This is a genomic window from Nocardioides sp. NPDC059952 (genome assembly GCF_042730435.1).
Taxonomy (GTDB): domain Bacteria; phylum Actinomycetota; class Actinomycetes; order Propionibacteriales; family Nocardioidaceae; genus Nocardioides.
The window spans coordinates 1-54,144 of record NZ_JBHWLY010000033.1; the positions used below are offsets into that span (position 1 = coordinate 1).

Here is a 54,144-nt window from a genome sequence, read left to right on the forward strand (position 1 = left end):
GGGCCGGTCGAGGCCGGGCCGGCGCGTCAGGGGAGCATTCACGCCTTACGACGCCCCAGCGCGAGGGCGGTCGTGCCCGCGATCAGGCCGAGAATGCCGGCGCCGGCACCGACAGCGCCCCACACGTTGCTGTCGCCGTCCTCGACCTCCGCGGCGGCCGGCTCGGCCTTCTCGGCCGACTCCTCGGCGCCATGGCCGTGACCGTCCTCGGCCTCAGCTGCGGTGACCTCGAAGGACGGAGCCGGGTTCTCCGGCTCCTCGGTGGCGCCCTCGGGGGCCTCCTCGACCCAGGCGGTCTCGCCCTTCACGCAGGTCTGGATGACCGGGAAGGCGAGCGTGCCCTCCTCCTCGGGCAGCTGCAGGGAGACCTCGAAGGCGTCACGCTGACCGTCGGGCAGCGGCGTCTTGGCGGTGTAGACGACCGAGGAGTCGCGCTCGGTGAGCTTGTTGCCGTGGGCGTCCTCGAGCGGCTCGGCGAGCTTCTCGGTGACGACCTTGACGTCGTAGAACGGCTGCCGCGTGGGCGTCACGTCGTTGATCCCCTCGGGGACCTGGATCGTGATCTGCTTGGTCGGCGAGCCTTCGCAGCCGTGGCCGTTGCTGAAGGTCAGGACCGTGTAGGCGCCGGCCGCGGTCTCGGTCGGGGTGACCGTGACGTGAGCGGAGGCCGGGGCGGCGACGAGGAAGGTGACGGCCGCGGCAGCGATGGCGGGCGCGCCGAGGCGCGCAAGGGTACGTCGAGACATGGTTGTTGCTTTCTGTGGAGTGTCTGCTGCTGGGCGATGCCCAGTTGTCGGGGTCGGGTCCTCAGGCGAGGACCGGCGGACCCCGGCCGGCAGCGACGTACGTCCACAGCCCGGCGCGCGGCACGACCGGCTGGGCCTGGACCGGCAGGCGGAACGGGATCGGGTTCCGGGGCGTGGCGGACGCCCGGGAGATGACCTGCCAGGCCCGGCGGTGCAGCATCCAGACGACCACGGTGAGCACCGCGGCCGCGGTGTGCGCGACCAGCATCGAGGTCTCGCCCGCACCGGCGTCGTGTGCGTGGGCGGCGGGCGCCGCGTACGCCTCGAAGGCCTCGTGCATCCCCAGCTGCGCCGCGCCGGCGAGCACCGCCCCCAGGACGATCCCGACTCGTCGTTGCAGCACGACGACCCCGGCGCCGAACGCGGCAAAACCGGTCGCCACCAGCCACAACGCGTCCGGCAGCTCCCCGCCGCCGGCCAGGTGCGCCAGGCTGGACCCGGTGGTGATCTCGACGGCCGCGAGCAGCGCGAGCCATACGCTCCCGCGCGTCGGCCGCACCACCCTCAAATCCACGCCGCACATTGTCGCAGACCTGCCGAGCCGTCGCCCACGTCGGCCGAGAAGTCACCCCCGTCGGCCGAGCCGTCACCCCGGTCGGTCGAGCCGTCACCCCGGTCGGCCGAGACGTCACTCCGTGACCTCTCGGCCGACGCGGCTGACGCTTCGGCCGACGCGGCTGACCTCTCGGCGATCAGCGGAGGATGCGGGGCTCCGTCTTCTCCTCGACCTCACCGAACGTGACGCCCGGAGCGAGCTCGACGAGGCGCAGGCCCTCGGGGGTGATGTCAAGGACGCACAGGTCGGTGATGATGCGCTGAACGACACCGAGGCCGGTGTAGGGGAGCGAGCACTCCTCGACGATCTTGTAGGAGCCGTCGCGGGCGACGTGCTCCATGAGCACGACGACCTTCTTGGCGCCGTGGACGAGGTCCATCGCGCCGCCCATGCCCTTGACCATCTTGCCGGGGATCATCCAGTTGGCGAGGTCGCCGCCGGCGGAGACCTGCATCGCCCCGAGGATCGCGGCGTCGATCTTGCCGGAGCGGATCATCCCGAAGCTGGTGGCGGAGTCGAAGAACGAGGCGCCCTTGCGTACGGTGACCGTCTCCTTGCCGGCGTTGATCAGGTCCGGGTCGACGGCGTCCTCGGTCGGGTAGGCGCCGGTGCCGAGGATGCCGTTCTCGCTCTGCAGCACCAGCTCGACGTCGTCGGGGACGTAGTTGGGCACCAGCGTCGGGAGCCCGATGCCGAGGTTGACGTAGTCGCCGTCGACCAGCTCCGCGGCGGCGCGGGCGGCCATCTCTTCACGTGTCCATGCCATGTCAGCGCACCGTCCTCTTCTCGATCCGCTTGTCGGCGGCCTGCTCCGGGGTCAACGGCACCACCCGGTGCACATAGACGCCCGGAAGGTGGATGTCGTTCGGCGCGAGCTCGCCGGGCTCGACGAGCTCCTCGACCTCGGCGATCGTGATCTGCCCGGCCATCGCGGCCAGCGGGTTGAAGTTGCGGGCGGAGTCTTTGAAGACGAGGTTGCCGTGGCGGTCGCCCTTCCAGGCGCGCACGATGCCGAAGTCGGCGACGATGGCCTCCTCGAGGACGAACTCCCGCTCGCCGTCGGGCGTCTCGAAGGTCATCACCGGCTTCTCGGGCGAGGTCTTGATGACGTTGCCCGCGTCGTCGTACTTCCACGGCAGCCCGCCCTGCGCCACCTGCGTACCGACGCCGGTGCGGGTGTAGAAGGCGGCGATGCCGGAGCCGCCGGCACGCATCCGCTCGGCCAGCGTGCCCTGCGGGGTCAGCTCGACCTCGAGGTCGCCGGAGAGGTACTGCCGCGCGAACTCCTTGTTCTCACCGACGTACGAGGCGACGACCCGGCGCAGGCGTCCGGCACCGAGCAGCAGGCCCAGGCCCCAGTCGTCGACACCGGCGTTGTTGGAGACCACCTCGAGGTCGGTCACGCCGGCCTCGAGCAGAGCATTGATGAGCACCGAGGGGATGCCGCACAACCCGAAGCCGCCGACCGTGAGGGTCGCTCCGTTCGGGATGTCCGCGACCGCCTCGGCGGCTGAGGAGATGACCTTGTCCATGATGATCAGTCAAGGATGGGCAGCGTGTTCGGTCAATAGGTGAGCGCGATTTCACGCTCGATCTCTCGGAGAACGACCCCGCTGCCGCAGATGCGTCCACTGAACGGACGTCGCCTATCGTACGTCCCATGGAACCCGGTCCCAGCGTCATCCGCCGCAGCGCAACCCTGCTGCGGCTGCTCGCTGCGCGCGAGCCCGAGGGCGCGACGACCACCCAGCTCGCGACGACCGCCGCCATCCCGCGCCCGACCGCCCACCGGCTGCTCAGCGCGCTGCAGGACGAGGGGCTGGTCGAGCGCGACAACGACACCGCCGCCTGGCACCTGGGCCCGGAGTGCTTCCTGCTCGGCGCCGCCGCGACCACCCGTCACGACATCACCCCGGCGGCCCGGGCGGCGGTCCTGCACATCGCCCGGGAGACGGGGGAGAGCGCCTTCTTCTCGATCCGGCGCGGCGAGGAGACGGTCTGCGTCCTGCGCGAGGACGGCAGCTTCCCGATCCGCTCGCACGTGCTCTACGAGGGCATCCGGTTCCCGCTCGGCGTGGCCTCGGCCGGCCTGGCGATCCTTGCCTTCATGCCGGAGTCGCGGCGGGAGGCCTACCTGGCCCGGACCGATCTGGTCGCGGCCTACGGCGAGCAGCACTCGGCGGCGGCCCTCCGCGAGCGTGTCGCCGCGACCCGTGAGCTCGGCTTCGCGGTCAATCCCGGCCTCATCGTGGTCGGCAGCTGGGGTCTGGGTGCTGCCGTCTTCGACGCCCACGGGCAGCCCTACGGAGCGCTCACCATCACCGGCATCGAGGCCCGCCTCGCCCCGCCCCGCCAGGCCGAGCTCGGCCGCCTCCTCCTGGAGGCTGCCCACAGCCTGACCACGAAGGCTAGGTCCGGACCTGAGTCAGGGCTTCCTGCATGAGGGCGAGTCGGTGCATCTGTCTCGCAATGGATCGCCCGAGTCGGCTCATCCTGACGAGATTCCTCGCCGAGTCGGCGCGTTAAGACGAGCCGACTCGGCGAGCTTCTCGGTCAGGACGGGCCGACTCGGCGAGCTTTTCCGTCAGGACGAGCCGACTCGGCTGGGAGTTCGGTCAGGATGAGCCGACTCGGCGGTGGGTGGACGCGGTCATGATCCCGGCGAGCTCGGCGTCGGAGGTGAGCTGGGCATCGCGGTCATAGGTCGAGGTGAAGGCGAGGAGCTCGTCGGCTCCGGTGGCCTCGGCCAGCTGGTCGAGCCGCCTTCGGACGGTCGCGGGAGAGCCCGCGGTCGTACGGGCGAGATGGGCCTCGACCCGCTCGCGGACCTGGTTCGACCAGGCCTGGTCGCGAATCGTCGAGACCGGCTCGAGCGGACCGAACTCGCCGGTCTGCCGCGACCTGGCCATAGCCCACGCCTCCGGCAGGGCGAGCTCGGCGGCCTCGGCGTCGGTGTCGGCGACCAAGACGTCGACCGAGACGGTCACCGAGGGCCCAGACGCTCGGGACGAGGGCCGGAAGTCCTTCCGGTACGCCCCCAGCAGCTCGTTCAGCCGCGGGCTGTCCAGCACCGGACCGCCCACGACGACCGGCAGCCCGAGGCGCGAGGCGAGCGCGACGCCCTTCCCGGTCGCGAGCACGAACATCGGGATCCGGTGCGCGGCGGCCGGCCGCGCGGTGACAGCGGCGGTGCGGTCGAGGTAGCCGCGGAGCTCCTCGATGTCCTCGGCGAACGTGTCCGGGTCGTCGAGATCCTGCCGCAGTGCGCGGCGTACGGGTGCGGTGAAGCCCAGGGTGCGTCCCAGACCGAGGTCGATCCGGTCGGGATAGAGGGCCTCGAGCATGAGGAACTGCTCGGCGACGACCAGCGGCTGGTGGTGCGGCAGCATCACCCCGCCCGACCCGAGCCGGATCGTGGACGTGTGCGCGCCGAGCGCACCGAGCAGCACCGGCGGCGACCCTGACGCGATCCCCGGGACCGCGTGGTGCTCGGCGACCCAGAACCGGTGGTAGCCGAGCCGCTCGGCAGCCACCGCCCGCTCGATCGTGTGGGTCAGCGCAGCGCCCTCGGCGTACCCCACCCGCGTGCGGGACCGGTCCAGCATGGAGAGCTTCACAACGGGTCAACCACGCCGGGTCGCCGAGCCTTCCCGCCGTGTCCGGTGTGGCGAAGAACGCACTCGACAGGGGTGCGATGCGGGCCACACAACCGATGTGGAGGGCCTGGATCTGGCTAGGCTGATGTCTTCGGTAAAGCAATGACAGGAGCGCCTGGGTAATGGATCAAGACGTGCTTCGGCACGCGCCGCTTTTCAGCGAGCTGGACGACGAGTCGATGACGGCGCTGCTCGCGACGATGGGTCAGGCACGCCTCAGGCGAGGCGAGGTGTTGTTCCACGAGGGCGACGCCGCCGACCGGCTCTACGCGGTCGTGGACGGCAAGGTGAAGCTGAGCCGTGCCGCGGCCAACGGGCAGGACAGCCTGCTGGCGATCCTGGGGCCGGGCCAGGTGTTCGGCGAGCTGTCGCTCTTCGACCCCGGTCGGCGCTCCTCCACGGTCACGGCCGTCACCGACCAGGTCGAGCTCGCCTCGCTGTCGCACGACGACCTGCTGGGCCTGCTCGACGGGCGCCCGAGCGTGACCCGTGGGCTGCTCGCCCTGCTGTCGGGCCGCCTGCGCCGGGCCAACGACGTGATCGGTGACCTGGTCTTCTCCGACGCGCCCCGCCGGGTGGCGAAGGCTCTGCTCGACCTCGCGGAGAGGTTCGGCGAACAGACCGACGAGGGCCTCCGCGTACGCCACGACCTGACCCAGGAGGAGCTCGCGCAGCTCGTGGGCGCGGCTCGGGAGACGGTCAACAAGGCGCTCGCCGACTTCGCGGCCAAGGGCTGGGTCAGGCTGGAGTCGCGCTCGGTGATCATCACCGACATGGAACGGATCGTGCGCCGCGCCGGCTGATCGCTGTCAGAGGCTGACGCGGACCAACTGGCGCAGCCTGTGGAGGCCCTCGGTGCTCGGCCGCTCGGCCGGGGCGAGGGCCGCCGTGAGCCGCTCGCGGACCGCGTCGGTCTCGAGATCCAGGCCGATGGCGACGAGCTCGCTCACCGGGTCGGCCGCACGCTTCGCTGCGGCGACATGGGCACTGCGTCCGACCAGGTTCACCTGGTAGCTGCGCGGTCCCTGGCCGGTCGCGACGGCGACGGTCCCCTTGACCCGGTACGCCGTCGCCGGCGGCTCCTCGAGCAGGTCGACCAGACGGGCCGGCTCGATGGTGCCCGGGGTCGTCACGGTGACCGCCCGGGCATGTTGATGGGTTTCGTGCGAAGCGGCCGCTTCGCGCAGCAGCGCGGCGATCGGCAGCTCGTCGGGCGGGTCCTCGGGCACCGCGGCGTCGTAGACGAGCCGCGGGTCGATGCGGCCGCCCACGGCGTACGCCACCTGGACCTCGGGGTTGTGCTCCCGCACCCGCGCCTCGATCCGGGCCAGGATCCGGTCCCGAGAGGCTGCCGGCACCAGGTCGGTCTTGTTGACCACCACCAGGGACGCGGCCGCGAACCGGACCGGAGCCTCACCTCGGCCGTCGTCGAGGGTGTCGAAGTAGGCCGATGCGTCGACGACCTCGATGAGCCCACCGCGGCGTACCCGCTCGACGCCGCTGAACCGGACCAGCTTGGCCAGCGTGCCGGGCTCGGCGATCCCGCTGGCCTCGACGATGACCACGTCGAGCGCGAGCCGCGGGTGGGTCAGCTTCTCCAGCGCGTCGTCGAGGCCGCCGGCGTCCGGCAGGCAGCACAGGCAGCCGCCGGCGATCGAGGCCGGCTCGTCGATCTGGCCGGTGACGAGTCCGGCATCGACGTTGATGTCGCCGAAGTCGTTGACGACCACGCCCACCCGGGCGCCGGGCTGGCGCAGCAGATGGTTGAGCAGGGTGGTCTTCCCGGACCCGAGGTGGCCGGTGAGGATGACCACGGGGACCCGGGTGCTGGCGTTGGTCGGTGGCACCGAGCCATCGTAGAGCGGGTGAGAACAGTTCCCGTTAGTGGGTGTCGGGTCGGCCGAGGCGCCCGGATCTTGACGGCCGAGGTAGCCAGACCTAGGTTTGCCGCACAACTTCACATCCGCCACTCGAACCGCAGCGGGAGAGTCCTTGCCCATCCCGGGTGAGGCGCCGAAGGAGCAAACCTCCCCAGAATCTCTCAGGCCCCCATGACCGCCGCGGTGAGGCGACCTCTGGAAAGTCAGGATCCGACGGATCCTGCACCCACGGTGCAAACCGCCCGATCGGGCGGTGAAGCTCTCAGGTAGCGATGACAGAGCGGGGAGGTCACCCGTCCACGGGTGCCGCTGGCGGCACCCATCAGCAGGGAGCCTCCCGCACATGACAGCACCTGTCCTTACCCCTCTGCATGCGATCCACCAGTCGCTCGGCGCCTCGTTCACCGACTTCGCCGGCTGGAGCATGCCGGTCCGCTACGGCTCGGAGACCGCCGAGCACAATGCTGTACGCACCACCGCGGGCCTCTTCGACCTGTCCCACATGGGCGAGATCGAGGTGACCGGGCCCGAGGCAGGACGCGCCCTCGACCACGCCCTGGTCGGCCGGCCCTCGGCGATCGGCCTCGGTCGCGCCCGCTACTCGATGATCTGCGCCGAGGACGGCGGCATCATCGACGACCTGGTCGTCTACCGGCTCGAGCAGGAGCGCTACCTGGTCGTTGCCAACGCGAGCAACGTCGGTGTGGTCGCTCCGGCGCTGGCCTCGCGGGCCGAGGGCTACGACGCCGTGGTCCGGGACGCCTCCGCGGAGTGGGCGCTGATCGCGGTCCAGGGTCCTGCCTCGGCCGCAATCGTCGCAGCCCTGACCGACCTGGATGTCCCCTCCCTGCGCTACTACGCCATCGATGCCGGCACGGTCGCCGGCGTCGACGTCCTGCTCGCGCGCACCGGCTACACCGGGGAGGACGGCTTCGAGATCTACTGCGCGCCCTCGTCGGCCGTCGCGGTCTGGGAGGCCATCACCGAGGCTGGTACGCCGCACGGGCTCCTGCCCGCCGGGCTCGCCTGCCGCGACACCCTCCGGCTCGAGGCCGGCATGCCGCTCTACGGCCACGAGCTGACCCGCGAGACGACGCCCTTCGAGGCCGGCCTCGGCCGGGTCGTCTCCTTCGACAAGCCCGACGGCTTCGTCGGCGACGCCGCCCTGGCCGTACGCCGCGACGAGGGCCCGCGCAGCGTGCTCATCGGCCTGATCGCCGCCGGGCGCCGGTCGCCGCGGGCCGGCTACACCATCGTGGACCCGGCCACAGGCGAGGAGGTCGGCACCGTCACCAGCGGCTCACCGTCACCGACTCTCGGACGTCCCATCGCGATGGCGTACGTCCGGCCCGACCTCGCCGCCGCCGGCACCAAGCTCCAGGTCGTCGTGCGCGGCAGCCACGAGGACGCCGAGATCGTCGAGCTTCCCTTCTACTCCAAGAAATGAGCAACGCCATGAGCAACCCGACCCACCTGTCCTACACCGCCGAGCACGAGTGGATCGAGACCCGCGGCGACGTCGCGCGCGTCGGTGTGACCGCCTTCGCCACCGAGGCGTTGGGTGACATCGTCTTCGTCGAGCTGCCCGAGGTGGGCAGCAAGATCACCGGGGGAGAGAGCTGCGGTGAGCTGGAGTCGACGAAGTCGGTCAGCGACCTGTTCGCCCCCGCCGACGGCGAGATCCTCGAGGTCAACGCCGCCGTCGTCGAGGATCCCGCGCTGATCAACAGCGACCCGTTCGGCGCCGGCTGGCTCTTCGAGATGCGCGTCTCGGGCGCTCCCGAGCTGCTCGACGCCGCGGCGTATGACGCACTGATCGAGGAGTGACGTGACCGCCGAGGTCGCCGGCTCCACGGCCGTGGCGACGGCCCTGAGCACCTTCGACCTCTACTCGATCGGGATCGGGCCATCCTCATCGCACACCGTCGGACCGATGCGCGCCGCGAAGATCTTCGTCGACGGTCTCGCCGCCGACGGGTCGCTGGGCGAGGTGGCGCGGGTGAAGGCCGAGCTCTTCGGCTCGCTCGGCGCGACCGGGCACGGACACGGTTCGGAGGGTGCCGTGCTGCTCGGCCTCGAGGGCGAGCAGCCGGCGACCGTCGACACGCGAGCCTCGTCCGGGCGGGTGGCGGCCATCCGCGAGGCCGGGGAGCTGTCGCTCGGCGGCCACCGACCGATCGGCTTCGACAACGCCACCGACCTGGTCATGCATCGGCGCAAGAGCCTGCCGGGCCACCCCAACGGCATGGTGTTCACCGCGTACGCCGCCTCCGGCGAGGTGCTGCGCGAGCGCACCTATTACTCCGTCGGTGGCGGCTTCGTGGTCGACGAGCACGCCTCCGGTGCCGCACGGGTGGTCCCCGACCGCTCGCCCGTACGCTTCCCGTTCGCCACCGGCGCCGAGCTGCTCGACATCTGCGAGCGGGAGGGGTTCAGGGTCTCCGACCTGATGCTGGCGAACGAGCTCACCTGGCGTACGCACGACGAGATCCGCGCCGGCCTCCTCGAGATCTGGCGAGTGATGGCGGCCTGCGTGCAGGCCGGCTGCGACCGTGACCCGGTCACCGACGGCGTACTTCCTGGTGGTCTACGCGTCCCGCGCCGGGCGCCGCTGCTCCACCGCGACCTGGCCTCCGGCGCCGGTGCCCACGACCCCTTCCGGGTCATGGACTGGGTCAACCTGTTCGCCCTGGCGGTCAACGAGGAGAACGCCTCGGGCGGCCGGGTCGTCACCGCCCCCACCAACGGCGCGGCCGGCATCGTGCCCGCGGTCCTGCACTACTGGGTACGTTTCGTGGCGCCGCAGGCCGGCCTGGACGAGGCCGCGATCGAGGACGGCATCGTCCGCTTCCTGCTCACCGCGGCCGCGATCGGCATCCTGTGCAAGACGAACGCCTCGATCTCCGGCGCCGAGGTCGGCTGCCAGGGCGAGGTCGGCTCGGCCTGCGCGATGGCCGCCGGCGCCCTGTGTGAAGTCCTCGGCGGCACCCCCGCCCAGGTCGAGAACGCAGCCGAGGTCGGCATCGAGCACAACCTCGGCCTCACCTGCGACCCGGTCGGCGGGCTGGTGCAGATCCCGTGCATCGAGCGCAACGCCATCGCCAGCGTGAAGGCCATCAACGCCGCCCGCCTCGCCCTCAACGGCGACGGCTCCCACAAGGTCAGCCTCGACAAGGCACTGAAGACCATGCGCGAGACCGGCGCCGACATGAAGATCAAGTACAAGGAGACCTCCCGCGGCGGCCTCGCGGTCAACGTCATCGAGTGCTGAGCGGATGCGGCATGACCGGGTGCGTAGCGTCTGGAGCCGGGACCGGTCGGAGCCGGTGGATGCCCTAACGGAATACCGCCCATTCCGGTGGTTATCTGTAAACCGGGGCGTGGTCGGGATCTCAGGCGGGCCGGAGCACCCGCGCGACGAAGGCGTCGAGATTGCCGAGCAACCGATCGACCTTCTGGTCGACACTGAGGGTCTCGTGGACAACGGGGGAGTCGAGCTTGCGCTTGTTGCGCGCCTTGAGTGAGCAGTCGAGGTCGGCGCAGATGTAGGTGCCGACCGAGTTGCCGTCCTGCCCGGAGCGACCGGCGCGGGAGGCGACCAGCAATGCGACGTCCCCGACCGACGTACACAGCGCGCACATCGTCTTCCGTGGCCCTCGGGACTCGCGTGAGGCCCGGAGGGTGACCCCGCAGAGCCTGCCGTCGTGCTCGGTGACGAGGTAGTGGTTCTGTGGTGCTTTCGGGTCCTGCCAGCCGAGGTAGTCGAGGTCGTCCCATGGTCGTTCGGCCAGGTCAGCGGGCAGGTTGAGGCGCTTGGTCGCACCCTTGGTGAGGTTGACGAACGAGGAGCGTACGTCGGTCTCGGTCAGCGGCTTCATGCCAACCATGCTAGGTTTCCTACAACTGTTAGGCAATTCGTTATTCGAGGAGAGTGCCGATGGGCCGTCCCGGGCTGAACCGGGCCGCCGTGATCGCGGCCGCCGCCGACCTGGCCGACGAGATCGGCTTCGACGCCGTCACGATCTCGGTCCTCGCCCGCCACCTCGGCATCAAGTCGCCGACTCTCTACTCCCACGTCACCGGAGCCACCGACCTCCGCACCGCCGTCACCGCGTACGTCCTCGACGAGCTCGCCGACGCCACGAGCGCCGCCCTGTCGGCGGGGGAGGGCCGCGACCTCCTCGTCGCCTACGCCGACGCCATCCGCGACTTCGCCCGCCGCTCACCCGGCCGCTACGACGCCACCACCCGCCAGCGCGTCCCGCCCGCTGAGGCGGGGGAGTCCCGGACCGACTCGGTGGACGAGGCGATCACCGCTGGCCGCCGCAACGCCGACCTCGCTCTCGCCGTCGTCCGCAGCTATGGCATCCTCGAGCCCAGCGAGACGTACGCCGTCCGCCTGATGTCCAGCCTCATCCACGGCTACGTCACCCTCGAGCTCGCCGGCAGCTTCGCCCACAGCGACCCCCCGAGCGAGGCCACCTGGCCCGAGGTCCTCGACGAGCTGGATGGCAACCTCGGACGGATGGCGCTCGATCGGCCCCACTGATCAGCCTGATCAGTCGGCGAGCCGGAAGGTCGTCCGGTAGGTCGTGGGAGTCACGCCCAGAGTGCGGTGGAAGTGACGGCGCAGCGTGGCCGCTGTGCCCATTCCGCAGCTGCCCGCGATCTGGTCGATCGAGGCGTCGGTACGCTCGAGGAGCTCCTGGGCGCGCGAGATGCGCTGGTGGTGCAGCCAGTCCAGAGGCCCGGTCTGCAGCTCGGCCTGCATCCGTCGGGCGAGCTGGCGGGTGCTGAGGCCGGCGTGGTCGGCCAGCTCGCGGACCGTCAGGGGCTGGTCGAGTCGGGCGCGCGCCCACTCCAGCGTGGCCGCGAGGCCCTCGGGAACGCGGGGCTGCGCGGGTGGGGTGATGAACTGCGCCTGCCCACCCGTGCGGTGGGCAGGGACGACCAGGTTGCGGGCGATCCCGTTGGCCGCGGCGGCGCCGAGGTCGCTGCGTACGAGGTGGACGCAGAGGTCGAGCGCAGCGGTCTTGCCGGCCGAGGTGAGCACGTCGCCCTCGTCGACGTAGAGCACGTCCGGGCGGACGTCGACCTGCGGATAACGCCGGGCGAGCTCGTCGGCGTGCAGCCAATGGGTCGTGGCGACCCGGCCGTCGAGCAGCCCGGCCGCGGCCAGCACGAACGAACCGGTGCACAGGGACGCGATCCGCGCGCCGCGCTCATGGGCGCCACGCAGCGCGTCGAGGAGCGAGAGGTCGGGATTGTCGTCGAGATCGTTCGAGGACGGGACGACGACGGTGTCGACCTCAGCGATCGCGTCGTACGACGCCGTCGGCAGCTCGGCCAGCCAGGGATGCGATGCGCCGTCGGGGGTGCAGACGACGAGGTCGTACCACTCACCGCCTGGAGCGAGGTCGGCATGGTCGCCGCCGAAGATCTCGGCCGCGATCGCGACCTCGTAGAGCATCGAGGAGCCATGCAGGACGAGGGCAAGCCGAGGCATGTCGCAAAGTGTACGTAGTACGTCGTTTCAGACACTCGTGTGGCGGGACACCCGGCCCGAGGATGGAGCCATGAACACAGATGAGCAGGTCCTGGTCTATGGCGCCACCGGTCACACCGGGCGTTTCGTCGTCGATGAGCTGACGCGCCGCGGGCTGACGCCCGTCCTCGCCGGACGTAGCGCGGAGCGTCTCGCCGACGTCGCGCCCCGCCATGCCGCCATGGAGAGCCGAGTCGTCGGCCTCGACGACCCCGAGCGGCTGCGGCACGCGATCGCGGGTGTTGGCGCCGTCATCAACTGCGCCGGGCCCTTCCTAGACACCGCGCTCCCACTGGCCCGGGCCGCGGTCGAGTCCGGTGCCCACTATCTCGACGTCACCGCCGAGCAGCCGGTCGTACAGGCGCTCTATCGAGATCTGGACGCCCGAGCCCGAGACATGGACGTCTCCGTGGTCCCGGCGATGGCGTTCTACGGTGGCCTCGCCGACCTGCTCGTGACCGCCGTCCTCGGCGGGTCGTCGGCCGACGAGGTCGAGGTCGCCATCGGGTTGGACCGCTGGTGGCCGACCGCAGGCACCCGGATCACCGGAGCCCGCAACACCGCGACTCGCCTGGTCATCCGCGAGGGCTCCCTGGTCCCGCTGCCCAGCCCCGCGCCGACCGACGCTTGGTCCTACCCGGAGCCGCTGGGCGAGCAGTCAGTGGTGGAGCTGCCGTTCTCCGAGGTGATCACCATCAACAACCACCTCGACGTACGTGAGCTCCGCTCCTACCTCAACAGTGCTCCGCTCGCCGAGCTCCGCGACGAGGCGACACCGGAGCCGACCGCCAGCGACGAGTCAGGACGCTCGGCCCAGCGGTTCGCCGTGGACGTCCTCGTACGTCAGGGTTCCGACGTCAAGCGGATCACCGCGACCGGCCGCGACATCTACGCCGTCACCGCGCCGATCGTGGTCGAGGGCGCCGTCCGGCTCCTCGACGGCCGCCGCCGTCGTTCTGGCGCCGGGGCACCGGGGGAGATCTTCGACGCCGCCGATGTGCTCGACGCGCTGGACGGCACCATCACGGTTGCTGCGATCGGTTGAACCGGTGGAGGAGCGACACGAGTGCGTCGAGGTCGCTCGCGGGCCAGTCCTCGACGCGCTGTTCGAGCTCGTCCTGGCGCAGCGCAAGGGCTCGCTCGACCTGAGTCCGCCCCGACGGGGTCAAGGACACCAGCACGGAGCGCCCGTCCTCCGGTGCTCGGCTGCTCTTCGTCAGGTCGAGGGATGCCATGCGCTTGAGAAGCGCGCTGGTGGAGCTCCGGTCCATGGCCAAGGCCTCGGCCACGGCGCTCGGCTTGGCCGGCCCGTAGGCGTAGAGCCAGCGGGCGATGTGGAAGGCGGCCGGTCGCAGCTCCTGATGGAAGGCCGCCGCGGAGCGCTCCGTGAGGGCGCGCGACGCGCTGAGGAGCGCATTGATCTCGAAGCCGAGCCGCTCGGTGGCGGGATTCATGCGGTCTCCTAAGTAGTGGGCATATACCCATCAATGTCTAGAGTGATGGGTATATGCCCACTATATCGGCCAGGGGGCCGAGGAGGTACGTCATGCTCGATGAGCGACCCGATTCCACCCGCGCCGGCGGTGCCTCATGACGTCGGAAGCGCAGACGATCGTCGTCACGGGCGCCACGAGTGGCCTCGGAGCTCTCGCCGCGACGTCGCTGGCGGCCACGGGTGCCCGTCTGATCCTCGTGGCGCGAAGCGCAGAGCGCGCCGAGCAGACGATCTCGTCCCTACGTGACTCGACGTCCGTGGAGCCTGAGGTGTTCCTGGCTGACCTCTCGCGGCCGGAGGAGGTGCGCAGGGCAGGGGAGGAGATCCGGTCTCGACACGAACGCATCGACGTGCTGATCAACAACGCCGGCCTGCACGCTTTCGAGCCACGGTTGACGGACGATGGGCTCCCGGAGATGGTCGCCGTCAACTACCTCGCCCCGTTCGTACTGACCCGCGAGCTTCTGCCGTCCCTGCTGCGATCTCCCGCCGGCCGCGTGGTGAACGTGGCCTCCGAGGCCTCGCGCAGACACGGTGACCTCCGCATCCCGGACGTCCTGACGGACACGAGCCCGTTCACGGCGCGAGGATCCTCAGAGCGCTATGGGCAGAGCAAGCTGCTCGACATCATGTTCACGCTGGCCCTCGCTCGACGCCTCGTCGATACGACGGTGACGGCCAACTGCGTGGATCCCGGCTTCAACGTGACCGGACTCGGTCGAGAGCTCCCCTTCGCCGCCGGCCTCGAGCGGGTCCTCCGAACGCTGCGTGTCGGCGACCCGGCGCGCGGCGCCGACCTCATCGTCGACCTCGCCACCGAAGCGCGCTACGCCGGTCGAACCGGGCTGTATGTGACTGAGAAGCGGCGGCGCGAGCTCGTCCCCGTCGATCCAGCCACCGACGCTGCGGCCCAGGACGAGCTCTGGCGATCTACGGAGCAGCTGTTGCGCCGGCTCTCGAAGAGCCCAGCCTGACCAGTTCGTTGCGGGAACGAAGGTCTACCGCGCGCCAAGAGTTGAGGGAGAAGTGGTCACTCCGTGTCGTGCGCCAAGTCGCGGCTCAAGGATGGCCCATGTCCCAGTCATCGCCATCACTCGGAGGTACGTCCCCAGGTGATGGCCGCGCGTACGGCTGGGTCGAGTGTCCCGGCGAGGGCCAGATCCGGCCGGGCACCGAGGGCGCTGTTGATGCTCGAGAAGGCGGTGCGCAGCCCCGCGTAGATGGTCAGGGCCACGATCTGGGGCTCCTTGAAGCCTGCGTCGCGCAGACGCTGGATGTCTTCCGGTGTGCTGCTGCCGGGGGAGCGGGCGACGGTGCGTGCCCAGGCGGCCAAGGCCTGTTCGCGCTCGCTGAACGGTTCATCGTCGGCGGTGAGGGCGGCGACCGCGGTATGTGGGTCGGACCAGTCGGTCAGGCGTTTGCCCCAGGCGACGGCGCAGTATGCGTCACCGACCAGTGCCGCCTGCGCGATCACGATCACGGCCTTGTCGCGCAGCGTCAGCCCCGCCGCATCGGCCGTGGCGTCGAACAGCCCTACGAGTTGTTCTCTTGCCTCCGGCTGGTGTGCCCACGCCCGGGTGAGGTCCCAGACGTAGCCGTGGTCGGCGAGATCTTCGGCGTACAGCTTCTCCTGGCCGGGGCTCGGCGCAGGTTCCTCCATGAACGTCACTTGCTCAGCACAACGGCGGTACGCCTATGTGGTGCGGTGTCAGTGCTTCACGTCCCCGGTGTTGGGGACGGGACGGTTGTCATGCTGCCAACTGAGCGTCGCCGGGAGCCATGTCGAGCCAGACGCCGAACCGTTCAGGGCCGGGTCGATGAAGGCGGCGGCCAGCTCGCCGGCGGCCTCGACCGTCCTGTAGGAGGAGCAGTAGGGCACGGCCCTGGCCATCTTCGCGTACGCGGCTCCCCACGTGGCAGGGACTGCGAAGTGGTTGGCGGGCTCCATCTGGCGCAGCCGGGTCTCTTTGGCGATCGCGTTCTGCAGTGCGCGCCCGGACACCTCCTGAGTGGTGGCAAGCACTATGAGGTCGACGAGATCCTTCTCCCGGCTGGAAGTTCGACCGTTGTAGGTCGCCATCGTGGCGCAGACCTTGTCGGCGATCTGGTCGACGACCGGGTAGAGGCGGTAGGGGAAGCTGAGGAGGCGCGGCAGGGCGAGACCGTTGGCGGGTTCGGCGGAGCTGATCGGCGCGGTGACGCTGACACCGACTGCGAGGTCGATGTTGATCCGTGACTTCCGTTGCGCACCGATGTAGACGTCGAAGGAGACGCGGTAGCCGTCGGTGTACGCCTGCTCCTCGCCGCCGATCGAGCGTTGGTGACGCGTGTAGACGAATCGGAAGTGATCGCCCAGATCGACCTCAGCCAGCCTTCGCAGATCCTCAAGGGCCTGATCGAGGGTGAAGGTTTCGCGGTAGAGGTCGATGTCCAGCGTCGAGCGGGTGGAGGGAAGCCGGGCGAGCATCCCGGTGCCGCCTTTGAGGATCCACGCTGAGTCCTGGCCCTCCGAGAAGACCCGGCTGAGGAATCGTTGGAAGTGTGCCAGCCGGATCCGCTCGTTGACGGTGAGCGAGGGGTCGGCGACGGCCGCGGCGCGCGCGGCCTCCTTGACGGCTGCTTCGACGCCCGCGGGCGTGCCGTACAGCTTCAGGTCAGGCAACGTTCTCGACCTTCCGGGCCACCTCGGCGACGGTCGCGTACGTCGGGGAGGCAGCGATCTGTCTAGCAAGTGAGTCCGCATCGACTCCCGCGCTCTCGAGAAGCCGTTGGAGCAGACCTTCCCCGTCGCCGCTTCGAAGACCGTTCCGAGCCGCGAGCGGTGCGAGCAGCCGCGTGAGGGATGCGGTATCGACCGTGGTCTTGCTGACCGCGTCGCGCAGGACATCGGCGACCAGGCTGAGGTCGGTCCGGGCCTCTACGAGGTCTGCGAGGGTGCGCTCGACCGTGGTCACCGGTAGGCCGGCTGCGATCGTGATCTCACGGCTCGCGACGGAACGTTGGCGATACCGGAGGTCGGGTCGCTGAGTCTGCCGACGGTGCTCGGTGGTGAACTCGTGGCGATCGGCGGGAATGTCGCCCAGTTGATGGAGGTGGGCGGCCGAGGCACCGGAAACGATCACGCCCGCCGGCCCGTCATCGAGTCGCTCGGTTGCGAATCGGCCGGGATCCGTGCTCAGCCACGCCGCGCGCAGATCCTCGAACTCATCGCTCGGCGTGCCGGCGTTCCGGTAGACGCCGTGAGTCAGCCGTACAAGGTGGCCGGCTGTCTCGAGTCGAGACAGGTCGAGTCGGGTCACTCCATGCGCCTTGGCTTGCGCTGAGGTCACGATGCCCCATTGCATGGACGTCACAGTGGCGACTCTCAGTGCGGCCATGTTGGATTTCATGCTTGGATTGTATCTAGATAGCGGATACTTTCCAAGCACTCTGGTGAACAGCTGGCGGTGCGAGACTCCCGCCGAGGTTCCTCAGCGTCCGGAGAGGAATCCGATGTCGGGCCGACGCTGCGTGGCACTACTCTGGCGCGGTGAATCTGAGGGTGGAAGTGGGACGGCTGGTCGAGTCCGAGACCGAGCATGGCAAGGACCGCCGGGCGTTCGGGGAGTTCATCGGCCCTCGTGGCGAGCTGGCCTCGTACGCCTTCGGCTGGTGCTCGGACGCCGACGAAGGGCTCATTTCCATCGGTATCGGCGTAGGCAATGAGGGCGGCGGGACGTTTCATGCGGCGGTCTTCGAGAATGACGGGGGAATTGCGTACGCGCTGATCGATGAGCCATTCGAGCAGGTGCCTCAGGGCGGACCGGATCTCACGGCGGCCCAGGCTCGTGCACACGAGGATCTTCCGTTCATATGGGCGGTGGTCGATACCGTGATGGCTCGGGACGGACGGGCGGAGTGGCTACGGCATTGGTTGCTGCGTACGACCAGCATCACGACGGCTCCGGTCATGGCTGGCGATGAGCCGATACTCCTCGTCTCGCACGATGCCGATGACGGGATGTGGCAGGCAATCGGTACGTCAGACGGCACACCCGGGAACGGACGACTCGGCCACCTCTTTCACCTCATAGACGCCGACCCCACGATCGTCGACGTGCTTGATCTCGAGCCGGGGGAGAGTGCGACACGGGAACGTGTCGGTGGGCCTTGGACCCGGGATGGCGTCGGGGACCTGTAGAAGCGGCTGGACCTTCAGGTGGTGGGCACGGCAATCGGCATCCCGTCTGCCCAGTCGGGATCGGCGGCGGTGAACATCTCGGGCGTGACCCAGGCTTCGAAGAGAGGTACGCCGTCCCAGGCTCCGCCGCGAGCGATCGCGATGACCGCGTGTGGTCGGTCGAAGGAGACCTGGACGTGGCGGATCTTGCGCTCGACGTACTCGGGCATCGCGGAGCCGGCCATCCATGCCATCGCTGTCACCGCTGCCGCCTTGAAGCCGTTCTGGTCGTACGCGGCGGTCGCATTCTGGGTGCAGCTGAACTCGATGCCGCCGTCCTGCTCGGGCAGACGAGCGGCGATACCGAAGGCTACCGACGCGACCCCTGGTGCCGAGTCCAGCTCGTGGGAGGCGTCGGCGTTCCAGGCCGGTAGCCGGGTGGTGAAGACGACCGAGTTCGGCTCGGGGGCGTCGTACGCAACATAATCGCGCCGCTCACGCTTGACCGTCCATGCGTGTCCGTCGGTGAGGTGCTCCGGGTGAGTCACATGACTCACGTCGCCTGCGTCGTACTGCTCGACGACCTCGGATACCGCTACCCAGACGCCCTCGGCAGGCACCTCTGGGGCTGCGATGACCGAGAAGACATCGACGTCGTCGCGGCTGCCAGGACGAGCCACGGCAACCGGTCCGACTGAGGTCTCGACGATGGCCTGGAGGCCCTTTCGAAGCACCAGGCGACCGTCCTCGATCGTGAGCGGCTCCGTCCACTCCGGCGTGGTGACCAGAGCAGTGGCGAGCAGCAACATGGTGTCGGCGCCGATCGTGACGGGCATCGACTGGATGAGCCCGCGGGTGTTCTCTGCCGCCCAGGCGTTCAGCGTCTCCTGGTCCGGCAACGGCTCGACAGCGACCGGCAGCGGCGTCGTCGGCTCGACCCAGTCGGCCAGCCACGCCCCGAGCGCCGCGGCGACGGTCGGGTGCGCCTCGGCGACGAGCTTCTCGGCAGTCTCCCGAGCCTCCTCAGGCGACAGCCCGAGCGCCTCGGTGATGGCATTGCCTTCGGCAGCGGGAGCGACCAGGGCGAGCAGGAGCCAGAGCCCGGTGTACGAGATCACCGGCTGGTCCGCGGTTCCAAGCTGCGTCCGGGCGCGGTCGGCGTACTGCCAGATTTCTTTCACGGCCGGGAGGATATCCGAGTGCGCGTGTGTGGTCGCGTCGCGAAGGCGAACCGGAGCATGTGGCTGGCGGTGAAGGCGATGCTGCACAGCGTCTATGACCAGCCCGACGCGGCCGCGGTCCAGGCCCAGTTCGACCGGCTGCTCGACTACGTAGAACGTTACGGCGCGCTCAATGCTCATTGTGCTGACCATGATGCGCCGCACCATGGTCAATAAAATGACCATTACGAGGTCAAGATGACGGTCCATGCCGAAGCGCCCATTGTCTGCGAAGTCGCGGCGTACAGCCCGCACGCTAGGAGACTACGTCTCTACGTTCCGCCGTCTGCAAGGCCTGACGGCGGAACAGGTGGCCGACCGTGCCGGCATCACCCGAAACATGCTCCGAAAGCTCGAGCAGGGAGACGCCAGCGTCGGCCTCGACGTGGTCCTAGAAGTCTGCCGTGTCCTTGGGGTGCTCGACTTTGTCACTGACGGAATGAACCCCTACGAGACGGCACTGGGACAGTCGCTGGCTGAACAGAACCTTGCCCAAGCGGGTCCGCCGATGAGTCGGAGCGTCGACTTATACACAAGCCTGCCAAGTGAAGCAGGGCAGGGAAGGACGAACGCTCAACCGAAGTGTTTGGCGAAGTGTTCGCTGTGACCGCGAACTGGCGTCAGGTTGCAGCTGGCAACGGCATCGCCAAACGTGAGATGAACCGTATGGCCGACGCGTTCGACGGACTGCGCGCCGCGGTCGGCTGAACGGCAAAGGAGGCGGCCCCCCGGCGACGAGACCACCGGAGGGACCTCGAGGACCAGCCTGCGTAGGAGCCCCGATCACCTGCCGGGATCGCCGTAGGAATGGCAGCATGGGCACCCCGTCGCCAGGAGGCCCCATGTCCACCACAGCCACATTCGTCTCGCCCACCGACGGCACTGCGCTCGCCATCCGGACATGGGGAGAGGAGCTGTCCGCGCCGCGGGGCGTTGTCCAGATCGCCCACGGCATCGCCGAGCACGGGCAGCGTTACGACCGGCTCGCTCAGGCTCTCGTCGCGGCTGGGTACGTCGTGCGGGCGGCCGACCACCGCGGTCACGGCGGGTCCGTCACGTCGGCCGACCAGCTCGGTCACTTCGACTTCGAGGCACTGGTGGCCGACGTCGCGGCCGTGGGTGCCTCGCTGCGCGAGGAGTTCTCCGGGATCCCGGTGTTCCTGATTGCGCACTCGATGGGGTCCTTTGCGGCGCAGACGGTGATCTTGGACCGCTCCGACCTGTACGACGGCGTGGTGCTGTCGGGCTCGACCGCCCTCGACGTACTCGCTGGTGCGCTCTCGAGCGCCGAGGGTCCGGTCGGGCTGGAGGCGTTCAACGCCGGGTTCGAGCATCGGACCGGGTACGAGTGGCTCTCGCGCGATGAGGCCGAGGTCGATGCGTACGTCGCAGACCCGCTGTCCGGGTTCGATCTGCCCGACACTGCCGTGCCTCAGCTCTTCGCCGGCGCAGAGCGTCTGGCCGACCCGGCAGCCATCGGTGGGATCCGCTCCGATCTGCCGATTCTCGTCGTCTCCGGCGACGCCGACCCCCTTGCCGGAGGCGGTGCCCTGGTCGAGCTGCTGGGACAGCGTTATCGCGAGGCCGGGTTGAAGGATGTGACGGTGACGCTCTACCCCGGGGCGCGCCACGAGATCTTCAACGAGACCAACCGCGATGCGATCACCGCCGACGTGATCGCGTGGCTCACGGCTCATTCCTGACTGCCGCGCGGTAGAGGACAGATGGTTTCGCGTCTGCGAAACCATCTGTCCCGTTTCAGCTCACCTCAGGCGTACGGCCGGATGGCGTCGATGATGCGCGACCAGTTCTCGGCGCCGTACCTACGGGAGCCGGCCCGGGCCTAGTGGGCCTGGACGGTGCGGGGAGGTCGGTGTCGATGTCGGCGGCCTCGCTGGGCTCGACGAGGTGGTCAGACTATGGGCCGCCAACGCGCCACCGTCTGCTGCTCATCGACGGTCTTCCTCGTTGGTCGCGCATGGTGGGCTTGTACGAGGCTCGCCACTTCGACGGTGGCGAGGAGAGGGTCTCCAGAACAGTTACGGCGACGTCTTCGGGGCTCCTGTTGACGAACGGGAACGTGAGGAACACTTGGAACGCAGTGTCATCGGCCATGAGGGATACGAGGAATTGGTCAGGTTCCCGGAAGTGGCGGGCGGCCCAGGAGAATCCCAGGTGATGTTCGGCCAGCCAGGCATGGTCGACTTCCTGGAGGATCAACCTTGTGGTGGTGTCTGTAGGGCGCTCCCAGGAGCGATCGGCGATGAGCCGCTCGACCTCGGCGTCGTACTGCTCAGCGAGGAAACTCGCACCGCCCGAGGCTGGTTTCTCGAGCAGCCAGTCCCAGTGAACGACGTCGCCGTCACGACGGATGAGGACATCGGTCGAGCCGCAGCCGTATGTCCCACACTCGCATCGGGCGATCGGAACCTGCCGAGGCGTGGTTTCCGCACGGAGATTGTTGACCGGAACGATCAGGTCGAATGGGTCCATCCCCATTCCTGCACCTCGGGAGGTCATCTCGACCTCGTTGACGAAGACCTGGAGCTCGAACCCGTCCGTCAGGTCCTTCGGAGCGTGGGAAATGGCGAACCTGATGACGTCGGTCGGCAGTCGGTCGTACACCTCCGAGGAGTGATCTCGCGCCGGGCTGTCTGCCTGTCCTGGGAACGGGAGACCGAGCTCATCGAGCGCGTCGACCAAGACTGCTTCGATCTCGTCACGGCGTAGGTCCGCCGTAAGCCCAGCAAGTGTGCGAAGAGCGGGAGAATCGAGATCGTCGACAAGCGCTTGTGTGGCTGCGTCGATGATGACCTTGTGCTCCTCTCCCTCATCCCAGCGCGCTGCCGCGTCGTAGAAGCGAGAATGGGGGCTGGGACCTAGCGCGAACACGCCGTCATTCTGGCTCTGCCGATGTTGCAGCGCCATCGGGTATTTCGCGACTTTCGGGTCAGGTCGGGTGAATCGAGCGCGATGCTCGAATTCGGGTAGCCCGTGCTCGGAGGCGTACGTGACGATGACTGTTCCTGGTTCACCTGACTGAAGGGGTGCGAGATGAGTCGGATCTCGTTCGTGAGCAAGCTTCGGGACCAGGTCATTCGGCCGCTGATCCAGAGCGCGCTGGTGGAACAGGAGATCCCCGAGGTCGCCGTCGCGGTCGTGGTCGGTACGGAGTTCCACGGCTCACTGAGAGAGCCTGGGGAAACGCGCTGGACCTACCCGGCCGATGGACATGAGTACGTCTGGGTGCACGTCACATATCTGCCCACGAACGAGGGTTCTGGCTGGCGGTTGGGGCGCTCGGAGGACCTTCACGATCCGGCCGCGCTGGTGAATGCGCTCTGGCAGCTGGGCTCGGACTTCGAGGACTGGGTGTGTGAGACGACATTCGCGTGGGGCGAGGAGCGCCATGCCCGGGTTCCGAAGGTTCGAGATCTGCCTGAATGGATCACCGGCGCCTGAGGGTCACTCAGGCGCTGCCGCTCGCCTCAATGGATCGGATGAGCGTGATATTCACGCTGTGGCGAGCCGAAGGCGAGCCCGTTCTCATCCAGGTTGTTCTGGATGACCACGTAGTCGTCGCCGAAGCCGATGCCCACGGCGACCATCCCGTTCGCCATGTCGCCTCCTCGGTACTCCAAAAGGTCCACTGCAGTAACCGTCCGTGACTGCAGCCGCGCGAGCTCGGCAACGGCATCGTCGCGCCAAGCGAGGTCGAAGTACGAGTCTGAGACTGGCCGGAACGGATCGATGGTGTTCCAGGTGAGCGACAGGTCATCGAACTTTTGATGCTGGATCTCCAGTTGCTCGCCGGCAAAGTCGAGCACGACGGGAGCGTCGGCGAACCACTCCTCATCCTTCCGATCCCACAAGAGCCAAGCTCGAGTGAGACATCGACCGCGAAGGCTTCCGAGGCGGCTCCCGTTAGCTAGCTTGATGGCTCTGAGGCCGCAAAGCCACGACGGCTGGTAGTTGGCGATGCCGAAGTACAGGTCCTCATGGGCCGGATCTGACTGGTTCAACCCGAAGCTCCGATACGTGCGGCTACATCGGTCGGCAACGGGTTGGGCTCCTCGGTGGGGCACGGCTGCTCGCCCGAGCGGACAGCAGACAGTTGAGCGGTGATGTCGTCGATTCCGACGATCCAGTCGTCGACGTAGGCCGGGACGACTTCGGGGCTGAGGCCGATCTGCAGGGTCGAAGTCCAGCGGAAGGACGTTTCGGTCCGAATTGTGCGCAGGAGGCGCTCGAGTGGGCGACTCATCCGAGGACCTCGATCAATGTCTCGATCCGGGCGGCGAGGATGTCATCGATCTCGCCGACGAATTGAAGTCGAATGTGCTTGGCGTCTGGTGCTTTGGTGGCGTACGCCATGACCGCGGTCCATCCGTCCATTCGGTAGCTGAACTCCGCGTCAGATTCGCTGCTGAGTCTTTCCGTGCCTGCCAAGACCATGTGCCGGTCGCTCTCGGTGGGATCGTTGTCGACCCAGTCGGAGATTCGCGCCAGAAGTTGGCGTACCTGCGTAGGGTCGCGCACCAGACAGGTGATCACTCGGACGTGCTGTCGGTCCGAGACCGGTGGCAGCTCGACAGGCTGTTTCCGGAGCCGAGCTCCACACCAGGGGCAGTAGCGAATCGCGATGTAGCTCGAGCCGCCATCGTGGATGGGAAGGCCTATCCGGCCGCAGCCGTCGCGAAAGATGACCGCGTCGGCGCAATCTAATGGGTCCCGGTGCAGGTGGCATTCGAAGGCGAGGTGCTCGGCGAGGTCTGTGCAGCAGAGATCCCGCGGCCGGCGTCGAAGAACGATAGGAGCGATCCTCGGCAGGAGGCTTGCGATGGTGGGCACCGGAAGATCTTGACGCATGTCGTTCCAGCCACGCGCCTCAGTTTCGTACAGACACCTCGGGTGGCGCGAGTGACGTCTCGGCCGACGTGCCTGACGTCTCGGCCCGTGCTGCCGGGGCGGTCTGCTTGCGGCGGCCGCCCCGGCAAAGCTGCCCTCAGGCGTACGGCCGGATCGAGTCGATGATGCGGGACCAGTTCTCGGCGCCGTACCCGCGGGAGCGGGCCCAGGTGTAGTGGGCCTGGACGGCGCGGGGGAGGTCGGTGTCGATACCGGCGGCTTCGCTGGCCTCGACGAGGTGGTCGGCGGTGGCGCCCATCATGGTGATGGTGCTGAGGTGACCGGGGTGCTGGCCGGCTTCGAGCTGGGGGCCGAGGTCCTCGCCGGCGTCGAGCATCGGGGGGATGCCGGCGAGGGTCTGCATGAGCTCCGGGATGGCCGCGGAGGGTTTGATGCCGCCGGTCTCGAGGAGCGCGACGGCGTGGAGGAGGGAGGAGAGGGAGGTCAGGAAGATGTCCAGGTTGGCCTGGTACATCAGCTGGGCGAGCCCGGGGTCCTCGCCGAGGTAGCGGACCGACCCGATGCGGGCGAGCGCGTCCTCGTGCTGGGACAACACGGAAGCGGGACCGCTGACATAGACGTACGCATCGGGGGTGCCGACCATCGGAGCCGGGACCATCACGCCGCCCGTGAGGAAGTGGGCGCCGTGCGAGGCCGCCCACTCCGCGCCCCGGCGCGTCCCGTCCGGAGACTCGGAGCTGAGGTTGACGATCGTGCGACCCGCGAGCTCGGAGGTCGCGGAGCCGAGCACGTCGTACATCGCCTGGTAGTCGGTCAGGCTGAGGATGACCAGGTCGCTCGCGGCGACGGCCTTCGCGGGGGAGTCGGCCAGCTGGGCGCCGGCGGCCACCACCTCCGAGGCGCGCGATGCCGTGCGGTTCCATACGGTCACCGGATGGCCGGCGGCGAGCAGGCTGTGGACCATCGCCCGACCCATGGGGCCGAGGCCGATGAGGGTGACGGGGGTGCGAGTTCGGTTCATGGGCACCATCCTCACGACTCGCCTACGATTGCGGGAGTACCCACTATTTACTGGGGTACTTACCAAATGGTGAGTGAGGAGAACCCGTGACGAAGCCTCGCAACGGCCCCTACATCTGCGGCATCGACGCCGCGCTCGACGTGGTCAGCGGCAAGTGGAAGGGGCTGATCCTGTGGGAGCTCGACAGCTACGGCGTACGCCGCTTCGCCGAGCTCCGCCGTGGATTGCCCGGCGTCAGCGAGAAGATGCTGACCCAGCACCTGCGCGAGATGGAGCACGACGGGCTGGTGCACAGGGAGGTGTATGCCGAGGTGCCGCCGCGGGTGGAGTACTCGCTGACCGAGCACGGCCGCACCCTCAACACCGCGCTCGGGCCGCTCGGCAACTGGGGCATGGACCGCATCGCCCGTGAGCGAACCGAGCTGGTCGAGCACCGCGACGCCGACTTGCTGCCCCGGCCCTAGCAACAGGCCGTCAGACCGGCCGGACCTCCGACCCGGTCGCCCTCGTCGGCAGTCCCGCGGAGGCCAGCAACGCCAGCTTCTCCGCATCGGCCGAGCCGGCGTCGGGGTGGTAGACGACGAGCATCAGGTCGTCGGTGCCGTTGATCGTCAGCCGCTCCCGGTTGAGGGTGAGTTCGCCGACCTGCGGGTGGTTCATCTTGATCGGGGCGCCGGTCTGGGCGCGTACGTCATGGCGTGCCCACAGCTGTCGAAAACGCGGGCTGGCCAGCGAGAGCTCGCCGATCAGCTCGATGAACCGAGGGTCGTCGATGTCGGTGCCGACGGCCTGGCGCAGGTTGCCGACGAAGCACTCCGTCATCGACTCCCACTCCGGGTGGAACGCCTGCTGGCCCGGGTCGAGGAACTGGTCGCGCAGCTGGTTTCCGCCGGCCGCGAGCCGCGGCGAGAGAGCACGCGCAAGAGGGTTGGCGGCGAGGATGTCGAAGTAGCGCCCCTCGATGAACGCGGGCTGCACCATCGAGTCGAGCAGCTTGAGCGCCCCGGGCGGGACGGTCTCCTTGCGTCGGCGCGGCCGCCGGGCGGGGCGCCTCGGTGACCAGCGACATCATGTGGGCGGTGTGGTCGTCGTCGAGCTGGAGGACGCGGGCGATCGACTCGAGCACCTGCGCCGACGGGTTGCGGTCGCGGCCGCGCTCCAGGCGCAGGTAGTAGTCGGCGCTGATCCCGGCCAGCATGGCGACCTCCTCGCGGCGCAAGCCGGGGACGCGACGTACGCCGACGGCCGGGATGCCGGCCGCCCCCGGTGTCACCAGCGCCCGCCTGGCCTGGAGGAATGCGCCCAACGGGTTCGTCGCCTCGCTCATGCCTCCAGCCTAGGTCGGCGCTGAGCAGACAGCGGGGGTCCTGTCAGGCCCCGGTCTGATCAGGGCTCTGGGTGGTCGCGCCCAGCCCACCTAGCGTCGAAGACGGCCCGACCGGGCCGTCCGACGAAAGGGAAGACAACGCACATGACCGTCGTACTGATCACCGGCGCCAACAAGGGCATCGGCTTCGAGACCGCCCGCCAGCTCACCGAGGCGGGCTACGACGTCTACCTCGGCGCGCGAGACGCCGAGCGAGGGGAGAAGGCGGCCGCCGAGCTCGGTGCGCGCTTCGTACAGCTCGACGTCACCGACGACGCCTCCGTCACCGCCGCGCTGTCGACCATCGAGGCGGCCGAGGGCCGCCTGGACGTACTCGTGAACAACGCCGGCGTCCTCGTCGCCGACCCGCTCGACGGCCCGACCGCGCTGCGGGTCTTCGACATCAACGCGGTCGGGATCATCCGCGTCACCGAGGCCGCGCTGCCGCTGCTGCGCCGCTCGGAGAACGCGCGCGTGGTCAACGTGTCCAGCAGCCTCGGCTCGTTCTGGGCCAACACCACCCCCGGCCGGGTCGAGCAGGGGATGTTCCTGCCGCTCTACGCCGCGTCCAAGGCCGCCGCGACCATGCTGACCGTCCAGTACGCCAAGGCGTACGACACGATCAGGTTCAACGCCGTCGAGCCCGGTCCCACCGACACCGACATGACCGCCGGCTTCGGCATCGAGGACATCGCCCGGCCGCCCGCGGAGAGCGCGAGGATCGTCGTACGCCTCGCCACCCTGGACCTCGACGTCCCCACCGGGACGCTCCAGGACAAGGACGGCGCGCTCGCCTGGTAGCGGTTCAGTGAGCGCCGGCGACGCAGAACTCGTTGTCCTCGATGTCACGCAGCACGGTCCACTGGATACCGAACTCGTCGTGCTCGGCGACGACCGTCGCGCCGAGGCCGACCAGGCGCGCGACCTCCGTAGCGCGGTCGGGTGCGATGAGATCGGGGTGGGCGCGGTTCTTCACCTGACGCGGCTCGGGCACGCGCGCGAAGAGCCAGGCCGGCACGCCAGGTGTCGGCTGCTTCAGGCCGATCGAGCTGAACTCGTCCGTGCTGCCCTCGTCGAGCGAACGATCGAGCGCCGCGCCCCAGAAGGTCGCGGTGCGAAGCGCGTCCGAGCAGTCGAAGGTGATGGCGCCGAGGGTCAGGGTCATGCGGGTTCCTCTCGAGGGGTGAGCGGCCAGACGATGTCCGTCTGGTATGCCGACGGCGCGACGCCGTCGGAGTCGTTGATGACGTACGCCTCGCGGATCGGTTGCCCGGTCGGGGTGCCGTGGTGCGCGACCCAGGTGCCGAGGAGCCCGTAGGTGTCGGGCAGCGTCTCGTAGCTGCCGGCGTGGGTGGCGACCGCGGCCGTGACGGGCGGCAGGCGCAGCAGGACGGTGTCCACGGGAGCGACGTCCGACCGAACCGGAAAGTACGCCGTGACCTGCTGCTCCGCATCGTCGACGAACTCGGCGTCATACAGCGCGGAGGCGGGCCCGGTGACCTCGACCAGGCCGTCCCGGCAGGCCTGCTCGAGCCGCTCGAACGCCGGCCCGAGAAAGGCGTCGTAGGCACCGTCTCGGACGATGCCGGTCAGGGCGACCGCGTTGGTGGCCGGGAGGTCGACGAGTCGCGGCGGGGTCCAGGAGGCAGCGGGTGCGGCGTGCAGGTCGTCGACGATCTTCTCGACCTGCCGGGCGCGCTCGCGCATCCGGTCGGCGTGGCCGGCGAGGGTCGCGGCGGTGACCTCGGGGTCGCGCGCGGCCAGGATGGTCGCGACGTCGGCGAGCGGGACCTCCAGGTCACGGAGCCGGCGGATGATGGTGGCGTCGGCCAGCTGCCCCGCGGCGTACCGACGGAAGCCGGTCTCCGGATCGACCGCCGCAGGCGTGAGCAGGCCTTGGGCGTGGTAGGCGCGGAGCGCCTTGATCGAGATGCTGGCGGCGCGCGAGAAGGTCCCGATCGACAGCAGCGGCTCGCTCATGCGGTCCATCCTGCTGTCTCCCCCAGGGGGAGAAACAAGGATGCCGCGAACGGAGAGTGGTAAACGTCACAGAGCGCAAACAAATCCATACAAACACACCCTCTCGATTTGGGTAGGGAGCTGCCCTGGGGTGAGCCTGAAGTAATGAGTGAACTGAGAAGTGAGACCACCGCCGGCCATCCCGGCGATCGGTCTTTCCTCGGCCAGCCTCGCGTGCTGGCCAACCTGTTCGGCGTCGAGCTGTGGGAGCGGTTCAGCTTCTACGGCATGCAGGGCATCCTGGCGATCTACCTCTACTACTCCGTGGCGGAGGGTGGTCTCGGGATCAGCGAGCCGGTCGCGCTCGGCATCGTCGGTGCCTACGGCGGCGCGGTCTACCTCTCGACGATCATCGCGGCCTGGATCGCCGACCGTCTGCTCGGCGCGGAGCGTACGCTCTTCGCCTCTGCCTGGCTGGTCGTCTTCGGCCACCTCGGGCTCGCTCTGATCCCCGGCATCGCCGGAGTCGGGGTCGGGCTGGTGCTGATCGCACTCGGCTCGGGCGGTGTGAAGGCGAACGCGTCCTCCCTGGTCGGCACCCTGTACGCCCCCGACGACGAGCGTCGCGACGCCGGCTTCTCCCTCTTCTACCTGGGCATCAACCTGGGCGCCCTGGTCGGTCCGCTGCTGACCGGGCTGCTGCAGAAGCAGTGGGGCTTCCACGTCGGCTTCGCGCTGGCCGCGATCGGGATGATCTTCGGTCTGGTGCAGTACGCACGTGGCCGCGGCGCGCTCCCGGAGGCGAGCCGCGTCGTCCCCAACCCGCTGCCCGCCAACGAGCGCGGCCGCTGGATCGCCATCGCCGTCGCCACCGTGGCGCTGATCGTCGTGCTCTGCCTGACCGGTGTCATCACCGCGCCTCGACTGGCCAACATCGTGATCGGCATCGCCGCGGTCGCCGCGGTCGCGCTCTTCGCGGTCATCCTCTCCAGCCGCCATGTCACCGCCATCGAGCGGAGCCGGGTGTGGGCGATGGTGCCCCTCTTCATCGCCTCCGCGGTCTTCTGGTCCCTCTACCAGCAGCAGTTCACCGTCATGGTGGTCTACTCAGACCAGCGCCTGGACCGCGACATCTTCGGCTGGGAGATGCCGGTCTCGTGGGTCAACTCGATCAACCCGGTCTTCATCATCCTGCTCTCCGGGGTCTTCGCGGCCCTGTGGACCAAGCTCGGCTCCCGTCAGCCGTCGACGCCGGTGAAGTTCGCGATCGGCACGATCCTGATGGGCATCGCTTTCTGGGTCTTCCTGCTGATGCCGAGCGGTGAGCACACGGTGCCGCTGATCGGCCTCGCGTTCATCCTGCTGCTCTTCACGCTCGCCGAGCTGCTGCTCTCCCCGGTCGGTCTCTCGCTGGCCACCAAGCTCGCCCCCGAGCGGTTCCGCACCCAGATGATGGCGCTGTTCTTCCTCTCCGTCGCCCTCGGCACCGCGATGTCCGGCCGGCTGGCTGAGTTCTACGACGTGAGCGACGACAGCGGCTTCTTCTGGTGGGTCGGGCTCGCCTCCGTCGTCGTCGGCGTCGTGCTGCTCATCGGCAACCGGCCCATCCGCCGGCTGATGGCGGGCGTGCACTGACCTCCACGGCGTACGCGGCCAGCAGGAGTCACGCCCGCCTGGACGTGTGGGTCAGGCGTCCTTCCGGCGACGGGCGAGGAAGGCACCGGTGCCCCCGATGCTGACGAGCAGCCCGCCGACGGCGAGGAGCGCTCCGCTCGGACCGCCTGTGTTCGGCAGGTTCCCAGCCCGGCCGGCATCGATCCGGGTCGGGACCTCGGAGGCGGCCTTGGCGCTGGCGTCCTTGACGACTGCCGCGCACTTCTCCGAGGTGTCGGTCTTGGTCTCGTAGACAGCCGGGATGACGACCGTGACCGAAGAGGCGGGCGAGTCCACCACGGTGACGTCCGACGCCGGGCTGTCCTCCACCGTGCGGGTGTCGACCAGGTCCCAACCCTCAGGTTCGTCAGCGGTCCAGGATGCGTCGGCCAGGTACGTGGTCGGCTCACCGTCCTTGACGAAGTAGAGCGTGACGTCGGGGTCGGCGTAGGCCTCCTTCGTGATCAGGGTCTGCTCGTACTGCTCGCCGATCTGGGACAGGTTCAGCGGGTTGTCATCGCCGTCCTGACCGTCCTCATCGGCCGGGGTGCCCGACGTGCTGGTCCAGGTGGTGAAGTGGTCCCACTGCCACGCGCCGAAGACGGCAGGAGTCGCCTCCGCGACCACGATGGTCTCGGTCCAGGCCTCTTTGTCGACGATGGTCTCGGCCCAGGCCTCCTTGTCCACGACCGTCTCGCTCCAGGCTTCCCTGTCCACGATGGTCTCGGTCCAGGCCTCCTTGTCCACGACCGTCTCGGTCCAGGCTTCCCTGTCCACGACGGTCTCGGTCCAGGCTTCCTTGTCCACGACCGTCTCGTCCCACGCCTCCTTGTCCACGACGGTGACGGTCTCGGTCAGGTCGCCCTCGGCGAAGCGGACCCAGCCCTTGTCGCCGTGCTCGTCCTCGCCGTTCCAGTCCGGCGTGTTCAGGTAGCGGACCTTGCCGGTCTGCTTCTGCCTGTAGGCGTAGCCGCTGTCCTTGATGCGAGTCTCCTGGTGGGTGACGGCCTCGTGGTGGACGACGTGGGTCTCGGCCGGGTGCTCGACCGTGTGGGTCTCGGCCGGGTGGTCGACCGTGTGGGTCTCGGCCGGGTGGTCGACCGTGTGGGTCTCGGCCGGGTGGTCGACGGTGCGGGTCTCGGCCGGGTGCTCGACCGTGCGGGTCTCAGCCGGGTGCTCGATGGTGTCGGTCACCGCGTCGGTGCCGGGCGTGTAGGTCCGGGTGTAGACCGAGTTGCGGAACTGATCCTCGGTGACAGCCTCGTGGCTCGCACCCTTGACCACCGTCGAGAAGCGGGACTCCTCGTGGGACACCGCTTCGGTGTGCTCCACGTGCGTGACCGCAGGCGTGACCTCGGTGGTCTCCTTCTCGTCGGCGACCTTGACCTGAGAGGTCACGGTGCTCGTCTCGCAGTCCTGTGCGGCCTGAGCCCCCGGGGCTGCCACGACCGTGGCGACTCCGGCAACGGCTACGGCCGCGAGGCCGATCTTGGTGGAGCTGTGCATGTTCATGGGCTGGTTCCTTCAGGGCGTGTTGTGGTCCGTGCCTGTGGTGAGCAGGCAGGGCTGAGGTACCCGAGACCGGGCGGGCGGACAGGGATGCCTGTCGCGGTCGGCCTGGGTCGATCTCGGGTGGATCGTGGAGACCTCTTGAAACCGTTGAGCACGTGCGGCGTGTGGGCCGCCTCGGCGAGGCCTGTGAAAGGAGGGTCTCCCGGCGCTGTCTCAGCGGGTTGAAGGAACTATCTGTGCCTACCCAATATTGGGGTGGACGGGACCTACGACCCTAGCGATTTCGGCCTGGATTGGGACCAAGTCCCTGACGGATTGGCCGCCGACGGTCGTCCGGCGAGCGCGGCAGCGCGCCCACGCACCGCGTCCCGGGCGAACGAAAATTCGTTCGCCCGGGACAGCGGCCGCTCGGCCGGGAGGATCTTCACCAGTTGTAGTCGAGGAACTTCCCGTCGAAGGTGACCACGACCCGGTCCCCGCCGGGGTCGGAGCGGCGAGCGATGTCGACCTTGAAGTTGATCGCGCTCATGATGCCGTCGCCGAACTCCTCGTGGATCAGCTCCTTGAGGGCAGGGCCGTAGACGGCCAGGGCCTCGTGGAAGCGGTAGATCGTGGGATCGGAGGCCACCCCGGGCGCCGCGCCCCGGTAGGGCTGGACCTGCAGCGCCTCGACGACCTCGGGCTCCAGGCCGAGCAGCTCGCCGGCGGCCTCCGCCTCGGCCGCGCTCATCGGGTGCTGGCCGAGCAGGGCGGCGGTGGTCCACACCGGTGCCCGGCCGACCCGCTCGGCGATCTGGGCCCAGGTGATCCCGGCACGCAGTCGGGCGGAGGTGACCGCCGCGGCGGCCTCGGTCTTGCTCAAGATGGGCTGGGTCATCTGCTCAGGCCTCGCTCGCGACGGTCGACTTGCTGGGAGACACCGGCTCGGGACGCGCACGCTCCGTGCCGGTTCGGTGGTGGGTGGCGTAGATGACCAGCCCGACGAAGGTCAGGCCTCCGACCAGGTTGCCGAGGACGGTCGGAATCTCGTTCCAGAGCAGGTAGTCGCCGACGGTGAAGTCGCCGCCGAGCATCAGCCCCGAGGGGAAGAGGAACATGTTGACGACCGAGTGCTCGAAGCCCAGGTAGAAGAAGACCATGATCGGCATCCACATCGCGATCACCTTGCCCGGCAGGCTGTCGGACATCATCGCCCCGACCACGCCGGTGGAGACCATCCAGTTGCACATCACGCCGCGTACGAAGAGGGTCAGCATCCCTGCGGCACCGTGATCGGCGTAGCCCAGCGTCCGGCCCTCGCCGATGGCGCCGATCGCCTGGCCGACCGCATCGGGTTCCACGGAGAACCCGTAGGTGAAGTAGATCGCCATCATCACCGCCGTGGTCAGCGCGCCGGCGAAGTTTCCGACGAAGACCAGGCCCCAGTTGCGCATCATCGCGCCGAAGGTGACACCGGGGCGCCGGTCCAGCCAGGCCAGCGGAACCAGGGTGAAGACACCGGTCAGCAGGTCGAAGCCGAGCAGGTAGAGCATGCAGAAGCCGACCGGGAAGAGCACCGCACCGATGAGCGGCTCGCCGGTCTTGGCGCCGATGGTGACCGCGAACGCGGCCGCCAGCGCCAAGATGGCTCCCGCCATGTAGGCACGTATCAACGTGTCTCTGGTCGACATGAAGACCTTGGACTCGCCGGAGCTGATGATGCGGCCGGCGAGCTCCTTCGGGCTCACGTAGGACATGGGTCGCCTCCTGGGGACGAGGTGGGCACGTAGGACTGGAACCTCGGATCGCCGTTGACCCACGCTCATGCCATCACCCGAGGCGGCCACCCGAGTAGGCCATCCGCGCACGATCTGCGGCGATCTGCGCGTCACGGGATCGGGTTAACCGAAGCGATACAGGCAGGCGAACGAGCCCGAAACCCGGCGAAGCCAACCTGGGTCGGATGGAACCGCTCGACGACGATCTGCTGGCCGCGGTGGTCAACGTGACCCCCACCGCGCTGTGGGTGATCGGTGCCGATGGCACCGTCCAGCTGGCCAACCAGGCCGCGCTGTCCCTGCTCGGCTACAGCTCGGCCGACGAGATCATCGGCGCGCCCAGCCACGAGACGCTCCACGATCACCACCCCGACGGGACCGCGTATCCCTCCGAGGCCTGCCCGATCCTCGGCCGCCCGGGATCGCCCGCCAACTCGGCGCCGGAGTGGTTCTTCACCCGGCAGGGCCGACCGCTGCCGGTCGCCTGGTCCACCCGCGCCGTCGGCACGGCCGGGGCCAGACTGCTCTCCTTCGCCCTCGCCCCCGATGCCCCCGGCTTCGCACTCGATGAGGTCGACGAGGTCGACATCACCACGCGCGACGCCCTCCGCACGGCGGTGGACCAGCGCGTGCGCGAACGGTTCCGGGACCCGGAGTTCACCGCCGCCGCTCTCGCCGCGGAGCTGCATCTGTCCATACGTTCGGTCCAGGCTCTGCTGGCCGAGGACGGTCGTTCGCCCGCGGCCGAGATCCGACGGGCCCGCCTCGAGTTCGCCGGCGCACTGCTCTCCCGCGGTGCCACCGTCTCCGACGCCTGCCGGGCGAGCGGCTTCAGCGAGGTCGGTACGTTCGGCCGTGCCTTCCGCCGTCGGTACGGCCAGGCGCCGAGCTCGTGGGCGCGCGTGGCCGGGTAGCGACGAAAACCGGCCGGCCGCCGGATGATCGAGATCACCCGACGGCCGGCCGTCATCGTGGCCAGGACCTACTCGAACGGGTCGAAGTAGGCGACCGTGGCCGCGTCGATGTTGCTGTCGATACCGACGGGGTCGAACCCGATGGTGCTGGCGCCGGTGACGTACACGCGTCGCTTGCCGTCGGGCCCGCGGTCGAGCACGACGCCGTTGCCGCCGTCCGATCCCGCGGTGGCGTCGTAGCTCGCCGACCACACCTTCTCGCCGTCGGTCATGTCGTAGGCGATGGTCAGGTAGTCGAGGTCGGTCTCGGTGTCCGCGGCCTCGCCGGTGACGACCGCACGGGTGCCGTCCTCGGAGATCGTCACGTCCCAGGGGATGTCGGAGCCGTGGGCGTTGCCGTCGTGCGTCGCCGCCCAGACCTGCTCACCGGTCGTGACGTCGTACGCGACGGTGGCGTAGTCCATGTTCGTGGCACCCTCGACGTTGCCGGTCACCAGGATCTTGCTGCCGTCAGGGGTGAGCTCGGTGGCCTGCGGCACATCGGTGCCGTCACCTCCGTGTTCGGAGGACCACTTCTCCTCGCCGGTGGCGAGGTCGTAGCCGACGGTGGCCCAGTCGGTCTGGCGGTCGGTGTTGCCCACGCCGCCGGTGACGACCACCGTGGACCCTGCGATCTGGACCTGGTCGGAGATGTCGATGCCGTTCGCGCTTCCGTTGCGGAGCACGTCCCACAGCTGCTCGCCGGTCTCGGCGTCATAGGCCACGGTGCCCCAGTCGGTGAGACCGGTGCCCGCGCCCCGGCTCTGACCGGTGACGACGACGGTGCCACCGTCCTCGCTGACCGCGATCGCCCGGGCGTCGTCGGTGCCGTTCACCGGGTCGTCGTAGCGCGAGACCCACAGCTGCTCGCCGGTCGCGGCGTCGAAGGCCACGGTGGCGTAGTCGAGATGGGTATCGCCGACGTTCTGGTAGCCGGTGACGTAGATCCGCTTGCCGTCGGGGCTGACCACCAGGTCGTTGACCGTGTCCGAGGCCTGGCCGGGGCCGTCGAGACTGGTGTTCCACTTCTCGGCGCCGCTGGCCCCGTCGTACGCGATCGCGACGAGGTCGCCGCCGCTGGTGCCGGAGACGTAGACCGTCTCGCCGTCGGGGCTCATCCCGAAGCCGGCCGGCTCGTCCGACCCGCCGTTCGAGCCGTCCCACTGGATCTCCCAGAGGGGCTCGCCGGTCTTGGGGTCGTAGGCCGCGGTGAGGAAGTCGGGCGCGAGTCCGCCCGCTCCTGCAGGTCGGGTGAACCCGCTCATGTAGAGCCGCGTGCCATCCGGGTTCAGGAGCACCTCGGTGCCGACGTCGGTCGAGGCGCCGAAAGCGGTGCGCTGACCGTCGTACCGCGTCGCCCAGTCCTCCGCGCCCGGCCGCTTGGCCCGCAGCACGATGGGGGAGCGGACCGTGTGCGAGCCGTCCGTCCAGGACAGCTGCCCGCCGAGGTAGCGGAACAGCTCGGCGTCCTCGAGGGCGAAGGTCGCGGTGAAGGTCTTGCTCTCGCCGGGCTTGATCGTGAGGGTGCTCGGCTCGATCGTGACGGCGACACCCTCCAGGCCGGTCACCGACGCCTTGTAGGTGGCCTTCTTGTGGCCCACGTTGGTCACGGTGCGGGTGACGGTCTGCGCCTCGTCGAGCAGCCCGATCCCGATCGACGGCGTGTTCAGGTCGCTCGGGTCGAGCGAGCGGCCGGAGTCCTCGAGGGAGTCACACGTGCTGTCGAGTACGCCGCTGGTGGATCCGCACAGGAACGCCAGCCAGTCGTTCGTACCGCTGTCGTAGACGAGGCCGGGGTCGGCCGCGGTGTTGGGCTGGACGTGTCCCGCGCCCTGCTTGAAGATCACCTTCGGGTCGGTGGCCGCCCCGTCGCGTACGTCGGACCCGGTGGTCATCAGCGCGGACTTGATCGCCATCGGCGACCAGTCGGGGTGCAGGTCGCGCAGCAGCGCGGCGATGCCGGCCACGTGGGGCGCGGACATGGAGGTGCCGCTCATCAGGTTGAAGTCCATGCCGCCCTGTCCCGGGGGAGCGACCGCGGCGAGGATGTCCTGCCCGGGCGCGATCACGTCCGGCTTGAGGAGGTCTCCGTTGCCGGCCACGAGCGGCCCGCGGGAGGAGAACTCGGCGGTGTAGGGCGCATCCGCGCCGCGCTGGATGGTGGCGGCCTCGATCGTCGCGGTGGCGCCTGAGGTGGCGGCGTACGCGTTGATCGCACTCCACTCGGTGTCGGCCAGGTGCACCGTGGGGACCGAGTGGAAGTCGGAGTTGAGCGAGTTCTCGTAGGCGTTGACGAAGATCATCCCGACCCCGCCGGCCTCGGCGACCGCGCGGCTGGAGTTGACCCGCGCGATGTCACCGCCGCGCTGGCACAGGACGATCTTGCCGGCCACCTTGGCCGGGTCGAGCGCCGGCTTGCCGTTGTTGTCGCTGGCCGGGTAGCAGCGCGCGCCGGCGGTGATCGACACCCCCGAGAGCCGGGCTGCGGAGCCGGTGATGAGCGGAGCCGGTCCGACCCCGTTGGGGGCGACCGAGGCGCCGGTGTAGCGGGTGCCGCTGCCCAGCGTGACCGCTCCGGTGGTGCTGCGGTCGTGGGTCCCGGCGGCGACGGTGGTCAGCCACGGTCCCGGGTGGGCGACGGTCGAGTCCGTCGGGCCGGAGTTGCCGGCCGAGGCCGACACGAAGATCCCGGCCGCGGCGGCGTTGAGGAACGCGACCTCGGTCGGCTCCAGGAAGTCGGTGCTGGACCCGGAGACCGAGTAGTTGATGACGTCCACGCCGTCGGCCACGGCTTGGTCGATGGCGGCGACCATGTCGGAGGTGTAGCCGTTGGCGGTCGAGCCGTCCTCGGTCGACCACAGGGCCTTGTACGCCGCGATGCGTGCCCGGGGCGCGATGCCGGTGATCTCACCGAACGCCGAAGCGGCTCCGGTCACCTTGACGCCGTGGTTGCCGCCGGAGGTCGACGCGGTGTGGGTGCCGTGCCCGTTGTAGTCGCGCGGTGAGCTGAACTCCCAGGGCAGCTGCTCGGCGACGCCGGCGTCGCCTCCCCAGCCGTCGTTGAAGTAGCGAGCCGTGATCAGCTTGCTGTTGCAGCTCCTGGCCGTCCAGGAGTCGTCGCCGACGGTCTCGGGCGTCTCGCAGGTGCCGCGGAAGCCCTTCGGCCTGCCGTGGTAGACCTTCTTGCCCCGCTTGTCGCGGTCCGAGAAGCTCTTCGACTCGGGCCAGATCCCGCTGTCGATCACGCCGATGACGATGTCCTCGCCCGCGCCGTCGGAGTGCTTGCCGCCGTCGGGTCCGCCGAGCTGCTCCCAGAGACCCTTGCGGGAGTCGAGGCCGAGGAAGCTGGCCGTCGAGGAGGTGTCGGCCTCGACCTTGGTGTCCTCGTGGACGGCCACGACGTCGGGCTGCGCGGCGAGCTTCGCGGCCTGGTCGCCGGTGAGGTCGGCGGTGAAGCCGTTGAAGGAGTAGACGTACTCCTGGGTCGGCTCACCGCCCTTGACCTTGGTCAGTGCCGAGCGCTGCCGCCCGCGCAGGTGGTCGGCGTAGTCGACCGTCTCGCTGGCGTCGGGGTCCACCTTGGCGCCCTTGCCCGGCTTCGTCGCCGAGAGGCCCTTGACGTCACCGTCGTAGGTGGCGACCGGGTCGAGCGCCATCTGGACGATGTACGTCCCGCGCTTGTCGCCCTTCGCCTTGGCCGCCGCGATGTCGGCCGCCTTGGTGACCTTCAGGCCGCCGTCGCCGCGGCTGAGCGCGCCATGGGTGATGGCTGTGCTCTGGGTGGCCTCGGGGTGCTCGGCCGGTTCGTCAGCCCTCGCATCGGGGGCCATCGTCGTGACGAGGGCCGTCGTCGCGGCCAGCGCCAGCGAACGACGGGCCCACCGTCGGATCGGGGGATTGCCCTGCATTTCCTGCTCCTCGCATCCTGCTTCCACGGCACGTGGAAGGGGTGTGGGGGAGGCTATGCGTGGTAACGATGAGGACACATCCGTGTCCTACACTGAGGTTTGCTCAGACCAGTGGGAGGACGCTTGAAGGACACTCTCACATCTCGGATCCTGGTCGGCCGCGATGCCGAGCTGGCACAGGTCAGGTCCGCGATCGATGCGGCTCCGGCCATCGTGGTCATCGAGGGTGAAGCCGGGATCGGCAAGAGCCGTCTCGTCGGTGAACTCATCGAGGCTGATCCGGCCCGGCTGTTCCTCCTGGGTCACTGCCAGCATCTCCTGGACCCGTTTCCGCTCGGCCCGGTGGTCGATGCGCTGCGCAGTCACGCCGACCGGATCGAGAGGTCGGCTCTGAGCCCGGTGGTCGGGTCCCTGAGTGCCCTGGTCCCCGAGGTCGCCGACCGCCTCCCGCCACCCCCCGAGCCGCTGACCGACCAGCAGGAGGCCCGGCACCGCATCTTCCGGGCGGCGACCGAGCTGCTCGGACACCTGGCCCCGGGCGTGCTCGTCCTGGAGGACCTGCACTGGGCCGACCGCGTCACCGTCGACTTCCTCGCGTTCCTCGCCGCGCATCAGCCGCCCGACCTCTCGATCGTCGTCACCACCCGGCCCGAGGCCGGTGCCCTGCTGGTCCGGGAGGCCTTCGCCCGGGCGGTCTCCGGGCCGGCGCGCACGGTCACGCTGCGCGAGCTCGGGCCGGCCTCGGTCGGCGAGCTCGCCCGGACGATCCTGGCCACCGACGTACCCGAGGAGACCGCCGCAGCGCTCTTCGAGGTGACCGGTGGCGTCCCGTTCGTCGTGGAAGAGGTGCTCCGCACCCTGCTCGAACGTGAGCCCGCCGCCGAGATCCCGCGGCATCCCGACGCGATCGCCGCGCTCTCGGTCTCCACCGCCCTACGCGATGTCGTACGCGAGCGCGTGGCCGCGCTCGACGTCTTGTCCGCCGAGGTGCTGGGTGCGGCCGCGGTCGCCGATCTGAGCGTCGATGCCGGGCTGATCGCCGAGGTCACCGGCCACGACCTGCGGAAGGTCGCGCGGGCGCTCGACGCTGCGTACGCCATCGGGCTGCTGCACGACCACGAGGGGCGGGGCAGGTTCCGCCACGTCCTCGCCCAGCAGGTGGTCTACGACGAGGTGCCGCCGCAGACGCGCCGCTGGCTCCATCTGCGCACCGCGCAGGTCCTGGAGGAGTCCGAGGGGGCGCCCCGATCGGCGCAGATCGCGCACCACTACCAGCGGGCCGGTCGCCCCGCGGAGTTCGCGCGCCATGCCGAGGCCGCCGCGGACGAGGCGATCCGGCGAGGCAACGACGCCGTCGCCGCCGACCTGCTGCGCCAGGCGACGGCGGACATGGAAAGCCTGCCGCCCGAGACCCGGGTACGCCTGGCGACCAAGCTCGGCCGGGCCGCGGTCGACGGCCTCGCCCACGCGGTGGCGATGCCGATCCTGGGCCGCCTGCTCGACGAGCAGGATCTGCCGCCGCTGGCCCGTGGCGAGCTCCGGTTCGCGCTCGGCCGGCTCCAGCGACAGCAGGGACATGCGCGCGACGGCTTCCGTGCGATCGAGCGCGCCGTCCCCGACCTCGACGGACGCCCCGACCTCCAGGCGCGGGCCCTCGCCGTCCTGGCGGTGCCCGAGACCGTGGTCGACGTGTCGATCGCCACCCATCTCGAGCGCTGCGAGCAGGCCGAGGCGGCGGCCGAGCGCGCCGGAGCGGCCGACGTCGGGCTCTCGGTGCTGATCACCCGCGGCTCGCTCCTCCTGGAGCAGGGACGACCGGAGGCCTGGGACCTGATCGATGCCGTACGCCGCGACGGCGTGCTGATCGCCCACCCCCGTGAGCACGCCCGGGCCGCGGTGAACTGGGCCCAAGGGGCGCTCCACAGCGGTCACCTGCGACGCGCCGACGAGCTCGTCGCCGAGGGCCGCGCCGTCGCCGAGGCGGCCGGGTTCGAGCGGGTCATCGAGGTCTATGCCCTGGTCAGCGCGATGGCCGACTACGAGAGCGGCCGCTGGGACGGGCTGGCTGACCGCGTACGGGACCTCGCCACGCCGGGGCTCGGCTTCGGGGCAGCCTCTCTGGACGCCCGCCTCCTGCACGGGCTCGTGCTGACCGCGACCGCGACCGGGACCGACGCGCGCGAGCAGTTGGCCGGGGTGATCGCCGAGTGCGAGCGGGTCGGTTCGGTCTGGCCGCTCATCCCCGCCCAGACCGCGCTGTCGCGGCTCCTGCTCTCCACCGGAGACGCCCACGGAAGCCTCGCCCAGGCGCGGGCTGCGGTCGACCAGGCCGGTCGCAAGGGCCTCCATGCCTGGGCCGCCGCCCCGATGCTCTGCCTGGTCGATGCGGCCGTCGCGATCGGGACGGTGGCCGAGGTCCGAGCCGAGGTGACCGACCTGGCTCGCCATCTCGGTGACGCCGACGCTCCGGCCGCGCTCACCGCGGTGCGGACCTGCGAGGCGCTGGTCGCCCAGGCGGACGGGGAGGCGGCGGCCGTCGAACGGCTGCTGGCCTCCGCGCGCCACACCGCGGCGGCCGCGGGACTCGTCTACGTCGCGGCACAGGTCGAGGAGCGGCTCGGCGACTGGCGGTGTGCGCAGGCAGCGGACTCCGGCCCGGCGCTCCTCGAAGGCGCGCTGCGCACCTACGGCGGACTGGACGCCAAGCGTGACATCGCCCGGGTCACCCAGCTCATGCGTCGCCACGGGGTGGCCGTTCCCTACCCGTGGCGAGGCGGGCGCCGGGCACACGGCACGGACCTCTCCGACCGGGAACGGGAGATCGCGCTGCTCGCCGCCGCAGGGCGTACGAACCGCGAGATCGCCGCCGAGCTGTTCCTCTCGCCCCGCACCGTCGAGACCCACATGTCGCACGCGCTGCGCAAGCTCGGACTCCGCTCGCGCGAGGAGCTACGGAGAGACAGCAGCGCGCTCAGTCTGGACGGCGAAGTGGCCGGCCCATGAGTCGGCTGGCAAGCGTGGTCGTGGTCTGTGGGTGCCCGGCGTAGCCTGGGGGTATGAGCGAGCGCCAGCGAGCGACAACAAGCTTCAGGCCGCCGCATCCGTATTCTTTGACCTGCCCAACGGAGGCGGCGGCATGAACGCGGACGACGACCTGTACGCCGAGATCCCATCCCTCGATGAGCGATCCCGGCGAGCGCTCAAGGTTGCCGAGAAGTGGATCGGGGAGGGCATCGCCGGTGTCGCGATCGGTGCCGCCGAGGATGGGGGACCAGCGGTGGTGGTCTACGCCCTCGACCCGGCCTCGGCGGCGGTGAGGTCTCTGCCCCAGGAGTGCGAGGGCCTACCGGTGAAGGTGGAGACCGGAGACGCCTTCAGGACCGAGGACTGAGGCATCTCCGGGTCCTCAGCCGATCACGGCCAGACGCGCACTTGAAGGGCGAGCTGGACCAGCGCGATCGGGTTCAGGATCGTCGCCACGCTCGATCCCGCGAATAGCAGCCCGACCGGGTTGTTCTGCAGGTCGAGCACCATCGAGCCGGAGTCGCCTCCGGCCGACATGTTGGTCGTGATGATCTGGTTGCAGAACTTCGCGACCCTGCCGCCGCCGTAGTTGACGTTCACCGTCGCCGCGATGGCGGTGACCCGGCCGGTGGTGAAGTTCGTGGTGCGACCGGACTTCTTGAGGAGCATCCCGACGGTTGCGGCCTTGGCCGCGGTGGCCGGGTAGCCGTTCCAGTAGACGTCGCGGTCGATGAGGTGGAAGGGCACCTCCGCCACCGCGGCGTCCACGCTGTTGCACGAGCCGTCGAACCTGATCGGCACGAATCTGGCCAGCCGGCCGATCACGTCCGCCGGCGCCGTTCCGCCGTCGAACGGCCCGGGCTGCAGGATCGGGTCGCCGATGTTGGCGTTGTTGGAGTTGGCGAGCACGTGGTTGTTGCTCAGGATGTAGTAGCGCGGCGGGATCCCCGGGACGGGGCTCAGGTCGTACGCCCCCGCGCCGATCGTCCCCGCGGTGATCTTGAAGTGCCCGACGCTGAACCCCGGGCGGGCCGGACGGATCCGGGTCGCGAGGGTCTGGGCGTCGACCTCCTGGGTCTCCATGAGCTTGGTGTCGCCGGCGAACAGGTTCCCGACCTCGAGGACGTCGGTCGGCTTGCCGTCGACCGTCTTCGGGATGGTGTTCGCGCGGCTGACCAGGTCGGTCGGCATCTTCTGGCTGACCAGCACCATCACGCTCGGCGTCTCGGTCTGCTCGCCGCCCTTGATCTTGAGGCCGACCCCGACGCCGACCACGTTGTCCCTGCCGAGCAGGCCCTCCTCGGCCGATGCCTTCGACGCGGCCACGGCCGTGAGCTCTTCGGGCACCGCTTCTGACTGTGCCATGAACAGATCTTCGTTGTTCATGTTGATTCCCCCTGTGGGCCTCGGGTTCCGGACCTTCCGGAACGACGACCGAAGCCTCACCTTCGAGGAGCGGCGACGGCAGGCTCTGATACGCGGGGCGGTATTTGCGCGCGGGTCAGACCTGGGGCAGCCGGTTCAGGAGCGCCCGTAGAGGTGGCCATCGGTCTCGGCCGCGGCGCGTCGCGGCATAGCCGCGCAGCCGGACCGTCGGGTCGGTCAACGGCCGAACGGTGACTCCACGACGGGAGGTGCGCCCTCGCGGCAGCAACGCGAGCCCGTGACCTGCGAGGATGAGGTCGTCGACGAGTTCCAGGGCGTCGACCCGGTGGACGACTCGCGGCGTGAATCCCGCCATCGAGGCCAGGGTACGCAGCACCTCCTCGTCGGCGGTGTGACGCGAGTTCACGATCCAGTCTCGGTCGGCGAAGGCCGCGAGTGGGGCGCGCGGCTCGTGCGCCGGCATTCCCAGGCCCCATTCGACCTCCCACAGCGCGATGGTGTCGTGGTCGCTGCGCCACGGCTCCGGGGCGAGGTTGTAGTCGTAGACGAGGGCGAGGTCGACGTCGTCGCGTGCCAGCAGAGCCAGCGCCTCCGGCGGCTCGTGCTCACGGACCCGGACCTCGATGCCGGGATGAGTGTTCCGGAGGTCGTCGATCACCGGCAGGAGGGAGCGTCGGATCGCGGTGGCGAACCCGGCCACCCGGACCACGCCGATCGGCTCCGCGTCAGGATCCAGGTCCAGACGCGCCGCATCGACCGCCGCCAGGATGGTGACGGCATGTTCGGCCAGGCGATGGCCCGCGGGGGTGAGGCGTACGCGTCGGCCATCAGGCTCGATGAGCGCAGTGCCGACGTCGCGGGAGAGGGCTGCGATGGCTTGGGACACGGTTGAGGTGGTGGTGCCGATCTCGGCGGCGACCTCATGCATCGAGCCGAGGCGAGAGAGCTCGAGCAGCATCCGGAGCCTGCGTACGTCCATCTGTCTATCGTTGCGGATCATCGAACATAATGTCCAGCAATGTCACGTGGACACGAACAGATGGGATGAGGTCAACTGGGCCTCATGTTCAGACCGGCTGTCCGCCCCGCATCCTCCGCCCGCACCGGCTCCTCGATGGCGATCGCGGCCATGCTCTGCGTCCAGCTCGGGCTCGCCGCATCGGTGGGGCTGATCGATCAGCTCGGTCCGGCGGGTGTCGCCTGGCTGCGCCTGTTCTGGGCAGGTCTGGTGCTTCTCGTCCTCGTCCGGCCGCGGCTCTCGTCGTTCAGGCGCGAGACGCTGCTGGCCGGTGTCGCTCTCGGCGTGGTCACCTCCGGCCTGACCCTGCTGTTCATGGCCGCGTTGACCCGGCTCCCACTCGGCACGGCCGCCGCTCTGGAGTTTCTGGGGCCGCTCGGGGTGGCTGTCCTCCGCAGCCGCGGCATCGCGCGGGCCTGGGCGCTCGTGGCCGCCGGCGGTGTGGTGTGCCTGACCCAGCCCTGGGACGGCGCCGTCGATCCGGTCGGTGTGGCGTTCGCCCTGAGTGCGGCCGTCTGCTGGGCGTGCTACATCCTGCTCACCCAGCGCGTCGGCGACGCGGTCAGCGGCATCGGTGGACTCGCGATCTCCATGCCGGTCGCGGCCCTGGTCGCCACCTTCGTGGTCGGACCGGGCATCGTCGGAAAGCTCACGCCCGAGCTTGTGCTGGCCGGCCTCGGTCTGGCACTGCTGGTGCCGGTGGTGCCCTTCGCCCTGGAGATGATGGCGCTGCGACGTCTCACCGCCGGTGCCTTCGGGACCCTCATGGCGCTCGAGCCGGCGATCGCGCTGGTGATCGGGTTCTTCGCCCTCGACCAGGCGCCCAACCTCATCGCCGTCCTCGGGATCGGGCTCGTGGTGGCCGCCGGAGTGGGAGCCGAACGGGCCGGGGGCCGCACCCCGTCCGGACCGGTCGACGAGACCGACAGCATGCCACCTGCGCGTCACTCCGATTCGCCGGGTCGGGGCGTCAGGCCCGGGCTTCGCCCCGCGACCTCACGGCGCCACACCGCGACCGCGAGTGCGCCGAGCAGCACCGGCACGCCCACGGTGAACACCCGCCACACGATCAGCCCGGCCACGGCCGCCGCCTCGACCTGGAGACCGCCGGCTTCGACCAGGGCGGCGAGAATGAGGGCGTCGACGATGCCGATCCCCCAGAGGGGGAACACGGTGAACGGGAAGGCGAACAGGTAGGCGATCGCGATCCAGACGACGCCCACCTCGTCTGCCGTGACCCCGACGAAGCGCAGGCACAGAACGAGCGCGGCGAGGTCGACGACCATCATGCCGACCTGCGAGAGCACCGCCAGGGGAAACCCGCTGTGGAACCGCTCGGCGATGTCGGCGCGGAAGCTCTGGCAGGCATCCGCCCAGCGATCGGGGTCGACCGATCTCCGGAACCGGCGCACGATCCGCCCGGCGCGGGTTCCGACTGTGCGCGCGAGCGGGTCGCTGCGTACGACCATCAGGACGGTCACGAGGATGGCGGCCGCGACCGCGATGCTGAGCAGCTCGAGCCACCGGAACGACGGGGCCTCGCCGACGGCCAGCAGCAGGATGAATCCGAGGAGCGGACCCGAGAACCTCGCGATGTAGAACGTCAGCGAGTTCATCACCGTCCCGGCGAGGCCCTTGGCGGGGCTGACCCCCCACGACTTGAACATCGCGACCCGCAGCGCGATGTCGCTCGGTGGTGGCGCGATGAGTCCCATCAGCGTCGCGCCGAGGTCGTTGATGGTGGCCCGGTAGAACGTCACGCCGCGGATGAAGAACCTCAGTGGCATCGCCAGCAGGACCTGACGAACCAGCACGACCGCGAGAAGCACGATGGCATGCCACCAGCTGAGGTGCGTCAGCGCGTCCCGGGCCGCGTCCCAGTCGACCCGCCCGACCAGGCGTACGACGGTGACGGTGCTGAGCGCTGCCACCACCAGCAGGACGATGCGTGTGATCCAGGCGCGACGTCCGGGACGGGCGTCGCTGACGTCGGGGCCCTCCAGAGTGCTCACTGCGTGGCCGCGACGGCTCAGAAGTCCACAGGGTCTCGGCTGATCGGGCAGGTCATACAGTGCCCGCCACCGCGGCCCCGGCCGAGCTCGGCGCCCACGATGGTGATGACCTCGACCCCGGCCTTGCGCAGCAGCGTGTTGGTGAGCGTGTTGCGGTCGTAGGTGAACACCACGCCGGGCTCGAGCGCGACCGCGTTGTTGCCGCTGTCCCACTGCTGTCGCTCGGACTGGTAGACGTCCCCGCCGGTGTCGATCACCTGGATCGCGGACAGCCCGAGGGCCTGCGCCACGATCTCGACGAAGGCCGCGTCGCCGTGGTCGATCACCTCGACCCCGGGTGATGTGTCGGAGGGCACCAGGGTGAAGGTGTGCACCGCGTCCATGATCGTCGGATAGAGCGTGACGATGTCGCGGTCGACGAAGGTGAAGACCGTGTCCAGGTGCATGGCGGCTCGCAGCTTCGGCATCCCGGCGACGATCACCTTCTCCGCGGCTCCCTGCTCGAAGAGGGCCTTGGCGACCTGGGTGATCGCCTGGCGTGAGGTGCGCTCGCTCATGCCGACGAGCACCACCCCGTTGCCGACCGGCATCACGTCGCCGCCCTCGAAGCTGGCCTGCCCCCACTCCTGCTCGGGGTCGCCCCACCACACGGTCGAACCGACGTAGTCGGGATGGTGCTGGTAGATCGCCTTGTAGAGGAGAGTCTCGTCCTTGCGGGCCGGCCAGTAGAGCGGGTTCATGGTGAGCCCGCCGTACAGCCAGCAGGTCGTGTCCCGGGTGTAGAGCGTGTTCGGCAGCGGGGGCATCAGATACTCCCGGGCACCGGTCGACTCCCGCGCCAGGCTGAGGTAGTCGGAGCGGAAGTCGCCGGGCAGGTCGTTGGTCGCGAGACCGCCGATGAGGAACTCCGCCAGCTGCCGGTCCGAGACCGACTCGAGGTAGGTGCGGGTGTCCTCGACCAGCCCGAGGCCGACCTGGTTCGGCACGATCTTGCGATCGAGGATCCAGTCCTTGGCACCGGCGACGGCGAGGGTCTGGGCCAGCAGGTCGTGCAGCTCGACGACCTCGACACCGCGCTGGGTCAGCTTGTTCACGAAGTCGGCGTGGTCGCGCTGGGCGTTCTCGACCCACATCACGTCGTCGAAGAGCAGCTCGTCGTTGTTGCTGGGGGTGAGCCGGCGGTGGGCCAGGCCGGGTGCGCAGACGAGCACCTTCCGGAGCCTGCCGACCTCGGAGTGGACGCCGTACGCGGACTTCTGCTCTGACATGAGATGCCTTTCGGTTGAGGATGGAGATCAGAGGGAGATCCAGCCCGTCGACAGGCCGTAGACGCCGAGCGCCGCTCCGACGAGGATCGCGCCGAACAACGCGATCTCGGTGGGACTGAAGATCCTGCGGCCATGCTCGCTGCGGGCCTTGATGTACAGCAGCGACGCCGGTGCGAGGATCAGCGTCATCAGCAGCACGAACTTCAGCCCGGCAGCGTCGAAGAGGAAGATCGTGTAGGCCGTCGCGATGCCGGCCACGATCGTCTCCTTGCGACGTACGCGTGCCGGCACTCCTTCGTACGCCTCGCCGGTGATGCCGAGCTTGAGCGCGTACGCGGCGGCCAGCAGGTAGGGCAGGATCGCCAGGCTCGTGGCGAGATCGAGCATGAAGTTGAGCGCGTCGTTGACGAACAGGGTGAGGGCGAGGAGCCCCTGGACGCCCAGCGAGGTCACCACGAGCGCGGCGATCGGGGTGCCGTTCCGGTTCTCCTGTCCCAGGAAGGAGGGCATGTCGTCGGCGCGAGCCGGGATGTACATGACCTCCGCGGCCATCAGCGTCCAGGCGAGGTAGGCACCCAGGACCGACACGATCACCGCGATGCTGATGAACACCTCGCCCCAGTCGCCGACCACCGACTCGAAGACGCCGACCATCGACGGCTGCCGGGTGTCGGCCAGCTCGGGCTGGGGGACGACGGAGTAGCTGGAGAGGGTGACGAGCGCGAAGATCGACAGCACGCTGAGGAAGCCCAGCACGGTCGCCTTCCCGACGTCCTCACGCTTCTTGGCGTAGCGGGAGTAGACACTGGCGCCCTCGATACCGATGAAGACGAAGGTGGTGATCAGCATGGTGTTGCGGATCTGCTCGTCGAGGCTGCCGAGATCGCCGTAGCCGGTGGCGACCCAGTTGTCGGCGAAGACGCCGGCGTCGAAGGAGATGAAGAGCACCACGATGAACACCAGGATCGGCAAGACCTTGAAGACCGTGACGATCCGGTTGATCACCGCGGCGTCGCGGACACCGCGCGCGATCAGGTAGTGGAAGAGCCACACCCCCACGGTCGAGAGTGCGACCGCGAGCACGGTGTCGCCATCTCCGAAGCTGTCGAAGAACGCGCCGATGGTGGCGCCGATGAAGACCCAGTAGAAGGTGTTGCCGGCAATGGAGCTGGCCCAGAAGCCGATCGCGGAGTTGAAGCCTGCGTAGTCGCCGAAGCCGGCCTTGGCGTAGATGAAGACCCCGGAGTCGAGCTCGGGCTTGCGGATCGCGAGGCTCTGGAAGACGAACGCCAGCATGAGCATCCCGGCGCCCGCGATCGCCCAGGCGATCAGCGAGCCGAGGATGCCGGTGGCGACACCGAACCGGGCCGGCAGCGAGAAGACGCCCGCGCCGACCATCCCACCCACGACCATCGCGGTCAGGGTGGGGAGACTCATCTTCGCTGCAGCGGGTGCCTCGGTGGTGGCCGCGTCAGAACTCATGCCCCCGATCTGATGTCCGATCCCGATCCGTCCACCTCACCCGTAACGTGTGATCCGCCCCGGATCGTCTGCGACGACGCTGGGAGGGTCCTGTGAAGGGGGAGACGACGATGGGCTTTCGAGACCGACGCGAGAAGCGCCAAGAGGAACGCGAGGCCTTCGGGCGAGGCGGGAGCGCCAACCGCTTCCAGATGCGCCAGAAGATGATCTCGATCGGTGACGACTACTGGATCGAGAACGAGGACGGCGACCGCGTCTTCCGTGTCGACGGCAAGGCGCTGCGGCTGCGGGACACGTTCGATCTCGAGGACGCCCACGGCAACAAGATCTGTCGCATCCAGACCAGAGTCCTGCACATCCGGGACTCGATGGCGATCGAGGACGCCGACGGCGAAAAGCTGGCGCTCGTGCACAAGGCGCTCGTCTCGCCCCTGCGCGATCGGTGGAAGGTCGACCGCGAGCACGGCGAGGACTGGACGGTCCAGGGCAACATCGTCGACCACGAGTACGACATCGAAGCCGACGGACGCAAGATCGCCGAGGTGTCCAAGAAGTGGTTCCGTGTCCGGGACACCTACGGTGTCGAGGTCGCACCCGGCGAGGATCCTGCGCTCATCCTGGCCGTGACCGTCGCGGTCGACGCGATGGTCCATCCCGCGAAGTGATGCGGTCGACGTGCTGCGAGGGCAGCTGCGAGGGCAGCTGCGAGCGTCGTTCGCGGCGACGGCCGGCACGGTGGTGCTCCTCTGGGCGTCGCTGACCCCGTCGTTGATGCCGCGGACCGCGCTCTTCCAGGCGCTGCTCACCGCGCTGTGCATGTTGGCCGGCTACGGCGCCGGCGCGTTGGCCGGATGGCTGGTCCGCAGCTGCGGTGGCCGGTTGGCCGGCCGGGCACGGGTTGTCGCATGGCGGGTTCTCGCCGGCGTCGCCGGCATCGGCACCCTGATCGTGCTGGGGCTGTCGTTGCGCTGGGAGAATCAGGTACGCGACCTGGTCGGGGTCGACCGGGTGGGCGTGTGGCACCTGGTGCTCACCGTGCTGTTCACCGCGGTGCTGTTCGTGCTGCTGCTCGGAGTCTCGCGCGGGATCAGGGCCCTGGGCGGCTCGATCGGCCGGTTCGTCGGCCGCTTCCTTCCCGCTGCCGCCTCGAGCGTGATCGGCGGCCTGATCGTCGCGATCCTGATCTACGAGCTGGCCATCGGAGTGGGTGGCAACCGGCTGCTGGGAGCACTCGACTCGAGCTTCGCCACGATCAACGAGGAGTTCAGCACCGACGTACCCCCGCCCGAGACGCCCGAGCTCACGGCCGGCCCGGCCTCGGCCCAGGAGTGGGAGGAGCTGGGCCGCCAGGGACGGGTCTTCATCGCGAGCGCGCCGACCGCCGCGGAGATCGGCGACTTCACCCAGGAGCCTGCTCTGCAGCCGGTGCGTGCCTACATCGGGGCCGGCCACGAAGGCGTCCACATCCGCGAGGAGGCGCAGGCCGCGGTGGCCGAGCTCGACGCGCTCGGCGGCTTCGACCGCGCGGTGATCAACGTGGCGACCGGCACCGGTAGGGGCTGGATCAACGAGAACCAGGCCCAGGCGCTGGAGTTCATGTGGGGTGGCGACACGGCGACGGTCAGCCTGCAGTACTCCTACCTCCCGAGCTGGATGTCCTTCGTCCTGGACCGGCAGCGTTCGCAGGACGCCGGTCTGGCGCTCTTCGACGCCGTCTACGGGCGCTGGCTGGAGATCCCCGAGGCCGACCGTCCGCTGCTGGTGGTGAGCGGGGAGAGCCTGGGCAGCTTCGGCGGCGAGGCCGCCTTCAGCGGGGCCCAAGACCTCGCGACCCGCACCGACGGCGCCCTGTTCGTGGGCCCGACCGCCGACAACCGGCTCTGGAGCCGGTTCACCGAGGAACGCGAGCCGGGCACCCCTGCGGTGCTGCCGATCGTGGACGGCGGCGAGATCGTACGCTTCGCCGACCGGCCCGACGAGTGGGACCTGCCGGGAGCCTGGGACGGCACCCGGATCGGGTATCTCCAGCACGCCAACGACCCGATCACCTGGTGGTCGCCAGGGTTGGCGGTGGAGCGCCCCGACTGGCTGGAGGAGGAACGCGGCCGCGGCGTCTCCCCGAACGTACGCTGGATCCCCGGGGTGACGATGCTGCAGCTGGGTGTCGACCAGTTCTCCGCCAACTCGGTGCCCGTCGGGCAGGGCCACCAGTTCGGCACCGCACCGGTGTACGCGTGGGCGGAGATCCTGCCGCCGCCGGGATGGAGCGACCAGCGCACCGACGAGCTGGCCGCGGTGATCGACGATCGGGTGTGGCTGAGATGACCGGCGGGTCGGGTCAGCCGTCCGCCGCCGCGCTCAGCCCTGGCTGATCAGGGTCTGGGCGACGGTGCGCACGCGGTCGATGGGGACGGCGAAGCCGATGCCGATGTTGCCGCTGGGGCCGCCGAGGGTGGCGATCGAGGTGTTGATCCCGACGACACGGCCGTGGAGGTCGACCAAGGGGCCGCCGGAGTTGCCGGGGTTGATGGCGGCGTCGGTCTGGATCATCTCGGGCCTCGATCCGGAGGAGCGGTGTGGGGAGCTGACGATGCCGGAGGTCACGGTGCCGTTGAGGCCGAGCGGCGAGCCGACGGCGATCACGGGCTGCCCGATCCGGAGGTTGCCGCTCTGACCGATGGTGGCGGCGCGTACGGCACTGGGGTCGGTCGCGATCACCGCGATGTCGTTGCGCTCGTCGCTGCCGATGACGCGGCCCGAGGTCGTGCTGCCGTCGGCCAGCACCAGGTCCACCGAGTCGGAGCCCTGGACGACGTGGGCGTTGGTGACCACGTGGCCGACGCCGTCGATGGCGACTCCGGAGCCGGTGCCGCGTCCGGCGCGGACCTGCACGACGCTGGGCAGGATGCGCTGGGCGGCGGCCTCGGTGGCGTTGGTCGGTGCCCCTCCCGAGGGCGCTGGGGCCGGGGCGGCGATGGTGCCTGCGGTGGGCTCGCGGTCAGGGGCGAGGAGGGTGATCGCGCCGCTGGTCGCGGCACCCGCGACGACGGCCGCGGCCAGGATGAGGGTGATGGTGCGCGTACGTCCTGGTCGCCTGGCCAGGGCGGCAGGCGGCTCCGGGGGAGTGCCGTTCGGCCGGCCCTGTGGAGGGGGCGCATCGGCCGCGCGTGGTGGGGCGACCAGCCGCACCCTGCCGTAGCGGTCACGCACCACACGTCGTGCCGGAGGGGGCGCCGACAGGGGAATCGGGCTCGGCGCGGTCGGTGGTGCCGGCGCGGGTGCGACTGGTCGGATCGGGGGTGGTGGTGCGGGCTGGAGCGGACGGAGGGCACGAGGTGGTGGCGCCGAGATCGTCCACCGTTGGGGACCGGTGGGGCGGCCGAGGCCGGGCCCGGGGGCTGCGGTGTCGTTCATGAGAGTGCCTTCCTGTCCTGGACTTCGAAGGTGACTAGATGAGCCGAGCGAACCAGCGCAGGGAGAGCGCGGCGGCGACGAAGGCGAGGATCATGGCGCCGGTGACGACCCAGACGGTGATCTCGCGGTATTCGACGTGGTACCCGACGAGGGTGCCGATGTCGTCGTAGACCTCGCGCAGCTCGTCGGCGCTGGAAGCGCGGTAGAACTGGCCGCCGGTGGTCTCGGCGAGGTCGCGCAGCGTGTCCTCGCGGACCTCGACGGACTGCCCTCCGGGGAGAGTGGCGCTGGAGCCCTCGGTCCCGTAGGCGATCGTCGAGACCGGCAACCCCGCCTCACGAGCGGCCTCGGCCGCGGCTGCGGGGTTGCGACCGGCGGAGTTGCCGCCGTCGGAGAGGAGCACGAGGTGGGCCGGCGACCCGTCCTCGTCGGTGGACTCCTCGGCCTCGTCCAGGACCTGCCGCAGGCCGTTGATCGAGGAGTAGACGGTCTCACCGATGGCGGTGCCGCCGTCGGGCGGGCCCAGACCCTCGATGCTGCGGGCGACCAGGGCGTGGTCGGTGGTCGGGCTGGAGACGACACGGGCGTTGCTGGAGAAGCCGACGAGCCCGACGTTGTAGCGCGGTGGCAGCTGCTCGACGAAGTCGACAGCGGCTGCCTTGGCGGCCTCGAGGCGGTTGGGCGGCATGTCCTCGGCCGTCATCGAGGCGGACGTGTCGATCGCGACCAGGATCGTGGCGCGTTCGTACGGCACCTGCGCCCGGACCTGGGGCTGGGTGGTGGCCACCGCCAGCAGTGCCAGGGCACCGACGACCAGCCCGGCGGCCAGGTGGCGGCGCCAGCGGGGGCGGTGGGGGACGAGGCGCTCGAGCATGGGCGCGGTGGCGAACCGGAGGGCGTACCTGATCCGGCGGCGCTGCATCACCAGATAGCCGACGGCGAGCACGGCGATCGGGATCAGCGCGAGCAGGAACAGGGGCTGGGTGAGTCTCATCGAAGCTCCTTCCGATCAGTGGGTGGCCGAGCGTGAGCGGGCCGGCCGGGGGTGGCGTGCCCGGCGGCGCAGCATGCGGATGAGCAGGCGCGCCCAGTCGTCATCGGTCGAGACCCGCAGGTGGTCCGCGCCGGCGACCCGGACGGCCTCGGCGTTGTGCTCGCGCAGCGACCTCATCGCCTCGGCGTACGCGGCACGCAGGCGCGGGTCGGAGGTGTCGGCCTCGTGCTGGCGGTTGCTCTCCGGGTCGAGGATCGTGACGTGGCCGACGGCGGGCAGGTCGACCTCGCGAGGGTCCACGATCTCGACGACGATCACGTCGTGGCGCGCGGTGAGCCGCCGCAGCGCCGGCTCCCAGTCGAAGGGCCGTTCCCAGGTCCCGTCCGTGGGCAGGAGGTCGGAGACGATCACCCGCAGTCCCGGGATCCGGGCGCGCCGGGCGAGCTCGACCAGTGCTGTCGCGAAGCCGGCGCCGGCCGCCTCGGCCGTGCGCGGCGAGGGTGGCTCCGTGGTCAGCAGGCGGCGGGCGACCCGGCGACCCGTGGTGGGCGGGCGCCAACGTACGCCGTCGGCATCGAGGATCCCGAGCCCGACGCGGTTGCCGGGGCCGTCGGCCACGATGCCGATCGCGGAGACGGTCGCCTCGGCGACCTCTACCTTCTCGGCGAGCGCGGTCCCGAAGGCCATGCTGGGGCTGCGGTCGACCAGGACCCAGGTCTCGAGCTCGTGCTCGGCCTGGGTGAGCCAGACGTGCGGGTCGCCCAGGCGGGCGGTGGCGTTCCAGTCGATGCGGCGTACGTCGTGACCGGGGGAGTAGGGGACCAGCTCCTCGGCGTCGCTGCCCGGTCCGATCCGCAGCCCGGCCGTCTCGCCCTGGAGCAGCCCGCTCACGCGGCGCTGGACGGTGAGGTCCAGCCTCCGAAACGCACTCTCGGGCGTACGCCGTGCCTGGTTCACGAGGCCAGCTCCGCATCGGCACCCGACTCGGCGGTCTCGACGTCGTCGTCGCTCGGCGTCGCCCGCGGTTGTGGGACGACGGCGAGGACGGCGTCCACGACGGCGCGCGGGTCGACCCCGTCGGCCTCGGCGTCGAAGGTGAGCACCAGCCGGTGGGCGAGGATGTCGCCGGCCAGGTCGGCGACATCGGCAGGCAGCACGTAGTCGCGCCCGCGCAGCAGTGCCAGGGCACGACCTGCGGTGACGAGGCCGAGGCTGCCGCGGGCGCTGACGC

General features: G+C 69.6%; 55 protein-coding genes, 3 pseudogenes and 1 riboswitch (1 of these 59 only partly in view). Of the genes and pseudogenes, 23 read left to right on the forward strand and 35 right to left on the reverse strand.

Annotated features, from left to right (window positions below; genetic code table 11):
- Positions 1 to 38 precede the first annotated feature (38 nt).
- The 4 genes from ACFV9G_RS16210 to ACFV9G_RS16225 all read right to left on the reverse strand — a co-directional run bounded on the left by ACFV9G_RS16210 (position 39) and on the right by ACFV9G_RS16225 (position 2,894).
- Complete coding sequence (locus ACFV9G_RS16210) at positions 39 to 746, reverse strand: YcnI family protein (RefSeq protein ID WP_378728509.1); 708 nt, start codon at positions 744 to 746, stop codon at positions 39 to 41.
- Between the two features lie 61 nt (positions 747 to 807).
- A complete protein-coding gene (locus ACFV9G_RS16215) occupies positions 808 to 1,329 on the reverse strand; it encodes a cell division protein FtsQ (RefSeq protein WP_378728510.1) in 522 nt (173 codons plus the stop codon).
- 169 nt (positions 1,330 to 1,498) lie between these two features.
- Positions 1,499 to 2,128, reverse strand: coding sequence for a 3-oxoacid CoA-transferase subunit B (locus ACFV9G_RS16220; protein WP_378728511.1), 630 nt, complete (start codon positions 2,126 to 2,128; stop codon positions 1,499 to 1,501).
- A 1-nt stretch (position 2,129) separates the two neighbouring features.
- A complete protein-coding gene (locus tag ACFV9G_RS16225) occupies positions 2,130 to 2,894 on the reverse strand; it encodes a CoA transferase subunit A (RefSeq protein WP_378728512.1) in 765 nt (254 codons plus the stop codon).
- A gap of 128 nt (positions 2,895 to 3,022) precedes the next feature.
- On the opposite strand from ACFV9G_RS16225, the gene ACFV9G_RS16230 reads away from it, so the two are divergent.
- A complete protein-coding gene (locus ACFV9G_RS16230; RefSeq protein ID WP_378728513.1) occupies positions 3,023 to 3,805 on the forward strand; it encodes an IclR family transcriptional regulator in 783 nt (260 codons plus the stop codon).
- Positions 3,806 to 3,977: 172 nt separating this feature from the next.
- Here the strand turns inward: ACFV9G_RS16230 and ACFV9G_RS16235 are convergent, their stop codons facing one another.
- The gene (locus ACFV9G_RS16235; RefSeq protein ID WP_378728514.1) at positions 3,978 to 4,979 is read right to left on the reverse strand and encodes an LLM class flavin-dependent oxidoreductase; all 1,002 of its coding nucleotides are present in this window, start codon (positions 4,977 to 4,979) and stop codon (positions 3,978 to 3,980) included.
- A gap of 161 nt (positions 4,980 to 5,140) precedes the next feature.
- Here ACFV9G_RS16235 and ACFV9G_RS16240 point away from each other — a divergent pair, with 161 nt between their 5' ends.
- A complete protein-coding gene (locus ACFV9G_RS16240; RefSeq protein WP_378728515.1) occupies positions 5,141 to 5,821 on the forward strand; it encodes a Crp/Fnr family transcriptional regulator in 681 nt (226 codons plus the stop codon).
- Between the two features lie 6 nt (positions 5,822 to 5,827).
- Here ACFV9G_RS16240 and ACFV9G_RS16245 read toward each other — a convergent pair whose 3' ends face one another.
- A complete protein-coding gene (locus ACFV9G_RS16245) occupies positions 5,828 to 6,865 on the reverse strand; it encodes a CobW family GTP-binding protein (RefSeq protein WP_378728517.1) in 1,038 nt (345 codons plus the stop codon).
- 124 nt (positions 6,866 to 6,989) lie between these two features.
- A riboswitch (glycine riboswitch) is annotated at positions 6,990 to 7,086 on the forward strand.
- Between the two features lie 155 nt (positions 7,087 to 7,241).
- Here ACFV9G_RS16245 and gcvT point away from each other — a divergent pair.
- From gcvT to ACFV9G_RS16260, 3 genes are read left to right on the forward strand one after another with little or no spacing between them, the layout of a single operon-like run.
- Positions 7,242 to 8,345 (forward strand): glycine cleavage system aminomethyltransferase GcvT, encoded by a 1,104-nt coding sequence (gene gcvT / locus ACFV9G_RS16250; protein WP_378728518.1) that lies wholly within the window; start codon positions 7,242 to 7,244, stop codon positions 8,343 to 8,345.
- 8 nt (positions 8,346 to 8,353) lie between these two features.
- Positions 8,354 to 8,725: a glycine cleavage system protein GcvH gene (gcvH, locus tag ACFV9G_RS16255; protein WP_378728519.1), complete on the forward strand. Its 372-nt coding sequence runs from the start codon at positions 8,354 to 8,356 to the stop codon at positions 8,723 to 8,725.
- 31 nt (positions 8,726 to 8,756) lie between these two features.
- The gene (locus tag ACFV9G_RS16260) at positions 8,757 to 10,169 is read left to right on the forward strand and encodes an L-serine ammonia-lyase (protein WP_378728582.1); all 1,413 of its coding nucleotides are present in this window, start codon (positions 8,757 to 8,759) and stop codon (positions 10,167 to 10,169) included.
- A 121-nt stretch (positions 10,170 to 10,290) separates the two neighbouring features.
- Here ACFV9G_RS16260 and ACFV9G_RS16265 read toward each other — a convergent pair whose 3' ends face one another.
- Positions 10,291 to 10,776 (reverse strand): FBP domain-containing protein, encoded by a 486-nt coding sequence (locus ACFV9G_RS16265; RefSeq protein ID WP_378728520.1) that lies wholly within the window; start codon positions 10,774 to 10,776, stop codon positions 10,291 to 10,293.
- Between the two features lie 59 nt (positions 10,777 to 10,835).
- On the opposite strand from ACFV9G_RS16265, the gene ACFV9G_RS16270 reads away from it, so the two are divergent.
- The gene (locus ACFV9G_RS16270; protein ID WP_378728521.1) at positions 10,836 to 11,447 is read left to right on the forward strand and encodes a WHG domain-containing protein; all 612 of its coding nucleotides are present in this window, start codon (positions 10,836 to 10,838) and stop codon (positions 11,445 to 11,447) included.
- Between the two features lie 9 nt (positions 11,448 to 11,456).
- Here ACFV9G_RS16270 and ACFV9G_RS16275 read toward each other — a convergent pair whose 3' ends face one another.
- The gene (locus ACFV9G_RS16275) at positions 11,457 to 12,404 is read right to left on the reverse strand and encodes a GlxA family transcriptional regulator (RefSeq protein WP_378728522.1); all 948 of its coding nucleotides are present in this window, start codon (positions 12,402 to 12,404) and stop codon (positions 11,457 to 11,459) included.
- Between the two features lie 70 nt (positions 12,405 to 12,474).
- On the opposite strand from ACFV9G_RS16275, the gene ACFV9G_RS16280 reads away from it, so the two are divergent.
- Complete coding sequence (locus tag ACFV9G_RS16280; protein WP_378728523.1) at positions 12,475 to 13,488, forward strand: saccharopine dehydrogenase family protein; 1,014 nt, start codon at positions 12,475 to 12,477, stop codon at positions 13,486 to 13,488.
- Here the strand turns inward: ACFV9G_RS16280 and ACFV9G_RS16285 are convergent.
- Positions 13,466 to 13,897, reverse strand: coding sequence for a MarR family winged helix-turn-helix transcriptional regulator (locus tag ACFV9G_RS16285; protein ID WP_378728524.1), 432 nt, complete (start codon positions 13,895 to 13,897; stop codon positions 13,466 to 13,468). The two genes, ACFV9G_RS16280 and ACFV9G_RS16285, sit on opposite strands and share 23 nt — an antisense overlap.
- 136 nt (positions 13,898 to 14,033) lie before the next feature.
- Between ACFV9G_RS16285 and ACFV9G_RS16290 the strand changes: the two genes are divergently transcribed.
- On the forward strand, positions 14,034 to 14,912 hold the full coding sequence (locus ACFV9G_RS16290) for an SDR family NAD(P)-dependent oxidoreductase (protein ID WP_378728525.1): 879 nt from the start codon (positions 14,034 to 14,036) through the stop codon (positions 14,910 to 14,912).
- Between the two features lie 116 nt (positions 14,913 to 15,028).
- On the opposite strand, the gene ACFV9G_RS16295 is transcribed toward ACFV9G_RS16290, so the two are convergent.
- The 3 genes from ACFV9G_RS16295 to ACFV9G_RS16305 are packed head-to-tail and all read right to left on the reverse strand — an operon-like array spanning position 15,029 to position 17,327.
- Positions 15,029 to 15,598, reverse strand: coding sequence for a carboxymuconolactone decarboxylase family protein (locus tag ACFV9G_RS16295; protein WP_378728526.1), 570 nt, complete (start codon positions 15,596 to 15,598; stop codon positions 15,029 to 15,031).
- Between the two features lie 48 nt (positions 15,599 to 15,646).
- Positions 15,647 to 16,600, reverse strand: coding sequence for a nucleotidyl transferase AbiEii/AbiGii toxin family protein (locus tag ACFV9G_RS16300; protein WP_378728527.1), 954 nt, complete (start codon positions 16,598 to 16,600; stop codon positions 15,647 to 15,649).
- On the reverse strand, positions 16,593 to 17,327 hold the full coding sequence (locus ACFV9G_RS16305; protein WP_378728528.1) for a type IV toxin-antitoxin system AbiEi family antitoxin domain-containing protein: 735 nt from the start codon (positions 17,325 to 17,327) through the stop codon (positions 16,593 to 16,595). Before ACFV9G_RS16305 ends, ACFV9G_RS16300 begins: the two co-directional genes overlap by 8 nt.
- Before the next feature lie 140 nt (positions 17,328 to 17,467).
- Between ACFV9G_RS16305 and ACFV9G_RS16310 the strand changes: the two genes are divergently transcribed.
- Complete coding sequence (locus ACFV9G_RS16310; RefSeq protein WP_378728529.1) at positions 17,468 to 18,118, forward strand: hypothetical protein; 651 nt, start codon at positions 17,468 to 17,470, stop codon at positions 18,116 to 18,118.
- 14 nt (positions 18,119 to 18,132) lie between these two features.
- Here the strand turns inward: ACFV9G_RS16310 and ACFV9G_RS16315 are convergent, their stop codons facing one another.
- Positions 18,133 to 19,278, reverse strand: a complete 1,146-nt coding sequence (locus ACFV9G_RS16315) for a hypothetical protein (protein WP_378728530.1) — start codon at positions 19,276 to 19,278, stop codon at positions 18,133 to 18,135.
- Positions 19,279 to 19,329: 51 nt separating this feature from the next.
- Here ACFV9G_RS16315 and ACFV9G_RS16320 point away from each other — a divergent pair.
- From ACFV9G_RS16320 to ACFV9G_RS16330, 3 genes and pseudogenes are all read left to right on the forward strand, one after another.
- Positions 19,330 to 19,458, forward strand: a pseudogene (locus ACFV9G_RS16320) (IS256 family transposase); the annotation flags it as partial.
- 67 nt (positions 19,459 to 19,525) lie between these two features.
- Positions 19,526 to 19,924: a helix-turn-helix domain-containing protein gene (locus tag ACFV9G_RS16325; RefSeq protein WP_378728531.1), complete on the forward strand. Its 399-nt coding sequence runs from the start codon at positions 19,526 to 19,528 to the stop codon at positions 19,922 to 19,924.
- Positions 19,925 to 20,159: 235 nt separating this feature from the next.
- A complete protein-coding gene (locus ACFV9G_RS16330) occupies positions 20,160 to 21,020 on the forward strand; it encodes an alpha/beta fold hydrolase (protein WP_378728532.1) in 861 nt (286 codons plus the stop codon).
- A gap of 214 nt (positions 21,021 to 21,234) precedes the next feature.
- Here the strand turns inward: ACFV9G_RS16330 and ACFV9G_RS16335 are convergent, their stop codons facing one another.
- Positions 21,235 to 22,209, reverse strand: coding sequence for a hypothetical protein (locus tag ACFV9G_RS16335; RefSeq protein ID WP_378728533.1), 975 nt, complete (start codon positions 22,207 to 22,209; stop codon positions 21,235 to 21,237).
- A 180-nt stretch (positions 22,210 to 22,389) separates the two neighbouring features.
- Here ACFV9G_RS16335 and ACFV9G_RS16340 point away from each other — a divergent pair, with 180 nt between their 5' ends.
- Positions 22,390 to 22,779, forward strand: coding sequence for a hypothetical protein (locus ACFV9G_RS16340; protein ID WP_378728535.1), 390 nt, complete (start codon positions 22,390 to 22,392; stop codon positions 22,777 to 22,779).
- A gap of 26 nt (positions 22,780 to 22,805) precedes the next feature.
- Here the strand turns inward: ACFV9G_RS16340 and ACFV9G_RS16345 are convergent, their stop codons facing one another.
- The 4 genes from ACFV9G_RS16345 to ACFV9G_RS16360 form a co-directional block, all read right to left on the reverse strand.
- Complete coding sequence (locus ACFV9G_RS16345) at positions 22,806 to 23,144, reverse strand: hypothetical protein (protein WP_378728536.1); 339 nt, start codon at positions 23,142 to 23,144, stop codon at positions 22,806 to 22,808.
- Positions 23,145 to 23,335: 191 nt separating this feature from the next.
- Positions 23,336 to 23,581 carry a hypothetical protein gene (locus ACFV9G_RS16350; protein WP_378728538.1) on the reverse strand — a complete coding sequence of 82 codons (246 nt, stop codon included), beginning with the start codon at positions 23,579 to 23,581 and terminating at the stop codon, positions 23,336 to 23,338.
- Positions 23,578 to 24,168, reverse strand: a complete 591-nt coding sequence (locus ACFV9G_RS16355; protein WP_378728539.1) for a DUF6980 family protein — start codon at positions 24,166 to 24,168, stop codon at positions 23,578 to 23,580. Before ACFV9G_RS16355 ends, ACFV9G_RS16350 begins: the two co-directional genes overlap by 4 nt.
- A gap of 154 nt (positions 24,169 to 24,322) precedes the next feature.
- Positions 24,323 to 25,207 carry an NAD(P)-dependent oxidoreductase gene (locus ACFV9G_RS16360; protein ID WP_378728540.1) on the reverse strand — a complete coding sequence of 295 codons (885 nt, stop codon included), beginning with the start codon at positions 25,205 to 25,207 and terminating at the stop codon, positions 24,323 to 24,325.
- A gap of 86 nt (positions 25,208 to 25,293) precedes the next feature.
- On the opposite strand from ACFV9G_RS16360, the gene ACFV9G_RS16365 reads away from it, so the two are divergent.
- A complete protein-coding gene (locus tag ACFV9G_RS16365) occupies positions 25,294 to 25,671 on the forward strand; it encodes a winged helix-turn-helix transcriptional regulator (protein WP_378728542.1) in 378 nt (125 codons plus the stop codon).
- Positions 25,672 to 25,681: 10 nt separating this feature from the next.
- On the opposite strand, the gene ACFV9G_RS16370 is transcribed toward ACFV9G_RS16365, so the two are convergent.
- Both ACFV9G_RS16370 and ACFV9G_RS16375 read right to left on the reverse strand, forming a co-directional pair.
- On the reverse strand, positions 25,682 to 26,188 hold the full coding sequence (locus ACFV9G_RS16370) for a hypothetical protein (protein WP_378728543.1): 507 nt from the start codon (positions 26,186 to 26,188) through the stop codon (positions 25,682 to 25,684).
- 151 nt (positions 26,189 to 26,339) lie between these two features.
- Positions 26,340 to 26,459: pseudogene (locus ACFV9G_RS16375) on the reverse strand (helix-turn-helix domain-containing protein); the annotation flags it as partial.
- On the opposite strand from ACFV9G_RS16375, the gene ACFV9G_RS16380 reads away from it, so the two are divergent.
- Both ACFV9G_RS16380 and ACFV9G_RS16385 read left to right on the forward strand, forming a co-directional pair.
- Positions 26,404 to 26,547, forward strand: a complete 144-nt coding sequence (locus ACFV9G_RS16380; RefSeq protein WP_378728544.1) for a hypothetical protein — start codon at positions 26,404 to 26,406, stop codon at positions 26,545 to 26,547. The pseudogene ACFV9G_RS16375 and the gene ACFV9G_RS16380 sit on opposite strands and share 56 nt — an antisense overlap.
- Before the next feature lie 131 nt (positions 26,548 to 26,678).
- Complete coding sequence (locus ACFV9G_RS16385; RefSeq protein WP_378728545.1) at positions 26,679 to 27,374, forward strand: SDR family NAD(P)-dependent oxidoreductase; 696 nt, start codon at positions 26,679 to 26,681, stop codon at positions 27,372 to 27,374.
- Between the two features lie 4 nt (positions 27,375 to 27,378).
- On the opposite strand, the gene ACFV9G_RS16390 is transcribed toward ACFV9G_RS16385, so the two are convergent.
- The gene (locus tag ACFV9G_RS16390) at positions 27,379 to 27,738 is read right to left on the reverse strand and encodes a VOC family protein (RefSeq protein WP_378728546.1); all 360 of its coding nucleotides are present in this window, start codon (positions 27,736 to 27,738) and stop codon (positions 27,379 to 27,381) included.
- Positions 27,735 to 28,553 carry a MerR family transcriptional regulator gene (locus ACFV9G_RS16395; protein ID WP_378728547.1) on the reverse strand — a complete coding sequence of 273 codons (819 nt, stop codon included), beginning with the start codon at positions 28,551 to 28,553 and terminating at the stop codon, positions 27,735 to 27,737. Before ACFV9G_RS16395 ends, ACFV9G_RS16390 begins: the two co-directional genes overlap by 4 nt.
- Before the next feature lie 144 nt (positions 28,554 to 28,697).
- Here ACFV9G_RS16395 and ACFV9G_RS16400 point away from each other — a divergent pair, with 144 nt between their 5' ends.
- A complete protein-coding gene (locus ACFV9G_RS16400; RefSeq protein ID WP_378728548.1) occupies positions 28,698 to 30,167 on the forward strand; it encodes a peptide MFS transporter in 1,470 nt (489 codons plus the stop codon).
- Between the two features lie 51 nt (positions 30,168 to 30,218).
- Here ACFV9G_RS16400 and ACFV9G_RS16405 read toward each other — a convergent pair whose 3' ends face one another.
- The 3 genes from ACFV9G_RS16405 to ACFV9G_RS16415 form a co-directional block, all read right to left on the reverse strand.
- Positions 30,219 to 31,697, reverse strand: a complete 1,479-nt coding sequence (locus ACFV9G_RS16405) for an LPXTG cell wall anchor domain-containing protein (RefSeq protein ID WP_378728549.1) — start codon at positions 31,695 to 31,697, stop codon at positions 30,219 to 30,221.
- A gap of 424 nt (positions 31,698 to 32,121) precedes the next feature.
- On the reverse strand, positions 32,122 to 32,574 hold the full coding sequence (gene cynS / locus ACFV9G_RS16410) for a cyanase (RefSeq protein WP_378728550.1): 453 nt from the start codon (positions 32,572 to 32,574) through the stop codon (positions 32,122 to 32,124).
- 4 nt (positions 32,575 to 32,578) lie between these two features.
- Positions 32,579 to 33,433: a formate/nitrite transporter family protein gene (locus tag ACFV9G_RS16415; protein ID WP_378728551.1), complete on the reverse strand. Its 855-nt coding sequence runs from the start codon at positions 33,431 to 33,433 to the stop codon at positions 32,579 to 32,581.
- Between the two features lie 206 nt (positions 33,434 to 33,639).
- Here ACFV9G_RS16415 and ACFV9G_RS16420 point away from each other — a divergent pair, with 206 nt between their 5' ends.
- Positions 33,640 to 34,368 (forward strand): helix-turn-helix domain-containing protein, encoded by a 729-nt coding sequence (locus ACFV9G_RS16420; RefSeq protein WP_378728553.1) that lies wholly within the window; start codon positions 33,640 to 33,642, stop codon positions 34,366 to 34,368.
- A gap of 68 nt (positions 34,369 to 34,436) precedes the next feature.
- Here ACFV9G_RS16420 and ACFV9G_RS16425 read toward each other — a convergent pair whose 3' ends face one another.
- A complete protein-coding gene (locus ACFV9G_RS16425) occupies positions 34,437 to 38,315 on the reverse strand; it encodes a S8 family serine peptidase (RefSeq protein ID WP_378728555.1) in 3,879 nt (1,292 codons plus the stop codon).
- Positions 38,316 to 38,438: 123 nt separating this feature from the next.
- Between ACFV9G_RS16425 and ACFV9G_RS16430 the strand changes: the two genes are divergently transcribed.
- The gene (locus ACFV9G_RS16430; RefSeq protein WP_378728556.1) at positions 38,439 to 41,318 is read left to right on the forward strand and encodes an ATP-binding protein; all 2,880 of its coding nucleotides are present in this window, start codon (positions 38,439 to 38,441) and stop codon (positions 41,316 to 41,318) included.
- Positions 41,319 to 41,451: 133 nt separating this feature from the next.
- On the forward strand, positions 41,452 to 41,706 hold the full coding sequence (locus ACFV9G_RS16435) for a hypothetical protein (RefSeq protein ID WP_378728557.1): 255 nt from the start codon (positions 41,452 to 41,454) through the stop codon (positions 41,704 to 41,706).
- Positions 41,707 to 41,729: 23 nt separating this feature from the next.
- Here ACFV9G_RS16435 and ACFV9G_RS16440 read toward each other — a convergent pair whose 3' ends face one another.
- Together ACFV9G_RS16440 and ACFV9G_RS16445 are read right to left on the reverse strand one after the other, a co-directional pair.
- On the reverse strand, positions 41,730 to 42,704 hold the full coding sequence (locus tag ACFV9G_RS16440; protein ID WP_378728558.1) for a serine protease: 975 nt from the start codon (positions 42,702 to 42,704) through the stop codon (positions 41,730 to 41,732).
- A gap of 136 nt (positions 42,705 to 42,840) precedes the next feature.
- On the reverse strand, positions 42,841 to 43,725 hold the full coding sequence (locus ACFV9G_RS16445; protein WP_378728559.1) for a LysR family transcriptional regulator: 885 nt from the start codon (positions 43,723 to 43,725) through the stop codon (positions 42,841 to 42,843).
- A gap of 333 nt (positions 43,726 to 44,058) precedes the next feature.
- Here ACFV9G_RS16445 and ACFV9G_RS16450 point away from each other — a divergent pair.
- Positions 44,059 to 44,598, forward strand: a pseudogene (locus ACFV9G_RS16450) (DMT family transporter); the annotation flags it as partial.
- 89 nt (positions 44,599 to 44,687) lie between these two features.
- On the opposite strand, the gene ACFV9G_RS16455 reads toward ACFV9G_RS16450, so the two are convergent.
- The 3 genes from ACFV9G_RS16455 to ACFV9G_RS16465 are packed head-to-tail and all read right to left on the reverse strand — an operon-like array spanning position 44,688 to position 48,505.
- Positions 44,688 to 45,755: a lysylphosphatidylglycerol synthase domain-containing protein gene (locus ACFV9G_RS16455; protein WP_378728560.1), complete on the reverse strand. Its 1,068-nt coding sequence runs from the start codon at positions 45,753 to 45,755 to the stop codon at positions 44,688 to 44,690.
- A gap of 17 nt (positions 45,756 to 45,772) precedes the next feature.
- On the reverse strand, positions 45,773 to 47,023 hold the full coding sequence (locus ACFV9G_RS16460) for an arginine deiminase (RefSeq protein ID WP_378728561.1): 1,251 nt from the start codon (positions 47,021 to 47,023) through the stop codon (positions 45,773 to 45,775).
- 27 nt (positions 47,024 to 47,050) lie between these two features.
- Positions 47,051 to 48,505: a basic amino acid/polyamine antiporter gene (locus tag ACFV9G_RS16465; protein ID WP_378728562.1), complete on the reverse strand. Its 1,455-nt coding sequence runs from the start codon at positions 48,503 to 48,505 to the stop codon at positions 47,051 to 47,053.
- A gap of 110 nt (positions 48,506 to 48,615) precedes the next feature.
- Here ACFV9G_RS16465 and ACFV9G_RS16470 point away from each other — a divergent pair, with 110 nt between their 5' ends.
- Both ACFV9G_RS16470 and ACFV9G_RS16475 read left to right on the forward strand, forming a co-directional pair.
- Positions 48,616 to 49,170, forward strand: a complete 555-nt coding sequence (locus ACFV9G_RS16470; RefSeq protein ID WP_378728563.1) for an LURP-one-related/scramblase family protein — start codon at positions 48,616 to 48,618, stop codon at positions 49,168 to 49,170.
- Between the two features lie 10 nt (positions 49,171 to 49,180).
- A complete protein-coding gene (locus ACFV9G_RS16475; RefSeq protein ID WP_378728565.1) occupies positions 49,181 to 50,830 on the forward strand; it encodes an alpha/beta hydrolase in 1,650 nt (549 codons plus the stop codon).
- 33 nt (positions 50,831 to 50,863) lie between these two features.
- Here ACFV9G_RS16475 and ACFV9G_RS16480 read toward each other — a convergent pair whose 3' ends face one another.
- From ACFV9G_RS16480 to ACFV9G_RS16495, 4 genes are all read right to left on the reverse strand, one after another.
- Positions 50,864 to 51,715 (reverse strand): S1C family serine protease, encoded by an 852-nt coding sequence (locus ACFV9G_RS16480; RefSeq protein WP_378728567.1) that lies wholly within the window; start codon positions 51,713 to 51,715, stop codon positions 50,864 to 50,866.
- Between the two features lie 238 nt (positions 51,716 to 51,953).
- Positions 51,954 to 52,913 carry a VWA domain-containing protein gene (locus ACFV9G_RS16485; protein WP_378728568.1) on the reverse strand — a complete coding sequence of 320 codons (960 nt, stop codon included), beginning with the start codon at positions 52,911 to 52,913 and terminating at the stop codon, positions 51,954 to 51,956.
- 15 nt (positions 52,914 to 52,928) lie between these two features.
- Positions 52,929 to 53,870 (reverse strand): DUF58 domain-containing protein, encoded by a 942-nt coding sequence (locus tag ACFV9G_RS16490; RefSeq protein WP_378728569.1) that lies wholly within the window; start codon positions 53,868 to 53,870, stop codon positions 52,929 to 52,931.
- Positions 53,867 to 54,144, reverse strand: the final stretch of a protein-coding gene (locus ACFV9G_RS16495) for an AAA family ATPase (RefSeq protein WP_378728570.1). Its footprint extends 778 nt past the window's final position; only the last 278 of its 1,056 coding nucleotides appear in the window; its start codon lies beyond the right edge, outside the window — the gene reads right to left on this strand; it ends in the stop codon at positions 53,867 to 53,869. Before ACFV9G_RS16495 ends, ACFV9G_RS16490 begins: the two co-directional genes overlap by 4 nt.

Excerpts from the sequence above, each read along its gene's own strand:
- ACFV9G_RS16285 (WP_378728524.1), bottom strand. The coding sequence starts at position 13,897 with ATGAATCCCGCCACCGAGCGGCTCGGCTTCGAGATCAATGCGCTCCTC.
- ACFV9G_RS16325 (WP_378728531.1), top strand. The coding sequence starts at position 19,526 with ATGCCGAAGCGCCCATTGTCTGCGAAGTCGCGGCGTACAGCCCGCACG.
- ACFV9G_RS16425 (WP_378728555.1), bottom strand. The coding sequence starts at position 38,315 with ATGCAGGGCAATCCCCCGATCCGACGGTGGGCCCGTCGTTCGCTGGCG.
- ACFV9G_RS16470 (WP_378728563.1), top strand. The coding sequence starts at position 48,616 with ATGGGCTTTCGAGACCGACGCGAGAAGCGCCAAGAGGAACGCGAGGCC.
- ACFV9G_RS16280 (WP_378728523.1), top strand. The coding sequence starts at position 12,475 with ATGAACACAGATGAGCAGGTCCTGGTCTATGGCGCCACCGGTCACACC.
- ACFV9G_RS16445 (WP_378728559.1), bottom strand. The coding sequence starts at position 43,725 with ATGATCCGCAACGATAGACAGATGGACGTACGCAGGCTCCGGATGCTG.
- ACFV9G_RS16440 (WP_378728558.1), bottom strand. The coding sequence starts at position 42,704 with ATGGCACAGTCAGAAGCGGTGCCCGAAGAGCTCACGGCCGTGGCCGCG.
- ACFV9G_RS16360 (WP_378728540.1), bottom strand. The coding sequence starts at position 25,207 with ATGAACCGAACTCGCACCCCCGTCACCCTCATCGGCCTCGGCCCCATG.
- ACFV9G_RS16270 (WP_378728521.1), top strand. The coding sequence starts at position 10,836 with ATGGGCCGTCCCGGGCTGAACCGGGCCGCCGTGATCGCGGCCGCCGCC.
- ACFV9G_RS16275 (WP_378728522.1), bottom strand. The coding sequence starts at position 12,404 with ATGCCTCGGCTTGCCCTCGTCCTGCATGGCTCCTCGATGCTCTACGAG.
- ACFV9G_RS16330 (WP_378728532.1), top strand. The coding sequence starts at position 20,160 with ATGTCCACCACAGCCACATTCGTCTCGCCCACCGACGGCACTGCGCTC.
- ACFV9G_RS16465 (WP_378728562.1), bottom strand. The coding sequence starts at position 48,505 with ATGAGTTCTGACGCGGCCACCACCGAGGCACCCGCTGCAGCGAAGATG.
- ACFV9G_RS16405 (WP_378728549.1), bottom strand. The coding sequence starts at position 31,697 with ATGAACATGCACAGCTCCACCAAGATCGGCCTCGCGGCCGTAGCCGTT.
- ACFV9G_RS16415 (WP_378728551.1), bottom strand. The coding sequence starts at position 33,433 with ATGTCCTACGTGAGCCCGAAGGAGCTCGCCGGCCGCATCATCAGCTCC.
- ACFV9G_RS16305 (WP_378728528.1), bottom strand. The coding sequence starts at position 17,327 with ATGAAATCCAACATGGCCGCACTGAGAGTCGCCACTGTGACGTCCATG.
- cynS (WP_378728550.1), bottom strand. The coding sequence starts at position 32,574 with ATGACCCAGCCCATCTTGAGCAAGACCGAGGCCGCCGCGGCGGTCACC.
- ACFV9G_RS16435 (WP_378728557.1), top strand. The coding sequence starts at position 41,452 with ATGAACGCGGACGACGACCTGTACGCCGAGATCCCATCCCTCGATGAG.
- ACFV9G_RS16240 (WP_378728515.1), top strand. The coding sequence starts at position 5,141 with ATGGATCAAGACGTGCTTCGGCACGCGCCGCTTTTCAGCGAGCTGGAC.
- ACFV9G_RS16350 (WP_378728538.1), bottom strand. The coding sequence starts at position 23,581 with ATGAGTCGCCCACTCGAGCGCCTCCTGCGCACAATTCGGACCGAAACG.
- ACFV9G_RS16460 (WP_378728561.1), bottom strand. The coding sequence starts at position 47,023 with ATGTCAGAGCAGAAGTCCGCGTACGGCGTCCACTCCGAGGTCGGCAGG.
- gcvH (WP_378728519.1), top strand. The coding sequence starts at position 8,354 with ATGAGCAACCCGACCCACCTGTCCTACACCGCCGAGCACGAGTGGATC.
- ACFV9G_RS16385 (WP_378728545.1), top strand. The coding sequence starts at position 26,679 with ATGACCGTCGTACTGATCACCGGCGCCAACAAGGGCATCGGCTTCGAG.
- ACFV9G_RS16295 (WP_378728526.1), bottom strand. The coding sequence starts at position 15,598 with ATGGAGGAACCTGCGCCGAGCCCCGGCCAGGAGAAGCTGTACGCCGAA.
- ACFV9G_RS16230 (WP_378728513.1), top strand. The coding sequence starts at position 3,023 with ATGGAACCCGGTCCCAGCGTCATCCGCCGCAGCGCAACCCTGCTGCGG.
- ACFV9G_RS16390 (WP_378728546.1), bottom strand. The coding sequence starts at position 27,738 with ATGACCCTGACCCTCGGCGCCATCACCTTCGACTGCTCGGACGCGCTT.
- ACFV9G_RS16225 (WP_378728512.1), bottom strand. The coding sequence starts at position 2,894 with ATGGACAAGGTCATCTCCTCAGCCGCCGAGGCGGTCGCGGACATCCCG.
- ACFV9G_RS16395 (WP_378728547.1), bottom strand. The coding sequence starts at position 28,553 with ATGAGCGAGCCGCTGCTGTCGATCGGGACCTTCTCGCGCGCCGCCAGC.
- ACFV9G_RS16220 (WP_378728511.1), bottom strand. The coding sequence starts at position 2,128 with ATGGCATGGACACGTGAAGAGATGGCCGCCCGCGCCGCCGCGGAGCTG.
- ACFV9G_RS16265 (WP_378728520.1), bottom strand. The coding sequence starts at position 10,776 with ATGAAGCCGCTGACCGAGACCGACGTACGCTCCTCGTTCGTCAACCTC.
- ACFV9G_RS16420 (WP_378728553.1), top strand. The coding sequence starts at position 33,640 with ATGGAACCGCTCGACGACGATCTGCTGGCCGCGGTGGTCAACGTGACC.
- ACFV9G_RS16290 (WP_378728525.1), top strand. The coding sequence starts at position 14,034 with ATGACGTCGGAAGCGCAGACGATCGTCGTCACGGGCGCCACGAGTGGC.
- ACFV9G_RS16370 (WP_378728543.1), bottom strand. The coding sequence starts at position 26,188 with ATGGTGCAGCCCGCGTTCATCGAGGGGCGCTACTTCGACATCCTCGCC.
- ACFV9G_RS16485 (WP_378728568.1), bottom strand. The coding sequence starts at position 52,913 with ATGAGACTCACCCAGCCCCTGTTCCTGCTCGCGCTGATCCCGATCGCC.
- ACFV9G_RS16380 (WP_378728544.1), top strand. The coding sequence starts at position 26,404 with ATGGCGACCTCCTCGCGGCGCAAGCCGGGGACGCGACGTACGCCGACG.
- ACFV9G_RS16400 (WP_378728548.1), top strand. The coding sequence starts at position 28,698 with ATGAGTGAACTGAGAAGTGAGACCACCGCCGGCCATCCCGGCGATCGG.
- gcvT (WP_378728518.1), top strand. The coding sequence starts at position 7,242 with ATGACAGCACCTGTCCTTACCCCTCTGCATGCGATCCACCAGTCGCTC.
- ACFV9G_RS16215 (WP_378728510.1), bottom strand. The coding sequence starts at position 1,329 with ATGTGCGGCGTGGATTTGAGGGTGGTGCGGCCGACGCGCGGGAGCGTA.
- ACFV9G_RS16210 (WP_378728509.1), bottom strand. The coding sequence starts at position 746 with ATGTCTCGACGTACCCTTGCGCGCCTCGGCGCGCCCGCCATCGCTGCC.